The organism is Paenibacillus ferrarius (assembly GCF_002027705.1).
In the GTDB taxonomy this organism is placed as follows: Bacteria; Bacillota; Bacilli; order Paenibacillales; family NBRC-103111; genus Paenibacillus_E; species Paenibacillus_E ferrarius.
The window spans coordinates 57,672-114,961 of the sequence record NZ_MBTG01000001.1; the positions used below are offsets into that span (position 1 = coordinate 57,672).

The following is a 57,290-nucleotide window of genomic DNA, read 5'->3' on the forward strand; positions in this document are numbered from 1 at the left end:
TCTTTCCTCTAATGTTGCTGGTGTTCCATTCTTTCTAGATAAAAATTCCTCTGCTTCTTGTAATTCTTTCTCCATATCCTCATCGTAGAAATCTTCTCGGTTTTGAATGAGATTTTGATGTAAAATGATTCTCTTAATATCCTCGAATTCATACCCATTCAGTTTGACGCCTTCAATAAGAAGTCCGATCTTACTGTCTTCATAGGTGAAGTCATACTTCTGGTTTTGTAGGACTATAGAGAGCAATTTATCCAATTTGGCGTATAAAGAATTGTTTTGCCTGATTAATGCAAACAAAAAATCAAGATAGCTCATCTTGATTACCTGAATGTCTTGTATTCTGTTTTTCTCAAATAATAAGCATTGAACACATTCATAAAATGATTCACAGTTTTCCATAGTTGCTGGATATATCTTTATTCCTAAAAATTCAGATGGATCTCCCCACACTCTCATTTAGATCGACCTCGTTGAAGGTATCAATTCGTATCCTGTATAATAGTCATTGTGAGGAATAATCCTGATATCTCTCTCGAAGAATAATTGTCCAATAAATCCAATATCTACGCCATTAAGCTGTGATATTATCTCTTGAAGCATTACTAGTGGTCTCTGTCTTCCTTCGTCCATTCTCCATACAGAGTTGCTGCAAATTACCTGAATAGAAATATCAACATTAGTCAAATAGATATTATTAGGTTTAATGTTCCTAATATATATCCTCAACTCAGATCCTGCTGTATCTGAGACATTAGGGCTTAATGGTGTAAAGAATACTTTAGTTTTTTCCTTATTGGATTGATCAAACATTTCAATTTTTTCGTTATCAGATATATCTTCTTGAGACAGAGCATCTGCTGATGAGTATTTCAAACATTTAAATAAATTTTGACTTGGCAATAGTTGAACTACTATGTTTTGAATAATTCGATCAACGTTTTCTAAAGTAAACATTTACATCACCTCCCTTTATATCAAACTCTTAATTTGAATTCGTTTCATAGCAGAAACAAGGACTTTTTCATTTGCCAATTCACCGACAGTATACGAGGCTAAATCTCCAACTGTGAATGATGAAATCTGTTCTATTGTTAAACCTAAAGAGAATAGCTCATCAACAGTGCGCACAGAAAGCTCTTCAACAGAATAATTAGCTACATCATCAGCAGTGAATCCAACATCCGTTAATTGGTTTACGTTAAGTTTTGAAAGTTCTTCAATTGTAAAAGTAGCTAAATCTTCAACTGTAAAGTTAGTACTTTCATAACAGACGCCTTTGATTTTTACATATCCTGTATACTTCTTATTTGCTAGTATTGAAACATCATGACCGGATTGACTAATTATCACACCTAATGTTGTTGGCTGTGTTCCTGAATCATCATATAATGTCCACCTGATTAATTTAGAAGTATCAGTCACACCATTATTTTTGACTTCCCCACGGAATTTCTGAGCTTGAGTAATCTTGCAGAAATCGCTACCACTTATATCTAAAGTCCATCCAGATTGAACTACATCACTTATTAATACTTGTATGTCATCAAAGATGTCTGGATTATTTGTTAATGAAACCCGCACGTTGGCAGTACCATTTGAAAGAGCTGTAATAAGCCCTGTTTCTGTGACTGATAAAACTGAACTGTCAGAAGATGTGAAGGAGAGAGGGAGGGATGTAATTGATCCTTGATCCTTTACTTCTATTTCAATCTGCAAAGTGTCATTTGTCCTTAAATTAACTGAATCACCATTGGAGATGTGAATTGAGTAATCATGAATGTAATAATCTGCTATTCTCAACTGAACATTATCTTTGTCAGAGCTTAATAGTGTTTCTTCAAGTTCAAGTGTAATTAAATTAGTGTTTAAAGAATTTATACCTGTAACCTGCCAACATCTATCTTCATCGAAAATGAACCTTTGTTTCTTGCGGATCTTAAGTGTATCCACATTTTTTTGTGTGATAATACTTCTTCGCTCATTCGATAAAACCATCATTTTATCGTCTACCAAGCCAAGACTTCGAAGATTTTCTGTAGCCTGAACAAAGTAAGCTTCTTTAACTGCCCCCAGAGAATCTAGCCATTTCAAACTAGACACACATTTTTGGATGGCTCCGCGGTAATAGATTCCCCCCATATCGTCAACAGAAGTGGTTAACCACTTTTCACCTTGCCATGTAAATACATCACCAAAGTGCAGAAGTTGATCTGGAATGAGTTGAATCTGTTTTAGTTCCTTAGTTTTACTGTCATCGACTATCCATGAGTCAAGGTTAGATGTTGTGTAAGGTGATGATGAAGTGTTGACTCGAACTTGGTAGTAAGAAGGAGAATCTTTAAAAGAGTTCGTGATTACTCTTTTTGTATTGTTGATGTTGTATGTTCTTGGATTGGCATCAGTCACACTTAATTTGGCATTGTAGGCAGTATAAAAAGTCATTTATGACACCTCATATCTTAGAGAAGTCAAAGTTTTCATATGTATACTCAACTATCATTGCATCAGCACGTTCAATTAATTGATTCTGCAAATCAATTTTAACTTTTAAGTTATTTGATTCAGCATAACGTTTAAAATCTGAACTATTCAATGCAAGTCTCATTTCGTTAACATTTTTTACTTCTTTTTCTGACCATTCTATTTGCATTAAGAATGCTAAAATTTCCTCTTCTTTTTCGGATAAAGTTTGATTGAAAACTTGAACTGAATCATCTCTATCAGTTAGATTTTGAACGCATTTTGTAAACTTTGGAATTGCACTTTTTAACCAACCGAGTAGATATGCTTCGTAGTTAGGTATTGAGGTTTGAAAAAGAGCGTCCAAAGTGTAATCTTCTACTTTAATTGCAAAGCGTTGGTAGATATTTTGGTACGGAGTCATTTCTCACCACTCATACCTTTCTTCTTATTAGCGATTTTTTGCTAATTCATTGATGTCTTGACCAATGTAGTCACTAATTACTTGGATTTTATTTAAATCAGAAAATTTATTGTTTCTTTCTGAAATTCCCTTAATGATAATGTCTATAGCGGTTGTTCGTAGTGATTGAGTAAGATTAGAAAGTGTCTTAATGATTTCATCAGCAGGTAGAGTTATAATGTCTTCAATGAACTTTTTGCTTACAAAATTCTCGTATTTATTTTCGAGATAAAGCGCTTTGACAACATCAATATTTTGAATAAGCAGCCAACCATCTTCAATGATCACTGGATGAGTATTGTAGACAGCGCGCAAGTCCTCAAATGAAATTTGTTGTGTTGTACCAAAATCTCTGAATAAAATTCTCTTTCCGTTAGCGTCAAGATTGAGGCTACCAGATACCATACTCATGACAGGGATGAGTTTATTTGAAGGAATGGCAATTTGAGACTCATCAATAAACAAGCTGCCATTTTGACTATTAACTGTCTCTGATGTAGTAGTTGCTACTTTAAGACTCTCAATCATTTTTTTCATTTCTTCTAATTGTGTTTTCAGAAATTCATTTTCAATCTCGACTTGAGATTTAGTCACAACCGTAGTTTCAGTTGGTGCGGATACTGTTTCTGGTTTTTTAATAGGTGCCATATATAATTATCTCCCTTTAATAGAATAGAGAAGACAAGTTTCCTTGCCTTCTCTTGAATAATTTAAGCCAATTGATACATTGCGTATTTTGCAGAAGTAATAATTTTTGTATCCCATTTCTTCTTAACTGTGTAGTCAATGCTGTTGTCAGAGCTATCTTTGGAATCAGTTTGACTAATCATTGTCTCGCCCTCAAACGCGATTTTAACGAGTTTGTCTACCATGGTAGCGATAATCAATAGATATTGGTCAGAGATGGCAAGAGTGTCTGTATTTGGAGTTACGCGTTGATCAAATTTAAACAAACCAGTACCTTGGAAGTTACCCAAATAACCAGCGCCATTATACTCTTGACCTAAGCCGAAAGTTAGATATTGGCTATCTGGAACCACTTTTGAAAGAGCCACTTTTGTACCAAATGCAACAGCATTTGCACCATGATTAGCTGCTTCTACTAGTTGAACTAGATTATTGAAAGTCGTTTGAGCAAATGCACCATTTGCTTTGTAAGCAGTACCGAGTGCAGAGTAAGAATTGAAAATGGAATTGTAGATATCAATAGTAATTTGAGTTTCGATTGCTTGAGCAACGCGATTAACCCAATCGCCCCAGTTTACTTTACCTGCAATTACACGGTAAAGATCTTCCGCGATAGTTACTTCTCGCATTACTGGAGTAAGAATAACATCTGTACCAACCAAACGTTGACGATTGCCCTTACGGATGCCATCAGCAAGCTTAGAAACTACAAAAAGGTCATTGTTTGGAACGCTCCATACAAAATTGTCTCCCCAACCAGAAGATTTTACGTCTGCGAATTGATAGAAGTTGTCAAGGACTGTATCAGGAATAACAACATCAAGAATTTCAGAGATGATAGCAAACATTGTAAATTTAACATTCGGATGACCCATCATAACGGACTTGCTGAATTCCAAACCTTCTGGAAGATACGCAGAAGCAATAGCTTGTTTAACAAGCGCTTCGGAGAATAGTTTTTGTTTCTCTTGATATGTTGTACCTTCTTTTTCAGAGTACATTTTGTACTTAGCGACTTTATTTCTTTCTGCTGGTTTAGCATTTTCATACTTCCAGTGATAAAATAATTCTACACCTGCTTGAACGATATCTTTTTGATCTTTTGAGAAATTAGTGAAGCGTTGAGAAAAATGTTTGTGTAACATAATTAAATTTACATCTCCTTGTTATTTTTATTTTTTATTAGGCTTGTTTTACAACTTCAAGTTGTGTAGCGGCAACACGAGCAGAACCAACTGAAACAGTAAGTTTTTGAATAACTTGAAATGCAATACGAGTTAGCCCAGTCAAGTCGGCGGCTACAGCAGGTTTCATAGAAGCGTTAACGGGAACAACATATTTATTTAGCACTGTTGTGCCAGCGATTCCATCGTCAGTAATTGTAAATGTATCTCCAACTTTAAGGCGGTAAGCACGAGCAGGACGGTTTTTAGCATTAGTAAACAGTGTAACATCTGTCAATGGTACACGTAATCCGTTAACCTCAATAATTTCAGGCGATTGAACAAGAACAACTTCATCTTTTGTTACATCTACTGGTGCTGCAACAACGCGAATATCTGGATTACCTGCAAGAACTCCTCCAAGAACTACCAGACTACCATTGTCCATATCGACTGTGTTTTGTACCGAAATTACACAAGTATCCAATTGATTACCTGCCATTTTGTTTAAAGTAACGTAAGCTGACATTAATAAAACATCTCCTTATTTTTTATATTATTTATTATTTTTATTTTTTAGCCTTGACCAAACACTGTCATCATCGGATTCTTTTTGTTCGGTTAGTTCACGAGGAATTCCTACAAACATATGTCCGCTTTTTTTGTCATTTGTTTTAGCCAGAAGTTTATCACAAGCAAAAGACTTCAAATCTTTAATAAATTCATCTGCATTTTCACAATGACCTGCTTTTTCTTTGAAGGATTCCAATTCTTCCTTATCAAGAACATTAGAAAACTTTTGGAAAGCTTCGTTGATTTTTTCTTGTTTTTCATTATTTTCATATGAAGACTTAAATTCTTGAAGTTTTGTTAATTCTACCTCTAAAGCAGTATACTTCTGATTTAATTCAAGTAGTGCATCAGTTTTCTCATCAATCTCTTTTTGGAAGTCGAGTTGCTTTTGTTCGAATTGACTTTCAACCTCTTTTGTTGCAACTTTTAATTTATATTCCATAACTTCATCAGGAACAAAATTAAACTCTAAAACTTCTTCTGAAGTGTCTTGAGCCAATTCCATTTTCTTCCACTCGTCTTTATATCTTGATTGTGTTTCATAATTAATGGAAACAAAGTCACCATTAATTGAGAATTCGTAACCGAAATATGTAGATTTTTCGTAATTATAAACGATGACTACTTTCTCTTCAGTGAGATAATCTACAAGATACTCATCACAGTATTCATAACCCCACGAGTCTGTTTTTTTGTTTTGTCTAACAATTCTACGAAGTTCATCTTCAAGTTGTTCACTTGACCAAGAAAATGTACTCTTTGGATTAGACTCGCTAAAAGTATCTTTGATTTTTGCTTCTAACTCATCCAAAGATAGTTCTTCATGATTAATACTCTTAGAGGACAAATCATCAATTGTTAAGCTGTATTTTTGTAGTAACTCTAAAACCTTATCCAATTTCTTACCTCCTTCATGTAATTCTTCCGCAACAACACTTTCTATTTGTTGCAGAGATTGAGTAAATATTGTTTTAAAGCATTCCATTTTTTCATTAACTTCTTTAGCGAAGTCCTGTTCAGAGAATTGAACTTCGATAGTGGCGTTTTGCATAGCAGGCTTAACACCTAATCCCAATCCACATGCACCAAAGAAACTGAATTTACTAAAATGGAAATATCCGTCTTCTTTAAATTCGCCTTCATAGTCATCTGCTATTTCCATCGATTCTGCCTTAATCAAGTCTCTCGTTAAAATATCGACTGGATCATCAAATTTGCGCCAAATAAGACCCTCTACAGTCAAAAATGACCTAGTAACTCCATCGTCACATAGACGGTCTTCAAATTGAGCATTATTTTCACTTGGGATTACACCGATTGCTGAGCCAAAATATTTAACGTTGTATTTACCATCTTTCTTAACTAACCCCTGACGGTGGTCTGAAAAGTCTTCATCGCCATCAGCGTTCTCTTCGATGTAAGCTAATATTGGCGTGTTTGCAAGTGTGGGTACTGCTGCTTCCACAACTTCCTTTGAGAAGTAAGAATGATTGAGATTTTCTAAGGTATGCATTAGCCATATTTTCACTTTAAGGAAACGAATGTCTTCTTCAGATGATTCATAATGATTAAGCTTTTGAAATAACACTGGCATTGACTTTTTTATAGCATCTTTCAACTAATTTCACCACCTTCCCGAAGAGTATTGTTATGTTCGCATTCCATCTAAGTTTGAACCATTATCAATTGTTTTTTGACCATCATCGGTAATGTCAGACTTCTTAGGTGCTCCACTCTTATCTTTACCTGACTGAGTGTGCGCCGAAAGCAAGGGCTTCATAATCGAATCTAGGTTTAGACTATTTTCGAAATTGGTTAAGTTAACTAGTTGGGATGGAGTTAAACCAAGACTAGCTGCAACTAAAAGTCTTGGGAAGCCATACTGTGCTGCCTGTATATAAGCATCTAATTTATCCTTTTGATTAAATCTTGTGATATCAGGAAATGTGATTTTAAATCTAAATCGTCCAGATACTTCGCGAAGTTTAAAATTAACAAATCTCTCAAAAATACGATACATATGAAGGACGTAATTTTCATCCGTCTGAATGGATGCTTTGATGCCCACACCATTTGATTTTTTCTCACCAAATAAAACAGGAGACGTACCTGACGACTCATAAAAGTGCTGTTGACCAATTCCAACAATATCGTTTTTACCTTGTGAGTCAGAAAAATCAATAGTTTCAGAATCTAGAGGCGTAGTAACCACTTTCACGCCTTCTGGCATAGTAGACTGCATTAAGCTTGAGAATTTACCCGCGGTGTCAGCGGCGATAGCAAAATTATCTTTCTTGTTCCCGTTCTTTTCGTCTTTATGAAGTGGGATTTTATTCAAGATAATTTTCCATACTTCTAATTGTGTTTTCGTTTTAAGAAGATTCTTGTAGGCTGCTATTTCCACGCTATCAACAAATAACCCCATCAGTGGTGGGGTTTGACCTGCTCTATTCTCATCAAACTTAAATACAAACGCTTTCGACGGATCAAGAGTTACCCAGTACATGTAGCCTTTATTTTTATCAGTGCCATCTATAAAATCTAAATAGTACTGAGCAAATTCAGGTGCATAGTCGTCGATATTGACACCCATTTGCATAAAGTAGTACATATTGAAAGCGTATTGATACCCCAACTCTGTTTTATTAACTATCTTACAATAGGCGCTAGGCATTTCTTGAAGCATTGTTTTATCGTTTACTTCTCTAACATAGTAAAATTTAGCATCTTCTAAAATGCACATTTTGGTTATTTGAGGAAAGGCCATTTTAGGATTTAGAGAGTCTAACCAGTCGCAAACTTTTTGATAACTCTTCTTAAATGCCTTTGATTTCATATCCTCAGCATCAGCATTTGTAGGCTCAATAAAGTAATCGAAAGTGAGAATTGAACCGTAATGATGAACAAGCCGATTGAACTGCATTATGTAGTTTTCAAGGTATTGTGCTAAATCACGTAATGCTTTCTCGTTTGACTTTGGATTGGAAATTAATTCTTCTACAGTTTTGCGGTCATATTTAGCAGGAGACATGTTGATATTCTTAAGTAGTTCGTTCTGCCAAATGGGATTGTAAAAAATAGAATTACTTGCAGCACTATTAATCGATTTCGCATATTCAAGAGCATAATTCAACAAGTCAGGAAGTTCATTATTCATTTCTACATTTTTATCTTTGTCCAAAAAATCACCTACTTTCATTTGAGACATAGTACTACTAAACGAAGAGATAGTCTAAAATATCAACTTCTTCATCATCTTTTTTGATATCTTCGTAGTGTTTTAGATAATACAAAATATAAGCAAGTGCTGCCCAAATATCTTTCTCTGTTTTTTTTGCTACTTGTTCTACACTTAATTTTCCACCTTGTTTTTGAACAAGCTTGAGATTTGCTGTTTGATCAATTAGTTGATCTGTTTGATAGTGAGCAGCTTTAATTTGCGCATTATCTTTGCTGACTCTATTTTTATCATTAGTTTCAATTAATTTACTTGGAACCAATAGCCTCAATCGACCACTTTCAACAAAATCAATAAAATTTGTTACAATATCAGTCTGAATTCCCTGAGCCTTTAAACTAAATATCTTCTTAGGTGAAGAATTATTTTGAGCAATTTCGTCAGTATTAAGCGTATCCCAACTTTCATAAGGGTCGTTCTGCAATGGGTCAATGGTCTCTTTCATTAATTCTTCAACAACGCCTTGACCAATACCGTTAGCATCAACTACGGTTACATTTCCACCATAATGCTTATCTAGCCTCTTTAAAAACATAGCCTGTTCATTGAAATTTGTTCCATTGGGTGGAACGAAAATATTGCAAACTGTCGCTGTCTTGATTTTTCCGTTTGAAGATCGTTCAACTTCAATGACAACAAATGCCGATTTATTATTATTGTTTGATTGAGAACGTGCAATATCTGCACCTATAAAATACTCTCGATTTTTACGGGGCTGAATGCTCGCAGTAGGAACTGTTCTCAATTCTAATAACTTATTAATACTAACTAGCGCACCATCAGTTGCTCCAACCCAACGCGACTCATAGTTTTGACTAAATGACACTGAACTCGTTGTTGGGTCATCTTTTTTTGCTAGGATTTGGCTTCTAGTTTCTCCTCTTCCGTAATGACAGGGCAGTTCCCAACTTGCGCCTAAAACCATCTTCCCTTTTAGTTCTGCCATCTCATCTATCATGTTTATCAGACGAATAAACTCATCGCTCCCACGATATCCGCTAGTGGTTAAGTAATTGATCATGCCATTTAACTCATAAGGGTTGATAGTGGATAGCTTACCAATAGTCCTTCTAGGAACGTTTACTACTGGTTCGAGCGCATCTTTAAAAAGGGCATTGTTTAATAACGCAGATTCCTCAACATTGAGCCTACGTCTTCTTTGTCCCTTTGAATGCTGGGAATTCGCTAAAACAGTATAGATTGCCCCCGATGTGAAAATGACTTCGACTTGATCTTTTGAAAAACTTGATTTTACAATTTCATTATTCATTAACGGAAACCATTTAATAATTTCATTGTGCTTTTCTTCACTAATGGAACTAGCATTCTCACGAGTTTGAGCACTCATGGCCAACGTTATATCAGGAAAATGAATCGCAGTGTGATATATGCTCATTAGCTCAATCATCGTTTTCCCAAAGCCGCGGGGGAATACTCCGTATGTGCTGACAAAGCGACTCATCGAGCGCAAGAACACTCTCTGGTCTAAATCTAGCCTCATTCCACCTTTTTCTGGTGAGATGAGATCGTAAAATAGATCTGGAAACCATTTGCTCCATTGAATAAATTGAATCCACTTGTCTAAATTTCTGTCAAAAGAACTTCCTTTTAGTTCATCCAATTTAACATTTGAATTAAAATCAGGATTATCACCCACGCGGGAGCTTTTTCTACTGTGTTTGAAATTATCGCTTTGAAAATTATTATGACTAGCCACTTACATCATCTTCTTCATTGCCAAAGGAACTATCACTCATTTGACTTTCATAATCTTGTTTCTTCTTATCATAAAACGCGTATATTTCTTTATATTCACACTCAGGAAGCCCCTTCAAATCCCGAACATAATTAATGAAACACCACAAAGTCACATCAACTTTATCTTTTGGTTGCTCAGTAAAGTGGGGGAGAAGGGGCATGATTTCATGGTTTTCTTCAACCATTCTTGCAAGTTGGCCAAATGTATCTAATCCACCCGACAAATCCGCTTTACTCATCTGTGACGGTTTAAGTTTTCCTGCTTCAGCTACATCTTTAACCATTGCAGCCCATTCTTTAGCTTCTTTGAAGTTACCTTTTGCTTTAGCTAAAGTTTCTTTAACTTTATTTACACAAAACTCTCTAAAATACTCCTCGTGCATAGTAGTAAGGAGTTGAAAGCTTGTTTTTAATTGCTGATACTTATCTTCGAATAGATAATATTCATCATCTGGATAACCATATCCATATTTACTCTTTAATTGACTTAAATCATAACTGACATTGAGTTTTCTTTGTGTATCATCAGATGAAAAGTGCGAATTCGGAATTATTTGTTCTTTATTGTTTTTATTGAGATGAATAGCATCATCGCTATCTTTCCAAGTTAAATCTCTATAATTTAAGTAAATCGATTTGATGTACATGCCCCATGGATTTTTATTTCTGTTTTCGCCCTCTGAAACCGAGGAGTCCCATTGATGTTGAATAAATGGCTTGTTAAGTTGCAAGAGCATGTCTTTTACTGATTGGATTCTACTAACATCTACATTATCGCTTACACATTTTTTGCAAATACTGACACGTTTATGCGAATCAATTGGGTTAGTTGAAACATAAAATTGATCAAGTGTTTTAGGTGTTCCACAACTAGAGCATGGCTTATATATTTTCTCATTTGATTCTTTTTTTTGTATTACCACTCTTTACACCTTCTCCCGTATTTAGAAATAAGATCAGTGGACGGAACTCTCTAGGGAGTATCAAGTCCACCTTTACATGTCCTTTCAAATGAGGACAATTCCACCGAAATGGTTTACACAAAAGTGCAAACTAAAAAGCACCCGAAATGTCGGATGCTCGAACTTTACACTTTCCTATGAAATTGTAGTTTTATCGTTAATTTTATTACACAGCTAATACATTTGGAATTATCACTGGTTGAGTAGGAAACTCACTATCTTTTTCTATTGCAATCGCGTATCCAGAATAAAGAATTTCAATAATGATGTACGTTCTATTATTGTAAACAACTTCTTTATTTGACACATCAAACATATCCATTTATTTCCACTTCCTCATTATGAGATTCTAGATAAAATATTATATAAATACCTACGTGGCTTAGTCTTGTTATATTGCCGCAATCCTAAATCATAAAGGAATTCTATATCTCTGTTCCTAATGGCATGTAAATAAACTTTCGGAAAAAAACTGATCGATCCGTTGTTAAATGTGCTTTCAATTAGATTGTTGTCAGATACATATTTTTCTATTTGTGCTTTCATTTCTACATCACTTAATTGACTATTAAATAAATTAACCAAGCAAGTTTTAAATGAGTTTAGTAACATGATACAAATTCCATAAGATTGCTTTTCTCGACTGTCGTGAAAATGCTCTTCCACTACTTCCTTTTGGATCTGATATCCACTAATAGTGTCATCAAATAAATAGGGCATATACTTGCTTGTGAACCCACCTTGTCTATAGTAGTAAAGAGGTTTATCAATAACTTTTACTTTTTTTGCAATTAAAAACATTTCCAAGTTATAGAAAAGGTCATCTCCTAAAAAGTGAATTCGATTTAAATACTTGCCACTTTTTTCTAAGATTTCTCTTCTATACAATTTTCCGTGTAAGCTTGCAGGAAATGGATGCCCATGTAAATAAGCAGTTGCTAATTCATTTTTTATTTCTTCACCATCATAAACTTTGTCTAATTTAAAAAACCAACTTGTATTCTTTTGTTTTATTAGTTGACTATTACCTAGAACCTTATAGGTGTTACACACTGTAATGTCTACATCACTTTTAATAGTTGTGTTGTACAGTATTTCTATAGCTGTTTTGTCTATCCAATCATCTGCGTCCACAAACATGACATATTCAGACTTAGAAATTTTGATTCCTTTGTTTCTTGTGGCAATACTACCCTCATTTTGTTTGCTAATTAAAATTATTCGATTATCCTGCTCACAATACCGCTGACAAATTTTTAAACTGTCATCATTAGATCCATCATTCACTAAAATTAATTCAAAATCTTTAAATGTTTGATTGAGAATAGATTTAATGCATTTATCGAGTTTTTTTTCTGCATTATATATAGGAACGACAACACTTACGGCACTCATTGAAATTCCCTCCTTATTAATCCCTCCATATCCATAATATCACATTCTTTATAAAGAACAAAGATATAAATAATAAGATAAGGAGCGGTTATTTTTAAAGGAGTTAGTTAATGAAATTATATCAATATCGCTCCGTATTGTTTAAATACAGCAAGTGTATCAATAAACAACCATGTAACTCCACCATCCGAAGACATTCCAGATGTGTGACTTGGTGGTGTTGAGCCACTTGTGCCAGCTACGGTACAAGAATATACTTTTCCATTGGATTTGACAATTTGCCCAACCGTATAAGCAGTTGCTGCAATCCAACCAGTTGAACTAGCTGTTCCTGTTGTTAAACAAACCCAACCCACGTATCCCCCAGAAGTCGGAGCTACGTTATTAATCGTCTGTCCTACTCGAAAATAGCCAGATGAAGGTTCTGCTTTGTTTTCAATAAGAGGATCATATCCAATAAAATATCCAGCATCTTCTGCAGGTAATGTCATATTAAGAAATTTATTGCTGGCTGATATAAATTCCTTCATTGTGCCTTTATGACTATAATATACAAAAGCAAGATTAGGTGATCCAGTATAACTCAAGTTAGATCTTTTGATGGAAAAAGAGAGAGTTGATGGTACAACTGTGTAATTATTTTTAATCAGATATTGAAATCCAGTAGTGTTAGAGATCTCGATATTGGATCTCTCAAGCTCAATAATACCATAACCATTAGACGTGTTGATTTGAGGATCACCAAGAAAATTAATGGTTTTAATAAATATATCTGAATCTGTTACATTTATAGAGGGGTTCTCGGAAGTATTTAAATTTGCTACCCGTAATGTAGTGTCTGTGAGTTTGCATTTACTAACAAGAAGTTTAACTGCTTTAGTAGCAACGTTAGATTCCAGAATACAATTCGAAAATTTGCAGTCATTTATTGTAACCTTTTCTCTCTTGCTTGGGTCGCGACCATAAATCCTTAAATTTGCCAATGAAAAAGAGCAATTAATTAATGTATAACTATTAATTGTAACTATCTTTTGATTTGTTCCCCTTACATCTAAAGTGCAACCTTCCATTCGATTTACAGATATGGTTGGAAAACCCGAATAATAACTATTGTATTTGAAATGATTATTTCTGAAAACGTGCATATCGTTGTCATTCAGCGACATGAAGAAATTACCAACGTCAATCAAAGTATTCTTTTCAGCAACTACATGATAACCACCATCGCCAACCCAATTACCTGCATTACCGCCTACAATTGTATTGCTACTTATCTCGACATGCGCATTTGAGAAATGAGCTCCCATTAGACCAATAGCGGCAGTAGATTTCCATATAAAGTTGTTTGTAACTACACCTCTTAGCATAGTGTAGAGATTAATCCCAACATTTCCTGCGTTATATATACGATTGTTTTCGATAGTTGCATTGTAGATACCACATAGAATTCCGCAGAAACAACCATATATCAGATTATTTCGAATTGTAATTGCATCTCCGAAGAAATCTTCTTGATTAATAGCATAGCGTGTAGGATCATTGAAAAGTGGTTTACCGTAAATATCTAAACCATTTGCAAGTGGTGTGCCAATATCATGAATAGTGTTATATTGTATGATATTTTCACTACCACCGGGCTGTATCCCTCCACGATGATTACCATAAATCTCATTCCACTCAACTAAGTTATGATGTGGATTTAATCCGAATTTCAGATGTATGGCTAGTTGAGATGATATTGTGCGAGTTGCATCAATTTCTTCATAGAACAAAAACCTATACTTTGCTGCTCCCGAAGGAATAGTCATTGGAGTATAAATTTTTTGATTCTGAATAGACGTAATGAATGTGTTGTCAGCTCTGTAATAGTAGACCCCAACATCTTTTGTAATTAGTCCTGTCGGTCGTGTGAATCCTTGACCAGTTATTGAAAATACATTAAAAATTCCAGTAGGAATGGAAATCATTTGAGTGACCAATGTATTTCCCGTTGCTGCCATTACCGCACCAGTATTTTTATCAAGATCATTCACTGTCAAAATTAATCCAAATTCAGCATATTCAGCAGGAGCAGTAGGCTTAAATCCAATGGAATCTCCCATAAAATGCGCAATCTCACAATGATTAACCGAACAATGACTCGATCCCATCGTAAATTGAACTCCTGTTGTCCACTCAATTGCTCTTTCAGAAGGATTTGTAAAACTTCTGTGCAACCTTTCCCCAAAAATCTTTCCATTTATAATGTGAGAATTATGAGCTGATACAAACACAAAGCTTTGAGCAGGGGAAGGCCATGCCCAAAAGTTTGATGATCCCGATACAGTATCAAATGGGGATTTAGAGTCTGAAGAGTACAATACCTGAAAAGTTGAACCATTTAAGTCAAGTGTCATATAATCTTTATCGATAACTATTTCTCTAGGATAGCAAATTGCGTACGAACCAGTGGGCATAACGATATGCCTATAGCCATTACTATAAGCCCACTGTATTGCATTATTAATACCTTGTATATTATTGTCTGCTGTAATGTAATGAGCATTAACCCAAGGTTTAGCAGGTATTCCTTGGGTTATTCCCCATCGAGAAAGCTCTACGAGATAAGAAATAGCGCTTCGCCCAGTTAAGGAATTTAAAAAGTCTTGTAACGTTCCGTTGTTTCCCACATCTAACCAAAGTTCATAAGCACTCTTCCCATTAACTCCTGCTATATCAGATGGTTTCTTAACAATCACTGTCCATCATCCCACCCCTTTATAATCCGTAATACTGCCTTAAAGCTCCACATACTAAGGTTCCAACACGTTTTGTTCCTTCGGATGTCCAGTGTAATCCATCCGTTAAGTAAGTTTGCTGGTTTTTCTCGTTGTATCCCATATTATTATACATGTCGATCACAGGCAGGTTGTATGCCTGACCGATAGACTTGACGTTATCACCTATGTCTCTGAGAGCTGTTCTCAAGGTTGTGCCTGTTGTATCAGTCCATGCTCTCGGTGGAGTCATTAAGACGATTCTCAGCTTAGGGATTCTAGTCAGCAAACCTTCTATGAGCGTTTGGTAGGCACCAAAATAGGTGTTGGTATCAAATGTTGATCCTACTGGTTGAAGTGTACCACGAGTAGCAGATTCGTCATTTGTACCACCCATGATAGTAACGAGATCAGTTGTTGTAGTTACAGTATCTTTATCCAACCACATACCTGAAGCACCTGACATTCTCTTTCCCGACACTGCCAGATTAGTAACGATTGGAATGTAATATTGCTCTCTGACGTTATTCCACCATGAGTTACCCTGAGTTAAACTGTCTCCAATCAGTGTCCATTCCCCGATGCTCAGATCTGTTCGGTTAAATATAGTTCCACCTCTTACCCCAATTTGGTTAAGCGGGTAGGAAAATGGAAAGACGTTGTTGTTCATGATTCCGAATGCCACGTAGCCTGCATAAGCTGCAATGTTTGCCGATGTTACTAACTCTATCGTGTTTGCATTGTAACAGACATAATAGAAGGTAGTAATTCCCATCTCAGCAGTAAAAGGCTTAGTTCCAGCATTTAACGTTAAGGAAACAGTTGGTGTCCACATGTTATAGGTTGTGAATGATATGGTCTTAGCTGTGAAATCTACTGCAAATTTTACGTTTCCACCAACGATCAGCTTTGTGGGTGTACTGTTACTTCCACCACCAATTGCTGACCCGTTGAAGGTCATGGATCCTCCACTCTCGCCAATCTTGTCCAAAGTGGTCTTATTAAATGGAACATAGCTTGACCCGCTAGGTTTTTCAATGGTCATTTGTCATACCTCCTACTTTAAGGCGTTATAGTTTTGAGTTAACTCTGCGGTAGTTAATACTCTGTTGTAATATCCCATATTTTTAAACAGAGGTTGAGTACCTAAGCTGTTTTGACCGAACATTAAAGGGGATGTAGATCCGTCTACATAGAAATCTGATGTAATGTTGGACACTGAATGAGCCAAAACATTATCAACGTAAATGTAAATCTTGGTTGCATCTCTCATTACTACCACATGGTGATAGGAATTGAAATCCGTCTGAGCCGTTGGATCTACAGCTGCTGGATAATTAGCTGATCCAGCTCCTTGCCCTATTTTCCCAGTTAAGGTACATTGAAAGTGGTTATCATAAGTGTATTCAAATCTTACAGCTGTGGGGGATACCCTACTAAATAGATGGGTTGCTGCTCCTGCTACAGGTTTGATCGTAGCAAATACAGTCCATTGATCAGCGTTGTGGAAATAGGTGTCAGGACTTGGAATAGTTTGCTTAGTAACTGGATTATCCTGATACAGAATCAATGAAGCATCATTTATTTTACCAGCTGGCGCCGCCGATGGGGTACCATTAACAACTGCACTTTGAGTAGACTCTCCAGCTCCATTTACTGCAGACACTTTATAAGCATAAGAAGTCCCGTTAGTAAGCCCCGTATCTGTGAGTCCATTTGTTGATGGTGCGCCAATTGATGTACCATCTCGATACAGTTTGTAGGAGGTTGCCCCTGACGAAACATTCCATGTTACCACGTTTTTAGCATCGCCAGAAACAACGGTCAAACCTGTAGGAGTTGCTGGAATTGCCAGTAGAGGAGTTGAGTTAATAGCAGAAGACTGAGCCGATTCTCCAGCACTATTCACAGCGGAAACAGTGTAAGAATAAGCCGTTCCATTTATGAGACCATTATCTGTAATAGTGTTTGTAGCTGGGTTGGAAACCTTAGTTCCACCGCGGTATACATTATATGATGTTGCACCACTGACGGCTGTCCAGTTAAGTGTGACCTGACCATTCCCTGCCGTGGCAGTAAGTCCAGTTGGAACCAAAGGAATGGTAACGGCTACAGGAGCACCTTTCACATAACATCTAAATGCCACAGTAGTAGCAATGGTGATTGCTGTAAATGAGTCGAATCTGTTTTCTACTACTTCTCCAGATGAAACAGCGATTGTGTTTCCATTAATAGTATAAGTTAAAGAGCTTGTTCCATCATTGGATACAACAACTCCAAACGAGGATGGAATCGCTCTATTGGTCACAGTAGTTGATCCAATGAAGCAATCTTTGATGACAGCAGTAGCAGCAGCAGTACCAACTCCCGCTCTTGCCTCAAATGTACTGGATGCTGTTATAGTAACTTGTGTGAATTCATCAAAATGGTCGAGAAACTTTTCTAATGGTTTAATGGGAATGACTATTCCATTAACCGAAATAGTTAAATCTGACGTACCTGTATTATTCACATATAACTGATCTGCCTTTTGGGATAGGGTTTTAGTTCCCGTAACCGTCCATGTATCCCTGACGATGAACGTACTAAGGTTTAAACTACCTGAACCACCACTTCCAGAAAGGCCTTGAACTCCCTGTAATCCTTGGATACCTTGTTCACCTTTTAATCCTTGAATACCCTGAATCCCTTGAATCCCCTGATCTCCTTTAAGTCCTTGGATACCTTGGTCGCCTTTTTGCCCCTGAATACCTTGTGAACCTATAGCACCCTGAATTCCTTGCGCTCCCTTTAAAGAATCAATAAATTGTTGAGGTGTTCCTGTATTTCCTAAATCTAGCCAGACTTGATATGCACTTTTGCCAGACGCACCACTAGAACCGCTACCGCCTACTAATACCCATAAAGATCCACTGTACATTTTAAATGAGTATGGCTCAGATGCTGTGTCAATCCACAAATCGTAGGTTTTAGGTGAAGTTGGAGGAGTAGGTTGTTTAGGAATTTCTTTTTCTTTTTTTGATATTAAAATATCTAGTAAATCCATATTCTCACCAACAAATACTCTCAAATCTGCACTATCTGAACTAACTGGTTTTTTAAATCCTAGAGGAGTGAGTTCCAAATTATTCACATCTTTCTATTTTTATTTTAATGAGAACCCCTTATAAAATTTCCGAAATATCGATTACTTTAGAAGAGGCTCTCTTTTTTGAGAAGCCTATAAAATTACACTTTTATTTGATAAACCCAATTGTATTTCTGAGGTATTCTTCCTCATCTAGCAAATTCTCATCTTCGTCTTGTTTATCACTTAAAAAGCCAATAGCAGGTGACAGGTTGCCACCTTGATCAGCAATCTCTTGATAATCTAGAGACATAAGATTAGTATCAATTTGAATTGAAGTACTCTTTCTAGCTGCGCATTGGCTAATAAGTTCAAGCAACATATCACACAATGGAAGCACATATCTATCCGCGACTACTCCTACAATTAAACCAATAATTAAAAATCCCATAAATTATCCCTCCTGAATATAGAAGGGTAGAGGTCTGCCATTAACGGCATACATGCCATCTTAATATTTCAATTTGTAGTCCATTAATTCAGCCAAACTTTGAATAAGGTGAACAAACACTTTCTTAGTGTTTAACTCTTCAGCTTCTTCAACAATCATCTTTAATGCTGCGCGAACTTCTGTAGATGATTTGCATTCATTAATTATTTCCACATAAACGTCAACAAGACTCTCATACTCATCAATTAAGTCAGGTAAGAGGATAACATTTATTGGGATATTATGGCCATTAGGCATATCATCACTTCACTTTAATGTCATATGAGCATTCAATATTTGACCCATCTAAAATCAAGAATTTCTGCATAGGTTCAGCATAGAAACGTTTAGAGATTGCATAATCATCTACGCCCATTAAACTGCCCGAAACAATATGTGTTGTACGTCCATGTTCTTTTACATGGTTATGGTGAATGTGTCCTGAAAACAAGAATTTAGGTATAATACCAAGCATTTGCGGCAATGTTTTCGCAGCAGAACTTACATAATCCAAATCTCCATGAACATAAACAAACTTTTCACCTTCAACCTCATCGATATAATATCCGTCTGCGTCAATTAAGATTTCAACATTCTTAAAATCCTTCAACCGAGACTCTAGATACCAAGGAACTAACTTTTCAAAGTTTTCCTTCATTACAGACTCAGTTTTATTTCCGATTGTTCTAGCATGATTTCCACAGATGTTAATCACTTTGACTGTATTAAAAATGCCAGAGAATTTAGCAGTCATTTCTGCCAATACCTCTGACACTACTTGAGTTTGTCTAATGACATCTTCAGATGCTTGAACACGAGAAGAAACATGTATCAGCCCATTAACTTGATCTCCTAGATTAGCAAGAACTAAGTCTGTTACATTATTACGTTCGGCATATGTAAGTGCTTTTGTTGTCAACTGTTCAACTCTAGAGCGAAACACAGAAGGATTGTATGTATTGAGGCTATTACTAAAATCGGCTCCATAGTGCCAGTCACTTACCAATAAAACAGCTTTTTTCCCTTTATTGACTATAGAAGGGAAGGGAGGGGTCTGAAAATTTAGTGGTTTTTCATTCTTCAAGCTTGCTATAGATTTGTCGATTTCATTCTTCAAATGTTCAAATCGTGCCTGTGCTCTCACAGCATTGGTACGCTCACGTTTTTGATCTCTAAATTGCCAAGTCTTTTTCTCAAGTTCGAGTGTCTTATCTTCGATTTCTTGCAAATACTCATTATTGCTTAGTTGAGACTTACTATATTCGACACCACTTTGAAAATTAGTAAACCATTTGCGATATGTAGATTCAGTCCAATTTGCTTCAAACTCTTTATTAAGGAGATTGGCTACATCATACCAAGTTTCAATGCCGAGCAATTCGCGGTCACGACAGATTCTGTATTTGTAGTCAATTGGAGACTCATTTTGCTTTCGTTTGACGTCGGAAGGAGAAGTCATTCAAATTACTCCTCCTCACCATCTGATTCTAATGGTTTAATAGATGTATCTTCTTTAAGTGAGAAGGTTGCTTCTTTACCATCGTATTCACGCAATGCTTCAAGAACACTATAAACAAAAATCCCATCTTTCGTTTCTTCGGTGATAGTCATATTATCGACATCAAGTAAACCTTTGAATGAAACCGAATTATTTCTTTTAGCCATTTATAAAACATCTCCCTAAAATTATTTTTATTTTTTTAAAGCATATCCGCGCAAAGTTGAGCGAGAGTAGATCTTTCGCCTTTACTTAATGTCATATGTCCTGCTTCTTTTACTTCCTTCATGGTTTCAATAATGTGTGTTAGCCCGTTGGAAAACTTGTCTAAATAAGGCGAATCAATTTGGTCAGGGTCGCCTAAGAGTACGATTTTACTGCCCTCACCAATACGAGTTGCGATAGTTTTAACTTCATGCTTATTTAGATTTTGTGCCTCGTCAATAATAATGAACTGATTGGGAATACTGCGTCCGCGAATATATGTTAGTGCTTCAACTTTAATAACATCCTCATATCCTGTGAGGGTTTTATTTAACTCAGCCTCACTTTTGCAATTGAACAAATGCTCTAAGTTATCATAAATGGGTTGCATCCATGGACGAAGTTTTTCCTCTTTTTCGCCGGGCAAATATCCAATGTCCTTGCCCATTGGCACGACAGGACGCGCTACAAGGATTCGTGTGTACTTACGATCATCTAATGTCTTTTTAAGCGCAACAGCTAACGCAATAAGGGTTTTACCCGTACCTGCCTTGCCAGACAGCGTAACTAGAGGAACAGAGTCATCAAGCAATAGTTCCAAAGCCAGTCTTTGTTCAACATTACGAGCATTAATCCCAAAGACTTGTTCTTTCTCACTATAGTTGTAGAGAGGAGTCAATTTATTCTTAATCTTTCTGCAAAGAGCACTTTTCCGTTCATCAAATGATTTTAAAATGAATGAATGATTTTCTGGAAAGTCCTTAAACTCCTTGCTGGCTTTCACCGATTTATCATTATAGAATCCGTCAATGATTTCATCTTCTACATATAGTGTGCTGAGTCCCTTATATAGCTCATCTTCTGAAGAAACAACTTTATCATGTTGATAATCCTCAGCCCTAACTGAAACAATATCCGATTTAATGCGAACCAATGTGTCTTTTGATACCATGATTACTTCTGCATCTGGATTGTCTTCTTTTAGTTGGTGAGCTACTGCAATAATTGCGTTGTCATTTTTATCATCTAAAAATGTTTCGAATACTACAGAGTCAGGTTTATGGATTACAACTTTAAGAGTTCCACCATTATCAAGAAAGACACCTTCATGCAACATTCCTCGCTCACGTAGTTTGTCTAACTCTCGGGAAAAGTGTCTTGCATTCAGTCCAATGCCATCCATCAGTTTCTTTTTACTATCTACTTCCTCCAATAAGACAGAAGGGAGAACTACATCGTGTTCGCCAAATGAGTACATACCTAGTGCGTCATTTAGGATGACATTCGTGTCTAAAACATAAATTTTTCTTCTCATAGGCAATTACCTCTCAGGTAAATAGAATGGGGAGGAGAGCAACCACTTTTAAGTGATCGCCCTCTTGGGTTTGCCCTATCAGTGGGCTTGAATATGTACAATAGAAGGAATGATTTATTATTTATTTACCGCGTCTTTGACTGCTTTTGCTGGTTTCCATGCAGCATTTTTACTTTCAGGAATTTCGATTTCTGCTCCTGATTGAGGGTTTCGCCCTTTACGAGCACTACGTTTACGTGTTTCGAAATTTCCGAAACCAACAAGTTTTACAGAATCGCCAGATGCTAAAGTCTCAGTAATGACTTCCAAGGTTGTTTCTAGTGCAAGCGTAACATCTTTTTTAGTCATGTCTGTTTTTTCTACTACTACATTGATAAGTTCGGATTTGTTCATTTTAATATCTCCCTTTGGATTGTTTTATTTTGTATTTTTCGTATTTCAGTTAAATACTATATGATATTAATAAACCATGTAGCATCACTATCATATGGCAATGATTGTAGATAGCTGAAAACCTAGTGTTTATAAGGTATTTTTTATTATTTTTACTTTATAAGTGTGTAAATTTTGATGAAAAAGCTGATAAAAACAGGTTTTTATGTGATGCATGCAATACGCTTAGAAGTCTAGATGCAATTTTATCCTTCTTGTTTTTTGATAATTTTAATAAGATTGCATACATCGTTTCATTGCTCATTTTAAGTTTATCAATATAAAACTTATAGTATTTGACAATATCGTCAACCCTTCTGTCTGTTTCTTCTTCAGTTAGATTGCTTGCATATGTATTGTTAATTTTAGAAACCATATTCTCTACATAACTAAAAACCCTCGACTCCTGCCTGCGAAGACTGTCTTTGATATCATAATTTACGAGAAGGTCTTTTATGGGGATGTCATTTTTCCGATCTGCGTAACTCAGTCCTGTCATTTCTTCGAAGAGTAAGTCCATTGGACAATCATATTTTGTTGTTTCAATATCTCTATTTTGACTAACATACTTCCAGAACAGAGGTTTTTCTTTTTTAAGTTCACTCGTCTTACTAACATAATCAATTTCTTTATTAATATTGATATCAAACATTTTTTTTGCAAGATCTATGCATATCCCCGATAGTACTGTAACAACATCCACTTTTTTCATCAGTCCAATCAATTCGCTCTCTGAGTGTCCATTATTCAGCAAGTCCCAATACCTCGACATACACAACTGTCCTGTATTTACTGTTCTGCCAATATATCTTTGACTGTTGGACAGTTCGTTATCAATGATAGCCATATCTTCATTAGAAACTTTATATTTCTTTTTGCTACTTTTTACTTTGTTTATACAGACATTATACTTTTCAAATAGCTTTTTACTGATAGACAATAAGTGGTCGTTATCAATTAATAGCACAGTGTCTGAGTCATAATCACATCCAGACAATATGTCTTGAAGGGGAAATCCTATAGCATTAACGCACACTATATTGTCCGTTAAGTTAAAATAATTTTCTATATCTTTATTGTTTATATTATTTGCAACTAGAACATTGCTTGGACTTGTATGCGGATTTCGAAATCCTGTGATCTCTTTAAAGTCGAACATTGTGGTATATACTTCATTATAATTCAAGGCCAAAGATTTTGGATTCTTTATATTGAGTTCTCCTATAGCATGATATAAGAACTCCATGGGATTGCCCAGCATTACACAGTAATCTCCGCGGAGTCTAACCTTGCCGTTTTTAATATGCGTTACATGTCCATTTATTATCTCTGTTCTAAATTTTCTGAATATTTTCGTCTGAGATATTTCGTCATTATGCTCATACAAATCTGCAAACATTTTATTGCAATTTATATCGTTAGCATTATCTCTTATGTAGGCAGCAAAGAAATCATCATTGTTTTTTAATTGATCTATAAATTCTTTCTCTAGTTCTGTAAATTTTGCCACATCTTCTTTAGTCATAGGGAGAGAATTTAACATTTGGTAACTAGTCTGCTGGATTATGTTTCCATCACTTCCGAATCCAAGTTTAGATTTTTTTTCATTCTTGCATACTCCGAACACACATTTATCCTTGATAACAATTCTCTTCCAATAATCCCACATCTTCTTGGGAGATCCTACTATTTTGTTGAATTTCAAAGCTTTAAGGCTACTCGGTGTTGTTATAAGATGGATGTCTTTAGCGAATACCTTTTCACCTTTAAACATGCTTTGCAGTTTCCAGTCTTCGTATTTAATGCCATTAGGACATTTAGACCTTAAGAATTCCTGTATGTTGCAGTTGAATGCGGCACTTTTAAACATATGGTTTCTTAGCAACATCATTGACTTACCATCGGAAAAATACATAGCATCGAGAAGTGACTCTCCGTCAAATAAACTATTTCTAATTTCTGATTCTTCTGTGAAACTGTCTAAGTACCCATCTTTGCCAGTACGAACAACATTTGAAATTCGAGTAAATTTACTTTCAACATCTTCTAACATCAATATATTATTTGGATGAATTGTTACTGTGCTTTCAATTGATGATCCAACAAGGCTTTCATAGGCGAGAAGAGAGGGGAAATCAACTTCATCTGCTTGTGGCCTGTTTCTAAATTCAAGGTTCATGCGACTCCATTTAATCATAGGATCATACAATTTCTCTTTAATAAAAAGACACTGACCAATTCTCGACTTCGCACTAGATCTTTTGTAAACAACATATTTTACACCATTATAAATAAATCCTTCTGTGTAGAGTTTCTTCCTTAATTCACTATAGGATACTTCGCGCCACTTTTCTTCTTTAATTTGTGACTCAATTAATTGAACGAATTCGCTCAGTTTTTGTTTATAGTCAGATTTATTGTCGTCGAGCATATGTACTTTTGCAGTTAATTTCTTAATGAGACTATTGCCAGAGTGTACTTTTTGTTTGAACTTTACATTTATAATATCTGAAGATATTAATTTACCATTTGCCTTCTTTGGTGATAACTTTAATCCTGTCGCAATAAGCTTATTCAATTCGAGACTCGAAGGAATCATACCTATGTATTTAAGTTCAAGTTCTCTACCTCTAAACATATAATTAAATATGTCACTACCTTCAATTGAAGGTATATATACAGGCTTACTCAATTCCGTCAATATTAGAATCCTCCTCTAATGGTTAATTATTTAATTTCCAATTTTTCATATGTATTATTCTTCAACATAATCAACTCATCATCATATGTATCATTCAAATCTTCCAAATATAACCTATCATCATATGTATTACATTTAATTACCTCGTTCCATTCTTCCCAACTATAGTGTTCTCCATTGTAATCTACTATTGAATCCCAGTAGCCATCCTGCCAAGTATAGATAGAAGATCCCTGTCTTCGTTGTTGTTTCTTTCTCATTTAATCATTTAAACTCCTTTATTCTTTTATTTTTATTTTTAACTATTTATTGTAATTATTTTTTTCTTTTAGTAAAACGGTTTTAATCACCTCCCACTAATAACTTACCACGAATTTACAAATGATGTCAATGTTATTTTTATTTTATAAAATGAAAAGGGGCTGCAGTTCACAGCTCCCAATGAAAGATTGCTTTCATTTGATTTTGGCAAGTTCTGATTTTCTCTGATCCTCACTTAATACCATCTCATAGCCTTTTGCCTTAGACCTATGCTTCAACAACCACCCTAAATCAACGAGAGACATCATCATTTCGCTTACTTTCTCTGAGCGCACACCAAGACACTTCTGCAACACAGTTACACGTGTTTCTCCACTTTCCAATATGGTTCGTTTCAACTTAGTCATATCTTCATCTTCAGGTGCCGCCTCGCTATCTATACTAAGCGTCTCTTTCTTGAAGTTTCCTTTCCAATATCCTGCCAAATGCTCGATGATTCGGTCTTGCTCATCGTCATCTCTGCCAATCAATGCACCTTGGAATCTCACTAATCCTTGAATTCCTTCAAAACTCAGTAGTCCATCACCTCGGCCTAAGAGTTGCATCTTCGGAACTTCATCTAAAGCAACCTTATAACTCGTTCCATCAGCACAAGTGAAACAAACGCGAGATGGGATATTTCCTTTGATGAGAGAAGTGACTACAGTGGCGAGAGGCTTTTGTGTTGCAACAATGAGATAGATTCCACTAGCCCTCGATTTTTGTGCCAACAATATTATTTGTTTTTCTAAGGCTGGCATTGTCATTATCAAATCAGCTAATTCGTCAATGACAATAACGATATAGGGGAGGCGTTCCTTTTCATTTTTATTAAACTGCTGAATATTTTTATATCCTTTCTTAGCGAGGAGAGTATATCTATCCTCCATTTTTTCGACCATTGCTACAAGTGAAAGGAATGCTTCTTTATTATCAGTTACAACGTCCATCACATGAGGGTATTTTCTATAGCCTGCCAACTCAACTTGCTTAGGATCGATAAGTAGCATTTGGAGGTGTTTTGGCGATCTCAGCAACATCATAATAACTAATAAGCAATTCAGGAACACACTCTTACCTGAACCCTGAGATCCAGCAATAAGCAAATTTCGAATCCGAGTCAAGTCATCATAAATAATCTCACCATCGGAGCCAATGCCAGCAATAAAAGGTATTTCACTGTTCTTAATGAATTTTTGAAATTCAGGATTCTCTAAACAATCTCTGATGAATACTTTTTCTCTTACATCTTGGGGAATGACAACCGAAACTGTTGATGGCTCTTTCCCTTGTTCTATATTAATGTGACTCAATGCGAGTTCGGTTTGTATATCTGGAATAGACTTTTGCAACTGTGATAATCTAAGTCCTTCAGGTAAATTGAAATTTATTCTTCGAACAGTTGATCCATGTTGAATAGAGTTAATTTTTATTTGGGTGTCTTTTATCAAGTTTAATTTCTTAAATGCTTTATTGAATCTCTGTGCTACATTTTTATCATCTTCTCTTACAACTCTCTCACCTCTAGGAAATATTTCGTAAACATGAGAATTTTCATTTGTCTCTATTTCCTCTGGCGCAACCATCAGTTGCTCAATTTTCTCTTCTTCATCAAACGAAGAGAAGAGGGGCAATAGTTCTGAAACACACATTATTAACTGTGTTGGGACAAATGGAGTTCTCCTCAAATTTATATCTCTAATAAACCTGCTTTTGTTCAACGGAATTCCCATAATCCAACTGTTCGAGTAATTCATTATTGAAAAACCTAACTTAACCTTTGCTGCTAATTGATTTCTCTTTTCTTTATTTCCACCATATATGGCAAATCTAATATATGTCTCATATCCTACCTCGGTGAACTTCTGTTCGGCTCCTTCGATCATGGGATTCTTTCCAAAAAACTCTTCTTTATTCTGTAGGAATTCGAGTATACGATGTTGGATAGACCTAACTACTTTATTCTTAGTTGGTAACTCAATTCCACTAATATAACTGTGGTATTGGAGCTTAGAATCGATTTGCCAGTCAACACCTTGAACCTTCTTCAATATTATTTGAATGATGATCTTTTCATCAGCTAAAGTTTTATCCGTATATTTGATAATCGAACTCATGATATTCTCTTCTAGTTGCATACGAAAAGGAAAACATATTGGCTTATAACTGCTCAACGAATAACATGATAGTTCCTTTAGATCAGTTTGAATCATCAACTTCGGCTTTCTTTCTAGTTCCAAGTCCTCCATTTGTGAGAACAAGTATTTTTTTACCCTGTGCCTTGTAATAAGCCATTCTAAACCAAGAGTCCCCTCCGATGAAGATAGAAGGGACTCAGCATATTCAAATGTGAGATCACCATAAATGAAAGTAGATGTGTCAACTGACGCATTAAAGATGTTTAATTTCATTTTTAAACACCCTTACACCAATTCGATACAGAATAATTATTACAACAGTTGTATTGGTCAATAGGGCAGTAGCGTTTAATATTAAAATAGCAGTAAGCATATGATACAACCTCCTAAGATTTATTCATCCATCTCCAAACATTACCCAAGATTCCTGCGGATTTAATTGCTACATTTTCACTTTTGATTTTCATTTTTTTTGCTTTATTCCACACAGCTATCCTTTTACTATTCATATCTTTAACTGACTCTAGCATTCCACTGCCACGATCTGTTCCAGCTAACTGTGTCAGAACACTTGGTGGATGAGCGAGTGTGTGTATACCACCAATTGCTAAAATCATTTTTGAAATCACCCCTGTAGCAGTTGTTGGATTGGGAGTTGCAAATAAAACTATCCCCAATAATGAGACAAATACTGCATATATGAGTTGTTTCTTGCAAGTGTCTTTAAGAGATACCAGCCAAGTATCAAAATAATGACGAGTATCATCAAATACATAGCAGCTCATTGAAAAGGGAGTTACGATGCCTTGAATTAGAATATTAAACCACCTACGACCATGAAAAGTAATTAAGGGAAAGAATTGTACTATGACAAGTATTAAAAAAATGATCATTAATAGTACGTTTAAGAAATCAAACATTATTGAAGTTGAAAAAATACTCACAACATCTTTACTTGCAATCTCCCCACCAGCTAAACCAGTAATAAAATGTGTAAGTTTGTTAAGCCATTTAATACCTTGCGTGAAGAGGAGTGGTGTGGCCGCTGAAACAGATAAAGCGATAGGAAATCTCTTTAATATGTTTTTCATGGATGTGTGCTTGCGATTAAATATGCACTTTATTCCTTGAATCATCGTAAGGATAGTCACAAGAGATACATTCACTGTTGTGAATTTAATAATTGCATCCGAAAACCAAGATCCTTCGAAAAGCCAGTCTGGTGTCATTAACACCACATCACATACAAATTGATAGACAGACTTAAATCCCCATTGAATTGCACTGTGAGTTGAAGTATTTACTAACGCCACTGTGTATAAGATAATTTCTTTAAACCATTCAGGGGCGTAGTGAGTTAGGGGCGCTGCGTTCACATGGTCATATAGAAATTTAGTGAAATCAATTTTGTCATCTGTTGTATCAGGTGTTGAGAGTGCTTGCTGATGTAAATTATCAGCAATTTCTGCAATTTTTGATTTAATGCCTAGCCACTCAGATATTGAGAAATGAGGAGCGGCTATATCAATCACATCAGAGACAATTTCATCTTTGTGTTCTGCTACTAACGGAATGAATCCCTTTGGATTAAAGATCATATCGGAGAATGAAGGAATAGATGCAAAGCCTGCAATCCTAGTTACATTTGAAACCAAGCTTGAATTGGTTTTACGAGAGGATGAAAGGCTGGTATCGTAGAGAACAGCAGCATTGCGAGTCCAACTACCAAGGCAACACTGACTGGTGCGAGAAGTACTTGGGCTAATCCTCTGTAAATGTTCTGTCGCCATTGATCTGCAGAAGAGCCCCCAAAAAACATTTTCCAGACTCCTGCTAGCATCAAGGCTACAACTGAAGCAAGCACTCCCAATCCTGCCACTGACAACATTAGAATGATCAGCGTATTTACTAAATCTGGGTCTATATTGGGTGGTGTTGGAGTGGGAGCCATAGTTTCTGCCATTGTTGGATCTGCAAGCATTAACATTGACAAGCACACCATTGACGTTGTGGAAAGTAGATTTTTGAACTTTTTCGCTTGCTTCGGGTTTGATTTCACCTCGCTCTCTAGAATGGCAAGAAAATTTATCTTTACGTATTCTCTTGGTCTTAACTCTAGTGGTTTGATATCAACGGACGGTGATCTCGCTATGAGCATCGTTTTCATGGATACCTCCTCCTTTCTTTTTGAAGGATGGTTTCTTATTTATAAGATTTTCAACATATATGATTCCAAGAACGCCACCTATAAAAATGAATATCTTGATTCCTAACTTTATAACCGCAATTGTAGTTACCGTTTCCATTGCCAAACACCTCCGAGTATACAAACCGAAAATATGAGCATTCTAAGTGAATAAAAAGGAGTGTGATTTAATGTTTTTTAATAACCTATTTACCACAATGATTGGGAAACCAAAATGGAAGATAGAATTTGAAGAAAATATTATTGAAATTGAGATGAAGACTGGATTGACTAGAGAAGAGTTAGTTAGGGTGGCTAATGTTTTGGAGGAAATGAGGATAATAAAACCTTAAACCGCCAATTTTCCAAAATATAGGGATCGATATGTAGGGGAAGGGGCTGAAAAATGGCGGTTTGTTTGTAATTAGGTGAGTAGGGGATTGGGGAATACGGATTAACCCACTTGTTTTTCTGTGTCAGAATCAACTTCCTGATCTTTTACCGTGTTAAGAATATTATCAAAACCTTGCGGTGTGAGATAAACATTAACGCCTTGCTTTTGTAATTCAATCAAAAACTCCACCATATTTACATTTTTCATATCGACCACGCTCCATTATTTTTATTTGACTAAGCAGATAAGTCCGCGTTTTGCTCCTCTTCTAATGCAATTCTCCAGAATTCCACCCATCCATCATCTGTTAAATATGGTTCTCTACCATTTTTCATAATTTCTAGTATTTCTCTAATTAATGTTTGTGCCATGAAGTACACTCTCCTTTTTGTTAAAAAATCCAATCAACTAAATGATTTATTGCTTTGATAATGTAATGTGGTGCATTTATCGGATTCATGTCTGCACTTATAAGATGTGAGCCACCAACAGACAACTCTACATTAATGCTTTGTGTAATCACTTTTGTTAATTCATTTGAAGCTTCAATGTAGGTTTGTGCAAATGAGTCAACTTCAAGCGGAGCGTTGTTGATTCTGATTAGCATTATGTTTCACCATCTTTCCATGATCTATTATTTTATAAACCATCCATGCTCCCATTACCCAATAACGATATGGTGGAAATGCAACATAAACAATGATAGTTGCCGCGGACAACAATAGCTTTGCTCCAGTTCTCGATTTCATTTGTATTCACCTCATTTACACGTTAATAATGCTCATTACATCATCGACACTTATATCATTTTGAACTGTGTCCATTGAAAAGCCACTCTTCGCACTACCTATCATACCCATTTTTCTTAAAAACAACGTCTCCCTGATAAAGCTGCTACGATTTTTTGTTTCTTCGTCTATCCATTCCAATAAATCCATATGCGATTTGTTCTCAGGATTCAAGGCGACCTGCAGGCAAATTTGTTTTTGATTATCCATATGCTCTCTCTCCTAGTGCAAAGTTTCCTATTGCATTGGCATATTCGTAGTTATTATGGATGGTTGGATTGCTTTCAGGATAGATATCTCGAACATACTTGAACATATCAGGTGCCTTACCTCCAATAAGCAGCATTTTCTTACTTGTGCTGTCATTCCATCGCTTTTCCATTTGATTTTTTAGTGAAAGCATTAATGAGGAACAATCATGATCAACCATTGATTCAAATCCAAACTCAAAGGTTTTAGAGCGTTTATCAATAAGTTTTCGCTTTCTTACTGATATGCCATGAATAGTAGAGCTGCCGAAATCCCATATGTTGCAATCATCAGGTAAGTTTGCATCAGAATAATAAGCACTAAGACCTTCAGGACAAACTCCGACATTTCGAATATGGAGTTTAAAAGGTTTTTCATTTACTTTAAATTCTCTATATCCTGAAAGTAGGTTCTTAAGGTTCTCTCGTTCCTTCTTAGTGTTGATTCCAAACGGATTCCCTACTACTAGGTTAAACACGTCACAGGGCAACCTCGAAAGTTCTACGAGTAGATTCAAATGTGTAACAAGATTTGATTTGCCCATATCCTCCGAATTAAGAAAGTTCTGCCCCTCACGATCTGCTAAATCTCCAGCAAAGTACATCTGATTGTTGTATTCAATGATTAGATTATTATCATCCAATTGAATGTTATCTTTTATTTCTCTATAAGTGGCAATCTTACTTAAATGACCCTGTACGCCACCTTTCCATTTTATTTTTGTACGATACTTGCCAATATCAGCACCTACAGTTAGCATTTTTACTTACCTCCTATCTAGATAGTATCTATCTGTGATTTATACGATTATTGCTGCGATTTATATTAAGTGGATAATATCTTTGCTTCGATAAATTCACTATAAACTCGACATTTTGTCCCTAGCAATAGGGTCTACTTGTACTTTTTTCGGAAAGTTTGCAATGCTTGTTTCAAAAGTTAGTATAAAAAACAAATAGTTTGTCCATCCTAATTAAAAAAACAAAAGGATGGATGCATATGTTCGGATTAGGTAAAGATCGTTCGAGACTAGGGAAGTTCTTGGATAATAACGATATTACTCAGGAAGAATTAAAAGATAGTTCAGGACTATCGAGAGATGGGATCTCGCTGCTGTGCAAAGGAAAAACTAATATTAATCCAACCGAGAATACAATGCGGAAAATCGTTGGGGCACTGAGACGTATGGGGCACGATGTTGATATGGAAGACTTTTGGGGATGAAATCCTTTAGTATAAAATAAAAATAATTATTTACAATATATATTTATGGTGTTAGTATTGTAGTGGGACATGATTTTTGCTCCACTATTTTTTATTGTGTGCTTAACAGTAGTAAAGAAAGGAGGGTGAGAATGGATTATAAATCAATTATTGATTCAAAGGGGATTAAACAAAGTTGGATTGCAAAGCAGCTAGGTGTAACTAGAGCAATGGTGAATTTATATATAAAGGGAAAGACTGGAATGGCTCCTGAGAAAGTGCGAAAGATGAATCAGTTATTGGGTATTGAATAAAAATAAAAAAACATATTAGGAGATGGTATATTTATTAATAGTTATATTGAAATTGAGCTGATACCGACAAGAAAGTTATTTTATTCTGATACAACATCGTTTGGAATCTATGCCGCGGAAACAAAAGAAAAAGAAAAGGTTCAATTAAGTAGCTACTACAACTTCACAATTAAAGGAAAAATGCCAAAACTGGAATTGGGTTTGATACACAAAGCTGAAATAGAGGGTGTGGATGATCCGAAGTATGGGTTCGGATACCTAGTTCATTCGATTTATCAGGATGTACCCAAAACAGTTGAAACCCAGAAGGATTATCTTAAGGCTATTTTAACTGAGTTGCAAGTAGGTGAAATATATAAGGTGTATCCAGATGCAGATGTTATTGAATTAATTAAAAATGATGATTTCGAGTACAAAAAGGTCAAAGGTATTGGAGAAACTACATACCAACGAATCAGGCAGAAAATTATTGAGAATTTGGAATTTCAAGATTTGTTCAGTCAACTAGGAAGATACGGAATTACATATGACACCATTAAAAAGTTAATTGATGAATTTGGTTCCAGCACCATTGCCATTCAGAAGATTAAAGAGAATCCGTATGTCCTCATTAGAATTAATGGCATCTCGTTTAAGAAAGCAGATGTAATTGCAAGAAACATGGGAATCTCCTTGGATGATCCTCATCGAATACTTAGCGGTATAAAACACGCGATTGGAGAAGAGCAATCAAAAGGGCACACATACATAGTTCTTAAAGAACTGCTTAAAAACTCGTTTGAATTGTTACAAATCGATACAGAACTTATACATAATCAATTAAATAGCTCTTTAAGTGCTGAAAATCCAGAAATTATTGCTAAAGGTGAAAACATTGCTTTGAATGGCACTTATTTAACTGAGCAAAGCATTGCCAGAAAAATGAAAGGATGGTTGAAGAATTCTGAGAAGTTAGATTTCAATGTTGAAAAATTTATTCAATCTATGGAAGAGAAATATAAAATCGCATTATCTGAGCAACAAAAGGAATTTTTCTATAATATCAAAAACTATAGTGTCAATCTCCTTGTAGGATTTGCAGGCTGCGGCAAGTCAATGTTGCAGAAGCTACTGATTGATTTACTCGAACAGCTTGGATATACATATAAACTACTTGCTCCAACTGGTAAGGCCGCGAAAGTATTATCTGGTTATGCCGATAGAAAAGCAATGACAATTCACAAGGCTATTGGTTACGGTCAAGATAAGAAGGAAAAGGATATTATTGAGATTACTGAGGACTTCGTGATTATAGATGAGGTCAGTATGTTGGATGTGTTTATTGCATCGATGACATTTAATAAAATGATGAATCCTCAAGTAAGAGTACTATTAGTCGGAGATGCATTTCAAATACCTTCCGTACAATGCGGAAACCTGCTTCACGACATGTTGAGCAGCGGAGAAATTCCAACTACAAAGTTAGATATAGTATTTAGACAAAGTGAAGGAGGAATCTTAGACATCGCCACAAAAATCCGCAAAGGCCAGAAATTTGTGGATGATGACTTTACAGGGATGACTAAATTCGGAAAAAACTTAACGTTCCACTCTGTTGAGCAGAAATGGATGCCAAGCGGATACAAGCATTATTATCAGGAGTTTCTTAAAAAGTATAGACCTGAAGACATTCTTATTCTTACTCCAATGAAAAAGGGTGAACTTGGAACGTTCGCCGTAAATAAGACTATTCAAGAAATTGTTAATCCACAAAATGATAATAAGAAAGAACTTGTATATACGGATGATTGTACTTTTAGGATAGACGATTACATTATTAACACAAAGAATACATATGAAATCATGAACACGGGAAATGAACTTGCTGAGATTGTTAATGGTGACACTGGTGTTATTGTAGATATTGTCACTGATTGGAAGAAGGATAAAAATAATGATGACATTCAAATTGATATGAATGGAATTATTGTTGATTTTGATTTTGATACGATCAGGATTCCTTTGGATGACATCAAGCAATTGCTACATAGTTGGTGTATTACCAAACATAAGAGTCAGGGAAGTTCGGCAAAAGTAGTAATTGTAATTTTGGATAAGAGTCATAAGTTTCAAGCAAATGCTAACTTATTGTATACCGCAATTACAAGGGCAGTAGATGAGGCAGTTATTTTATGTCAGGCTGAAACCGTTAATTTTGCGATGAGAAAAGTTGAGAATTTGAAGAGACATACATTCTTAATGGGGATGTTGAAAACAGAGTAAAAATAATTAAATAAATTTATAAGGGGGAATCATGTGGAATTACTGTTAGATATAGTTGAATATAAAAGTAAGCCGAGTAAAGAAGAAGTCAGGAAAATTAACTATAGAATTTTGAATCATCCCAATAAAGTAACAGTGCAACAATTAGCAAATGAAATTTTAAAAGGGAAGACATTCATTCCTGCTTTAATAAACAAAAAAGTAAATGGTAAACTGAGACGATCAATTAATTGTTGGTCGTCTCAGGAGGTTATATGCTTAGATTTCGATGATGGAATGACTATTGAGAATGCTTTAATTGAATTTAAAGATAACGCTGCCTTTATTTATAAAACATTTAACCATACTGACAAACATCATAAATTTAGAGTTGTGTTTATTTTAGACCGCGTAATTACCAACTATAATGATTTTAGCAACATTATGAATGAGCTACTATCTCGGTATCCTATGGCTGATCGGAGTTGCTCTGATGGTTCTCGTATGTTCTATGGTGGTACTGAGATTATGCCAATCAATTATAATAATAGACTTGAAGTTTCAAATTACGTAGATAAAGATAAAAATAATTATAATGGGGATAATGTGTCCACGTTAGTACTAGATCTAAAACACTTTACTCCTTACATGGACACATTATCCCCCCTTGATGTGAATAAGCCTGTAAAATCAAGCAATTTGACCTATATTAGAAGGATGGATTTAGATTCCTTACACTCTGTATTAAATCCAAATGAATTACGAGTACATACGCATGAAGAGGTTTATGATTATGTGAAAAAGCAAAATTTATCTGATTTTCTAGGAGTGACATCTGGAGGTTACTTTAGTTGTATCTTTCATAACGATGTAACTCCTAGTGCAAATATATTTCAAAATTCTGATACTGGTCATTATATGTATAAATGTTTTAGTACAGATTGTACGTTTAAATTTGGAACAATTATGAAGTGTGTTGAAAGGCTATTGAAATGCGATAAGGTTTCAGCTCTAAGATTCCTAAGAAAAGTTTATAAGGTAAATTATCACGAGACAGATTGGCAGAAAGAACAGAAAGAAATTATTGAAGAGAATATGCGTTATGTCAGAAGTGATGATTTTAAACATGAGTACCCAGTGCAATATAAATTGATGAAGCCATACTTAGAAAATCTTCATACATTTTTAAGTTTAGCAAAAGACAATTTACCTCCAGAACAGTACAAAGAAGATCAAAAATTACCTTTGTTTTATACAACAATGAAGCAGTTTGCTAATTTGTGCAGTCAGAAAGATCCAAGAAGATTAGTTGACCGTATAGGATTGTTCGCATTTATGTGCTATCTATACAAACTGAAAGAAGATGAAGTACCAAAACATTTATTAAAAAAGGCTAAATTTGAATTAGTCAAAAATAAAAAAAGAGATGTGATGAATATGCATTCCTTTTTTATGATTGAATCATTTTCCGAGGAGGTTATGACAAGGGCTGAAGGGTACGCTCAGAGCTTTTATGATAACCATTTAACGATGAGTGCTTGGGGATGGGAATTGCTATATAGAACATTTGGGGAAGAAGAAGCAAATAGAGTGTATCCCCAATTGAAGAAGAAGAAAATTACAGAACTTAGTCATAATAGTGCTTATGAAATAGATAAAGCAATAAGAGATTTTATAGCTCAAAGAGGATGGGCAACTGAAAGAGAAGTCTTGGATTACGTTGAGTTGGAAGTTAAAGTGGATACATATAAGAATAGACAAATGAAGAGAATGATTGGTGAATTGCTGGAGAAGTATGGATTGAAGAGAAAGAAGCTGAATAATAAGTTAAAGGAAGCGTTGAGTATTCCTGATTTGCTTAATGAAGATGGGAATATGTGCTATCCCGTTATTATATATAAGTAAGGATTGGATAAAATTTAAGGATGGCTCTATACATGGTCATCCTATTTTGATTTTCAATGTAAAAGTATCCCCCGTGGTATGTATCGACAGTAATCGAGAGATGAAATTTATTGTATCGTAAGTGTGGGTGAAAAGAGAATAAAGTGTTGATACGTAAGGCTTTATAGGCGATTAGGGTAAATTGAGATTGGATTATATCGTGAAAAGGTAGATGAGATAAGGGTTAGAGGTGACATGAGAGGCAAGATATAAGGGGAAAGGTGAGTTTGAGGGTAGATTAGAGGAAAATGAGATGAGGAGAAAACGTTGAAATATAGGGGATCTTGCGATAGCGTATCGATAGCATATTCGATTAAAATTTAGTGGAAAATAGGTGAAAAGTGGTATCGCTTGGTGAGCAGAATGAGTGTCGATGGAGATGAGTTGCGGCGCAATACTTACTTTAAGTAAGTATTGAAGTTGTAAATATACCCCCATATAGGCAATAAAACGCATAAAATAAGGCTTTATAGATACTATGAAATATTAGTTCTAAGGTATCTATGAAATAGGATACAAATGTACAATGAGAACGGGTTAAGGTATGTTGCTACGTCAGGATCAACGTGAACATGAGAGCAATTCAACCTATAAAAACTAATGGGATTAGTCTGACGTTTAAATCGTCTTCTAACAATGATCTGAAGTTTTAACACATTGTTTAGCAACTATACAGTATATAAATTTAACTATATATCTTAATCGCCTTGTCTACTTATACAATGATGTATATTCACACTACACAACATTTCTATATATAATAAAAATAACATTTGACTAATACTATAAAACCGTGTTATATTATATATGAACGGTAAACACATCCATATCATATACTATCACATATCACAAAGGAGGCTTCACAATGTCTGCTCAACCAAATGTTATAGGTTTCAACTCTGACACAGTATACTCTGACATACTAACGTTCATAAATGACGAACGTTTCAGCGAAGGCACACGTATAGGTTACATGCATGATATCAAACTATTCTTCTCATTCATGAATAAGCCATCTATTGAGCAGCTAACGCACAATGACCTACACTATGAGAATAAGGATATCATACGTTACCGTAACTTCCTTATCAATGACAAGCAACATTCTAACGCTACATCTAACCGCAAGCTAGCATCACTCCAGTCTTTATATTCATTCTTTAAGCGCAACAGATATGATACTAAACATGGCATTGATACTGAAGTATTCCAAATTGATAAGCTTAAAAATAAAAGTAAATCATATGGTTATCTTACACCAGAAGAACTACAGGCCATGTTACAACTCGTATTAAATCAAGTTAAAGGGTATGAGAAGTATTGTCTTATTCGATTAGCTACTACTACTAGTCTACGTGAAGATACATTACTAAATCTTACATGGGATAACTTCGAGAAGAATGATCAACAGAACTGTTACTTTGTAAATACTGTTGAGAAGAAAACAGATAAAGAAGTTAGCCAACCCATAAGTGTTAATCTTTACAATGAACTGTTAGAAATTAAGAAGCTCGGCTATTTTCAAAGATATAAAGATAATAAGATCTTCCATGTAACAACTAAAACAATTTGGGAAATGATGTCAACATTAAAAAAAGAATTAAATATCAATGACAAAAGAAAAATAGTTTTCCATTCCTTTCGATCCTATGGAGCTAACTTCATTCTAGAGACAACTGGAGACCTTGTAGCGGCTTCTAACCAGCTAAACCATTCTAATATACAGACTACTTATCAACACTATATAAACAAGACTAAAGACGTTCAAAAGAGTGCTGGATTATTACTTGATGAACAAATAGATCAAGATGCTTTTAATAAGTTAACTTTTGAAGAAATAAAGTTATTATTAAATGATACTAAAAATGGTTTGCGTTCTCAGTTACTTAGAGAGGCAACCAGAATAATAAAAATAAGAGAGGGATTTTAAATGGTCGAATTAGAAGGAAAGAGAAGAGTAAGAGAAAATAAGAAGGATAATGTTACTTATTATATTTATAGATTTATAAACAAGAATGGAGAAGTTATTTATGTTGGGAAAACTGTCCAGCCAATCAAAAATAGAATGGGAGTGCATTTTGGTTTTAGTGGTCATTTAAAATTAGAATGCTATGAACAAAAAGAATCAATTGAGTACATAACTTTAAAAAGTAGAATAGATATGAACATTAAGGAAATGTACTATATCGGAAAATGGAAGCCTGTATTCAATAGTGATTACAATAAATTATACCATGAAGAAATGACAATTAAAATTAATGAAGATGATAATTGGATTATTCTTAATGAGGATATTGAAAAATTCAATGAGAACAAAAAGAAAAAACCTATTAATCATCTAACACTCGAAGATATTAAAAAGTTTGTTGATTCAATTGATGTAAACACACTTACAGGGAAACGCGACAAGGCAATTCTTCTATTAAGCTTTTCATTGGGATTGCGAATAAGTGAACTGACATCAATTAATGTAGAAGATATAGAGATTACAGATAAAGAGTTAATAATAAAAATATTTAACAATACTAAAAATGCATATATTTCAAAAATAGTTATGTACTCACATAATGAATATTGTACAATAGTTGCATTGCAAGACTGGATCAAAAATTCTAAGATAAAAAGCGACTCGCTGTTTCGCTCAATCAAGAAGAGTGATCTTGTTTTTACAAGATTGTCTAGTCAATCAGTTACAGACATAGTAAAAAAATATTCAACCTTGGCAGGATTTGATCCAACACTATATTCTGGTGATTCGTTGAAAAGTGGATACGTTAAATCAAACTTGTAAGAGATACCAGAACAATGCAACAGTATCCTAGGTAAACTATAATAATTATCACATGAGTCATTGACGAATAACAGATTGCGATTTTTATAAAATAAAAATAATGATTGACATTAAATAATTTAATCCGTATAATATGTATTATAAAGAGTTAACCAAATACATATCCACTAGGAGAGTGTTCACTCATGAAAAAGACAACTGAACAACTTATGTCCATTGCCTTAAAATCCGTTAACCGTGCAACTGGTCTTACTTATTCCTCTATCTCATCCTCAGAGCTTCGTCGTGTTCTCATTGAACTAGCAGAAGATGGTGCATGGTCTGAGTATGAAGGTGATGGAGAATTTGACGGAGTTCATATTGATGAAATGTCAGACCGTGAAATTGCTAATATTTTAATTCGTGATTATGAAATAGCATAATAGTATAAAAATAACATATAAGGAGTGTTTAAAATGATTACAATAATCAAACGCCTATACAACTGGTATATTAATCTTGAAGATGAAGATTTCTCAGAGTTTGTTCAATATTAAAAAGGAATTTTTCTAATGCAACTTATAAAAAATAAAAATAAGGCGGTATGTTAAAGTGAAAATCACATTGTCAATTATGTTTACCATTATCCTATTATTTTCATTCTCGACTCAAACTTTTGCAAGATCTTCACACTCTACATATAAATCCCACACATCGCACAAAAGTACACATTCACACAAATCGACAACACACCATTATAAAGCCAAAGGAGCACAACATAAATGAAAAAATTAATCATCTTTATCCTAACTCTTATCCTGTTTTCACTTTTCACATCTCAAGCCTTTGCAGCATCAAACGAAACAACTGTCACGACTACAATTGATTATGTGTACTATGATAACAATGACCATATGTATTACGCGGTTACAACTGAGGATAATACACCTTCTCAAGGCCGTTGGATGCTTGAAATTGAATCATTGTGCTCATTGGATACAAACACACTAGATAGACTAAATAAGGCATACAGAGGCTTACACGTTGTTATAACGTACACTGGAGATATTACAACAGATTCAGATATAGAAATTGTATCAACTGAATTTATAAGCCAATGAACGAACGATTTCAATGGATATTTAATAAATAAAAAAAGACATTCCTATTCATTCAGGATTGTCTTTTGTGTTCTATAGGTAAATATTTAATAACATCCGATTCCGTGAAAACTCTAAGTCCATTTGTCTGACCAAAGAAGTTTAAAGTATCAATAATTTTATGCAGCGTTTCAATCTTAATTTGTTTGGCTGATCCATTTGCTATCTCAGTAACAGTGTTGGATCGGATCTTACCCTCGACAGATAATTGATTCTTAGTAATACCAATTTCAACTAATGTTTTCTCTAAAACAAATTCAATTCTCGAATCCATATATTCTTTCCTCCTTGTCTGCTTGTTCTAAATGATACCATAAAAGGAAAACAAAATAAATCTAAATAGTTCAACTTAAAGGGTTGACTCCAACGTAAAAGGTTGATATTATATATACATAAGGTAACACATACGGAGGCGATTGAAATGGAAATTATTAAAATTGAAACCTCGCTTAGAACATATGAATTACATATTGAAAGTAACAAAATTATCAAATGGTACAATATTGTTGAAGGTGAAAAAGTACCAATGAAGTTTGTAATGAAATCTGAAGGACATAAGGTTTATGAAGATAAGAAAGGTAAATTCATAAAAATAAACCATGAATTAGGAACATACAAACATTATATTAAATAGTAAATATAATAAGGGGATTTAGATCCCCTTGAATTTTTTCTCAATAGTTAATAGGAGAAATTACAATGGATACATATTGTTACCGTGATGTAATTAAAGAATTGAATAAAAATGAAATTGAGAATTTACATTTCAAAGATATTAAAGAACAGTATTACGCGTCTCTTTGTAGTGATGGTAAAATAAGATGGTGTTTTTTTGATAGAGGATATTATAAGGATGAAAATTTATATAGTAAACAAACTCAAGAATATATGAAGAATGCTCAGTTTCTCAAAGTTATTGGTACGCATCCTTGGATATAAGGCAGATTACGCTGCTAGGGAGGAAATAGTAAATGGATATTGACAAAGCATTAAAAGCAATGCCTAAAGAAATTACTTATGATCCAATGGAACATACTTCTATATCTGATTTACTTTTCTTGGTACAACACGAATTGGATTTGATGAGTGAAGAGCCAGAACACTTTGAACATGCTTCTAAGGCTGATTTAATTAATTTAAAAAGAAAATGTGTTAGCTTCATAAAAAAGTATAGCAAATAAAAGCAGGATTTCATCGCAATAAAAATAAAAAATGATGGAGTGATAACAATGAGTAAACTTACACAAAATGATATTGAATGGTTAATAGATATGGTACAACGTGGCGAACTCACTGCAGATCAGGCGAATGTCGAAAAAGTACGCATGGCACGTGTTCAAGTCGTGAGCAAATTATCTTCACAAGTTAGAAAAGCATTAAATGCAGCTGTAAAAACTGGCTATCTAGCACACAAGAAAAAAGAAGAGAGAAAACCAGAGGTTTATTATCATCCAGACTTTGAACATATGGCAAATGAGGAACGGAATAAGCATGAATTAGAAATTATTAGCGCACTTGCTGGAATTGTTGCTAGACCATACGAAAATATTCTAGGAGGAAATTAAAATGGATGATATCACATCACCAAAATATAGCGTAGGCGATACAGTGTCTGCAAATTGGGCAGGAGGGCATACCACAATGCACGTTATTACAAGCATTAAAAGAACAGAACGAGGCTTCTGGTATACTTGGAAAGATGATGGTCGTAATTGTGGAAATGGACTTCACGAACATCACTTAAATATGATGCACAGTAAAAAGTAAAATTCGGATTATGACATATTTCTTTTACAAGTAAGATAATGAAACCTCACTTTTATTAGGTGACATAAAGGAGATTAATTAATGCTAAAACTAAACGATTTCATATTGCTGAAGGCCATATATAGCGAGGAGCTTCACAACGCCATTCTAAAGCGCGATTCCGCGGCAATGAATGCAATTGTACAGAGGGACTATTCAGAGGAGCTAGAGGACGGTTATGTAAGCTTAGAGGCCATTGATACTGATAGGTTGTTCATTGAGTATAGTGAGATCCTGAATGATGAGGAAGTAATGGAAAGATTAATAATTTAAATAATAAAAATAAAGAATGTATTTACATATATAAATAAACGTGTATAATAAATAAATATAAGATATACATGGAGGCGATATACATGTTAGTTAAATTGAACGGTATTAAGTCTGTAGGATCTGTTGTAATTTATGTTGGCGGCAATAAAAAAGAGTACGAGTGTATTGTTGAATCATACAACGAAAAAAGTAATACATATGAGATTGGAACTGCAGATAATCGTTACGGATTCGGCAGTGCAAGTGAACGGAACAATTGATTCAACATAAAACACCAACAGAAGAGGCAATCAATGCTTATTATGCAGCGGTTGAAAAAACAAATCAAGCTTGGATAGCTACTTGTGAAGAAATTAATAAAATCGTTCAAGGGCAGGGATATGCATCCAAGGTTGAATGTCCTAATGATGATTGGATTGAACGTCTTGAAGATGTGGGTTATGCTATGGGTTATGATGCTGCCTATGATGAAATGCACAAAGCGCAAAAAAATATGATCCATTCGGCCATGTCGATATAGTAATGGAAGGATTTCCACTTTGAATAATAAAAATAAAATATGTATTTACATACATAAATATTATGTGATATAATCTCATTATCGAGTTAATATATAGGAGGCGGTTATTTTATGAATCTATACGTAAACCACCAGAAGAAAATTATTTGTGAGACAGTGAAAGAAATCAATTGTCCTGATGTGAGCGGAATAGGTAAAATTGAAAGTGAGTATAAAGGTGTAAAAGAACTACAAGCGAAAATGTTTGTTGAAAAAGAAGGTTTTCGAAAAGTAACTACGAAAGAATTTAGAGATTTACTCAAGGCTCACTAGTATGATAAATGAGTTGTTTTATTGAGAGTAAGAATTTGGTAATATATGAACAACAGGAGGTGCCTCTATGATTCAAAGTAAAATTGCAATTGGTACTAACGTAACTATTACTAGTGGTCGTTTTAAGGACTTCAGTGGTGTAGTTGTAGATCATTTTACAGCAACCAGTAAGGAAACAAATAGGGTCGAAACAGGAGTAATTGTCAAGAACGAAGACGGAGAAGAACGACAAGCATTTGACACTAAAGTTGAAATAGTTAACTCACATTTGGAATTTGAAAAGTATTATATAGAAGAAACCAACAAATTATCTGAAGTTCAATTAAAAAGCTATTTATGTTTAGATGGGAAAGAAAGAACCATTTCAATAAAAAAAGACTATAATGGGAATCTTCATTTCTCATTTAGATTGATTAAGAATGGCGAGACTTGGGGAGCTTCACATTCTACATACAACTTAAATAAAAAAATATTTGGAGATTCACTTGAAAATTTACTTGGAGAGGCCTTTCATAAATTTGAAAGTGAATAGAGGATATTTGTATGAAAAAAACGTGCAATGGATGCGGAGAATGAAAAACATATGGAAACTTCACTAGTCTGATATGACCTTGTGAGGCTTTTTTCTATTTGCATACAAATGCATGTTCGTGCGATACTGTTCTTATAACAGTTAAGGAGAATTATGGATATGCGAAATATTACTTTCCTCATTACAATGGCAAGTGTCATTGCACTAACAGGCTGCAGCTCAACGCCAAAGACAATAGATGTAGCAACTAAACCTACTCAAACTCCAATTTCATTAAGTGCTTCCGCATCACCAAAACCAACCGAGGCTCCAATTAAGCAACAAGCAAACGATGAGTATTATTTTACTAAAGCAGATCAGCATCCAGAGAAGGCATTGATTGATGTAATCAATTCATCAAAGACAACCTTGGATATCGCTATCTATAGCTTAACTCATCCTGATATTGTCGCGGCTATTAAAGAAGCCAAGAAACGCGGAGTGGTTGTAAGGATTATTACTGACAAAATACAATCATCTGGTAAGACACAAGAAGAGGCATTGAAACTTTTAGGAAGCTCAGATATCCCTATGAAGGTTAACAAACATAGTGGACTTATGCATCTTAAAGTGACCATTGCAGATAAGCAGGTTGTTACAACAGGATCTTACAACTATTCAAAAGCAGCTTCCACGACGAACGATGAAGTATTAATGGTTATCCGAAACAGTGACGCAGCTAATACTTTTTCAGAGCAATTTGATAATATGTGGAACGATACAAAAGGTTTTGAAAAGATAGAAAAGAAAATCGCACAAAAGTCAACGAAGTAATATCCCTCATTCACTAATCGTCAATGATTGGTGGAGGGACTTTTTTATTTATTAACCCAATAAAAGTTCAATCTTAAAGGAGAGGCCATTAATGATAGCGGATATTCAAGGATTAACTGAAGAATTTGTCTCTGCTATTTCAAAAATTGATTTTACTCAATATAATTATTACATGAATTTCAGAAATTTCCCACGTGGTTGTTGTGGTGACACTTGCGATTTACTTCAATATTTTTTATTTCAAAAAGGAATTCTGACTACTTATATTGCGAAACACAGGATAGGCAAACAAGGAACTCATGCGTGGTTGGAATATGAAGATTACATTATTGACCCAACAATTGGTCAATTTCCTACATATATAGGTGTCAAATATGAAGTAACAAATAATAAAAGTTGGCATGACAAAAACTTCGGAGTTAATATTGCAGTTAGAACTTTGACTTATAAAGATGAATTTAATAGTATGTCCATCATTAGACTTGACTCACTTTATAAAATAATCTTAGAACAAATGAATCGGTAGTGAGAAGGTTTAATTATATAAATAAGAATAATATTTTTTGATCTTTTCTTTCAAAACGTTTAATAAAATGTATCTTTCATAGGCAATATCGTACATTTCAGAAAAATAATTACTGAAATTTTCGGCGAATAATGTTAGAATTTGTATATTATTGTAATATAACAAATTCCACACAACTGTGGACTACTAGAGGTATCCATATGATAAAATGTCCTACTTGCTCAAAAAATAACAATTTACAAAAGTATTGTGGTAATTGTGGGAGTCCCTTACTTGTTGAAGGGGTTGAATTTCATAATGAGAATGCGGCTACTTTTTCAGAGTCAGATAAAAGTGAAATAAAAATAAGCTTTATGTATGGCTCACTTATATTTTTTCAAAAGTTGATAACTTGGATTTTCTTATTCTGCATTGGAGCTAAATTACTTTTTGCTGCTTCAATTAATTTAATGCCAAGTTTTACTTATTTTTTGCAATTGAGAAAATCCTATTTTTTTGTAACATCTTTAGTGATCCTGCTATTTTTGTAATATTTATATTCCCATCAATCTCCTAAAGAAATCTTAAACACCTCATTGTACAATTAGTATGAGGTGTTTATTATGTTTGTTTCGCCACAGCTATTGACTTATGCTCCAGAAAATAAACCTTTCAATTCTAAGAATCACATTTCTGAATTAAAATTAGATGGTTTTAGGTGTATTATTTCCAATGTGGAAAAACTTTATGTTTACAGCCGACACAATAATAATATGACAAATAAATTTCCTGAGCTGCAGAGTCATCCTTTGCCAGAAGGTACAATATTGGATGGCGAATTAATTGTGGCAGACCATCAAGGTAAACCTGATTTCGAAGCAATGTCAGCTCGTTTCTTATCAAACAAAGATAAAACACCAGTAACATTTTGCGCTTTTGATATCATTAGATACAAGGGAATTGACGTAACCAGCTTGTCGCTGCTAAAACGTAAAGAACTTCTAGAGGAATCTTTTTCAGAAACTGAACGATATACAAAAGTAAAAGTGTATGAAGGTGACGCGGTACAATATTTCGAACAGGTTAGTAAACTTGGTCTTGAGGGCATAGTGATGAAATCAATTGGTAAGAATTCAAAGTATGAAATAGATAAAAGATCCAAACAATGGTTGAAGGTAATTAACTGGACTTATGCCAATGTCTACATATCTGGCTATAGGAAGAATGACTTTGGTTTATTGGTGTCAATAGACTCAGCAAGCGGCTCTAAGGTGCCTGTGGGTGTAGTTGAGTTTGGTGTAACACCTGAACACAAGAAGGCTTTAAACAGTGTTAAACAGCGTTTAGTGTACAAAGAGGATAAGAACTTCGCATACATGGAGCCATTGATCATGGCGAAGATTAAAACAAGAAATTGGACTAAGAATGGTAAGTTGAGAAGTCCTGTGTTTGTTGAATTTGTGATATAATATTAGAAATCCTACTCGAAGGAATAATATAAACATGCTAAAAAGCTTTGATGTTTTTGATAAAAGGTATAGAGATGAAAACAATTGTGTTAAATACTATGATGTCAGTGTCCATATAATTGATTTTCATGGTGAGAGAACTTACTCTAATTCAGTAAACGTAAGAGAAATTAGAATACTCATAGACACAGAAGAAAAAATTCAAATTGAAGTTGATCGTAAGAAGATAATATACAGAAAAAGAAAAACAATGGACATTGCAAATGATTTTAGGGAAATTAGTGGTTTCAATGGGTTTGGAATTGGCTTTGCTTTAAGCTGCCACGAAGATGAAATCGATCAAGCCACAGATTTATGTACAACAAAACTATGGAAGCAGATTAAGTCTAGAAAAGGAATTCCTGATTGGGTTCATGAGTTTGCTGATAAAGAGCCAAAGGTATACAAAAGTAAGTAGAGAGCAATATTACTACTTACTTTTTTCTTTATAAGAAGTTGATTTCATTGTGTTTTATATAATAAAAATAAAATATATAAATTTAAATATTATTGACATCACGTATGCGTGATGATATAATTAAGGCAAGATAAGGAAAAGAAACCTGAAACAAGGTGATTAAGTGGCATATAAAATTAACTTAAATGATCCTCGAATTATGAGTTCTAAGGATGCAGTGAATAAGTGGGAGATTGATGACTCAACTTTACGAAAGAAAATAACTAATTTCCCAGAAGGAACGATAAGAAAATTAGGAAGAGATTGGGTAGTGACAAAAGAAGGAATGGAAGCAGTATTTGGAAAATTGAAAAATGAGGAGTTGTTGAAAATGGAAAAGTATATTATTAACTATCACACTGGAATTAAGAATGAGGTAGAAGTTAATCACTTGCTGGAGGCACAAGAGTTAGCTTTTGATGGCATTGCTTACACACAAGAAAACATCACAATCGAAACTTTAAAAGGGGAAGTATTATCAATTGCTAGATGGCATGGTACAGAACCAGATGAGGATGATGATGTACTTTGTGAAGTTGGCAAAGGATTTTATTCTCTGTGGAGTGAATATTAACAAGGAAAAATTGAAAATATTTGGGTGAGAAAATGATTGCTATTGAAACAATAATTGATTTATATAAAAAGAGATTAAGCGGAGAAATTAAATCATTTCCAAGTCAAACTTGGTCTCCATACAAAGGTGGGTACGATAATCTACATCGTTGTCTTAGATATTATTTTCTTGAATTATTAAATTTTAACCGTGATGATATTGTTACGAAAATGAGTGAGAAACTTTTAAAAAAGGCAAAACTAAATGGTGGAGTTGCTATTCTGTATCAAGATTCACTAAGAAAAGCAATGGCTGATGCCTTTGATGATTTAGGCATAAAAGAATGGGATTTTAGAGGCTATGAGTGGACAATAGAAACTGCAAGAGAAGCACTCTTGTTTGAAATCTCTCGCCTTAATCTTGACAAAGCAGATATTACAAAGCCGCGCTATATCGAATGGGATAACTATGTGTTTTCGCGTGTTCTGGTATGGTTTAACTTAACGATTTCCAATGGTGGGATATTACCAATGCTTCAAAGCTTACTCCCAGAATATGATTTCAAGAGAAGTGATTTTGATAATAAGAGCAAAGTCAAACGAGATCCAGATGAAGCAATTAAAGAGATCAAGCGCATTTTTGAACAGGAATTAAAATGGAATGAAAATGATATACGTGAAAAGATTACTTTGAAAATCGTACAAAGGTATTTTGGACTTCCATATCGCACATTTGGCCAAAATATCGATAAGATGGTAAAAGCAGCATACCCAAACATCGGTGATTTAAACTACCACAAAGCTATTCCTGATTCAGTGCGACAGGAAATTTATTATCATTTAGTAAAAAGAGATTTAACACAGAAACAAATTAGTGAGACGTTCAATGTTTCTATAAGTACTCTCGCAAACATTAAGAAGTCAATGAGTTAATAAATGGGTTATTTTAATGGAGTAGGAAAATGAATGTACAATCTCTACATAAACAAAACAGAAGGTAAGATTGAGATTAAGCCTTTAAGAAAGGTTTTCCAGAATTTGAGTAGTACAATCACGGAAGAAGTTACTAGATACAATGAGGTGTATTATTTTTGCACAAAAAAGAAGCCTCTAGTAGAATTTGCAGAACAGAAGAAGCAAGAATGGATCATAGAGTTAGAAAATGAACTTATTAAACTAAAAAATATTCAAATAACATGACTGTTTCAATAGGACATGGAGGGGAGTTTTAGAATGGGGTTCACTAATATGGAATTGTTATTTCGATTGAAAGGGATTAGTACTACTGAAACAGAGGATCATTTGTACCTACACACTGAGGATTTGTTAAATAATAACATGTTAATGAGGATTTCAAATATATATGATGAAAACGAAATAGTAGTAAGGCGAATGGTTAGTATTCTTCATTATAATGAAATTGATGCTGGAAATTTGACAATCTCAAACGGGAGTTTTTCTCCAATAGAGTTGTATAGGATAATCTTAGACATCTTTTCTTTATATAAGGAAAATCCAATAACAACATTCCTACGAATTATTCAAGATCTTAGGATAAGTGAGTATTCTTCCTTTAAACAAATAACATTAGAAAACGAAAATTCAGTGAGAAATCAAATTATTCGTGAATTCGATTTAATTAGGAGTCAATAAAATGGCTATTTCATAACATCTATTTTTATTAAAAAGGAGTTGATAGATTTGCTTATTACTGAGTTAGCAAGTACTATTTTAAAATCAGAAACACCTAAGTATGCCTATGATCCATTTCTGGTTGACCTGAATGACGGTGTCTATATTTTCAGAATGTCTCCATTTACTACACAAAACCAACAAGGCGGTGTTTGGTTTCCGAATGTCACCATTCAAGATAGTTATAGCAACGCTCGAACGAGTAAAAAACTTTCAGTAGCTATTGAAATAATTGAATCAATGATCATTCAAAATACAGAAATCGAGAACATTAATGAACTTGTTGATGCAACTTTTTCATTATTGCACGAAGAAGGACATTGGAAATATTATTATGAAAATTATTTAATTAGGAGTGAATCTGGAGAAAAATACATGGACGATTATAATCAGATATCAAATGAAATGGGGCTTCATATTGTACTGCAAAAAGCCAAACAAAGTGATGAGTTTGAGGAATATCATAGGCTTTATAGGAAACATCCTTTCGAAAAATATGCTGATGATTATGCTATAGAGGCTATGAGAATAATCATCAGCAAGGCATGATTTGTTGTGTGTTTAATAAAGTGTGAGGAGAAAGAGTATGACTAAAAAAAAGAAGTATGTACTTATAGATGCACAAGAAACAGGTAAATTGGAATTACATGTGGCGTTTGATGGATCTGATAATGTTGATCAAATACTTTGCGAACTCCCTGAAAGCTCTGTTCTTGATTTGGTGAAGAAATATGATATTCTTCCACAAGACTTCGAAATTGATATTGATGTAAGAGAATATATTAAAGAAAAATATCCTAATGAGTTTATTAAACTTGATTTCTAACGTCTCCAATAAAATGCAAGTTTTATTTAAATTCCTATAAGTATAATTCCTCCTATTGATTAAAGGAGGCTTTTTGTTTACTCTTAAATAAAGATTAATTGGAGGTGCGTTGAATGATCGAAAAATACACACTTCAAAAAGAACCAGATAAAACAATGTTCGTTTTTCAAAAGAATGGTAAATTTTATGGACATGTAGTTAAAAATAAAACAGACAAATCTGTTGCTAAGATTGTTTTTGAAACAAGTAAGTATGAAACTGTTGAACAGATTAAAGAAGAATATCCTGCTGCAGATGAATAATGAAAAGACTACAGATCACCAGAGGAGGAAATGGTGATTGTAGTCTTTTTTTGCTTGCTCCTACATCAAAGGAATTAGCGCTTGAAGCCTGTCAGTTGTTGCTCGGCTATTTGTACCAATCTTTTGGTTATGTTGCCACCAATGGCTCCTGCATCGCGTGTAGCAAGGTTTCCATTATAACCATTTGGTTGAAAAGGGATTCCAAGCTCTTGAGCTACTTCGAGTTTAATTTGATTTATAGCTGCTTTTGCTTGTGGAACTACTAATGTATTGTTGTTAGCCATTTTAGCCAACTCCTATCTTTTGGTGTAATGTTATCATGTGGAGTGTAAGGGAGTCTTATACATTTAAATCCAAAGATGTTAAGTTTCTTGCTCTACTCATTATCTTTAAAAAAGCTTGAATATCTTCAGCACCAAAATCTCGATTGATGGTTTGTGTGTTGGCTGATTCTTTATGTTTCTTGAGCTCCATAATCTCAAAATTAAGTTTTGCATTTTCTGATAGTAATTGATCAAATTTCTGAGCTTGTTCCCTAGCAATCTTAATGATCTGATTAAAAGCATCAAGATAGTGATTACCGTTGTTTTCTTGAGTCTTCAAAAAGGTCACAAACACTTCTCGCTTTTGTTCTTTCTGTTTAACCCTGAACAATTTAGCTTCATTAATGTCGTTGTGGTATTGTTTTCTTAATTCTTTGTTCCAGCGAAATCCGCATGCTGCCGCGGTACGATTTAGTTTTAATCCAGTTTGCTCAAATGCAGCAAGTTGTGTGCTTCCTGTTTTAATGTGTCGCAATACAGTTTCAGCAAGAACTGAATCATGACTGTCAGTCCAAGCATCTTCTCGGTTTTTCTCTTTCATTCAGTCACCCACTTTAATATATTAATGTTAGCATTCTTGCCTTTGTTACTATTTTTATTCAAATTTCATGAATAAAAGACCCACATAGGAATACGCGAGTCACTTTTAGGTGGATTCTGCATATTCTATAAATAATAAAAATAAATATTTACCAATATATAAATGCGTGCTAAGATTGTATGGGGAGGGTCGTGTAAATAGGAAGTTTCCTAATAAAAAAATACATACTGTTTGCATAATAAAAAAATCAAAGGAGCGTACTTATTATTCGAAAATTAAAACCCAAGACTGATTATAATTATGGAGTATACAGGATTTTAAATAAACTGAATGGCTTATCGTACATAGGGAGTTCGAAAAATATTGAGGGTAGATTTCATGAACACAAACTAAAATTACGCAACAATGAGCATTTCAATTCAGCTCTTCAGGATGATTGGAATATATATGATGAAAGCAATTTTGTATTCGAAAGACTGGAAATTGTTGAAATAAAGAGCCAACTATCTGAACGAGAAAAATATTGGTACGAAACGATAGACAATGACACAAGAACATACAACTCAGTAATACCAAGTATGAATACTAAGAACAGAAGCAATATAAAATGTCATCTAAAAGGAATTATGACAGAAGCTAAAATCAGTCAAACAAGACTTTCGCAGATGTCTGGACTATGTAGAACTACAATATCGCTTGCTGCTAATGAGCGTGCAGACCCAAGGCTTGAAACAGCACTTATAATTTCTGAAGCCTTAGGTATACCCGTTAATGAGATATGGGAATTCAAAAGTGAAGAAATGGTTTTATCCAATGTTTAAAATAGTTGCATACATAGATGTTTTATAAATGGTAAAAATAAATCAAATTCAAAAGGCCTCTCATATGAGAGGTTTTTTGAGATATTCGACACATAAGTATATGTCACAGAATGTACAATATACAATTCAATATCTATGATAGCACTATGATAGCTAATGAAAAGAATGATTCATTTGAAATTAGGACAGCCTTGAAGATTGCAAAAGCTTTAGAGGTTACAGTTGAGGATATCTGGAGTATTAATGAAGTAGAGTGAAATTACCATTGGTTTCCATATCATAAATTACCAAGATTAGTCAATAACCAAATATGCGGTACAAGAGCCTATTGACAGGAGAGAAAAAGAACATTAGTTCTACTTGTAAAACGTTATTTTTAGTATATAATACAGTTATAAGATAAAAATAAATCAACTTATATAATATTTATAACGAATTTAAGTAGTATGAGGGAGTTGAGAAAGATGATTGAGAAAGTAAAGTATGGTGAAGTTTGGTTAGCAGATATTAATGGAGGTATTGGATCAGAAATGTCAGGAATTCGACCTGTTCTCTGCTGCTCGACGAATTTAGGTAATAGCAGATCAAGTATAGCTCAAGTGATTCCAATTACATCTCAAGTAAAGAAGAAGAGGCTCCCAACGCATGTTTTTTTGGATTCTAATAAATTTGGACTCGCAGAAAATTCAGTGGCTTTGTGTGAGCAATCAAAATGTATAGAGCAAGGTAGGTTAATCTGCAAAATTACGGAATTAGATAGTGAGATTATGAAAGACATAGAACACGCAATCAAGATTAATTTTGGAATGGTCAGTCCATTTGAAAATAAAAGAGAGTACCAGTTACAGAATGATTTACATAATAAAAATATAATTATTGGAGGAAAAACATTATGTCGTTTATGATTATTGGAAAAGGCTCTTACACTGAAGACACCTTGATTGAGAAACTTTTGGAATGGAAAATTTCAGATGCAGCAAGAATTGTAAAAGAAGTCAGACAAAAGGGAAGTGCCTTTGTTGCAAATTATAGAATATATCGCATTAATATGTAAATATAAAATTAAAGCCCAACACTATAAATAATAAGTGTATGGGCTAATTACATAATATGAAAATAAAAAGGAGAAGATGTTTGATTGATTAAAGAAACCCGTGTTTATGTAACACTAAACGGAAAACATACTAAGCACTATGAGAATTTAAAGTATGAAATACCTAGAAGAAGAGATAAGTGGGGATCATATGGATTTGTACAGGGAACTCAGATATATGTCAAAATCGAAGATTTACCAATTAAAAGCGAAGTTATTGTAACAAAAATTTGTGATTATTGTTTTGGAGAAAGTCCGTGCAGTTATGTTACATTAATTAAAGGGAGACAATATATTGCTAAAGATTGCTGTGATAAAGTCGAATGTGTTGGACAAAAAATTAAAGAAGTTAATGATATTAGACCAATAAACAAAAGGCGAATAAATGATGAGAAAGAGTTAGAAATTGGTAGGTCTCTTTCAGAAAGATTCCCTGAAATTGCAACTCAATATCATCCTGTATTAAATAAGAAGCCGCCAGATAAAATTAGTTATGGTTCTGATAAAATGTATTGGTGGATATGCCGCGATAACCCAGAGCACATATGGGACGATTCAGCTAAGCACAGAACTTTAGGGGATAGAGGGTGTCCATTTTGCAGAGGAATGAGAATAAATCATACGAATTGTTTAAGAACTACGCACCCTTATTTAATCTCAGAATGGCATCCAACTAAGAATAGTGAAATAACCCCCGACAATGTTTCATTTGGTTCATTAAAAATGACATGGTGGCTATGTCCAATATGCACAAGCTCATATGATATGCCTGTTGCGATGAGAGCCAGTGCTGGACAAAACTGTCCATATTGTGCAGGATCAAGAGTAAATGAAACGAATTGTCTTGCTACTTTCTATCCAGAACTTCTTAGAGAATGGAATCATGAGTTAAATATAGGAGCTACACCATATAGCATTACAAAAAGTAGTGCAAAGAAGGTTTGGTGGAAGTGTTCGTCTTGCTCATGGTCGTGGGAAGCAGCTCCCGAGAGTAGAACTAATATGAAAAGCGGTTGTCCAAAGTGTAATTCTACTGATGGCGAGAAAGAAGTAATGGTCGCTCTTGATAAGAGAAATATAAAATACAAATTCCAATATTCTTTTTCTGATTTGAGAAGCCCAAAAGATTATCCAATGAGATATGATTTTGCGATTTATGATGATAATAAAAATATAAAGTACATAATTGAATACGATGATCCTTATCACTTTAAAGATGAAAGAGGGCGCCTCCATAAAAAAACAGTTGAGTATGATAAAATAAAAAATGAATATTGCGAAATTAAAGGAATAAAGTTGCTTAGAATACCATATTGGGATTTCCAATGCATAGATGACATTATTGAAAAAATACATAGTACATAATAATTGAATAAATACTTATCAGGGCATACAGGATACATAAAAATATAATAAAATATAAATTTTAAGGTAATTGATCGTTGACAAAGACAGTAAAAATATTATAAAATAAAAATAACAAAATAATAAGTGAGGTTGATACATATGAATCTTAAAATGATTTTCTGGAACGAAAAGCAGAAGGCCGAGTTGGACGCATGGATCACTTGCTTAAACAAACTTGGTGTTAAGTACCAGATTACAGAATTCCACAAAATTACACAAGTTAAAGTTTTACACTAAAAAAATCAAAATAGATAATTTGAGGTGAAAATTAATGTTCGGCAAAGAAGTTGAAGTGTATTTGCCTTATAGTGGAATAAGAGTTAAGGTGTTCGTATTTTGCACACCAGACACACCAGAAATTGAGCTAAAAAAAGAGCACTACATAAGCTGATGGAAGAATGTAGAACGACTTTGGCAGAAATGTAATGAAACTATATTTTCATTGGGAGATGAGTTGAACTATGACAGTGGAAAAAGCTCTAGAAACACTTGAGGAATATATTATAAATAATAAAACTGATGTTCTTGATGAAGCATACTTGACATTGATGAAGGGTTTTAATGAACTACAAGAGAAAGTGAAAACTCTTACTGAAGATAAGGCAAAAGTTGAAGAAGAGCTTGAAGAAAGAAAGGCAATTATGTGGAACGATCCAAACTTTAGAGGGCAATTAGTTCAACAATTATTTAATAAGCAAATAAAATGATCCTTTGAAAAGGTGGCTACTTCAAATGGCAATTGTAAAATGTAAAATTCAACGCTGTAACATTATGATTGATGATTCAGATGGAAGTAACAAGTGTGGAAAATGCAAAGCTAGAACAGGTAATCATCATGATAGGCTTCGTCAGAAAGCGTTTAAGACCTTTGGTAAAGTGTGTATGAATACAAACTGTGAACTAACTAGTAGAGGGGTTCCGTTGCCTACTGATGTATTAGAAGTAGACCATATTAAAGAAGTAAGTAGTTTCCCAGATAATGCAAATGTGCAAGAAATAAACGACATTTCCAACTTGCAGGTGTTATGTGTTTATTGCCATAAATTAAAGAAAAAACACACAATAGAATGAATATTTTATTAGAAATGGAGTGTTAAGCGATGTATACTGTTGAGGCTTTTTATGGTGATGGATATGAGTTAGTTTATGCAACTGGAAATTACGACGAGGTAAATAATCTAGTTCCAGCACAGTTTGAAGATGCTATGTTTTTGCTTATTAAACAGTGGGTTTGTGGTGACATTACAAATCGATGGGAAGTGCGATAAAAGGATTCTTGTATTGGGAGTTTTAAATGACAAAGGAGATTAGATATCATAAAAAAGAAAATTGATGATAGTGTAAGATATAAAATCATTGAAGGCGAGAAGCACAAAATTTGTAGGATATGTGAAAATTATTATTTAATGAACAGCATTAATTTCTATTTAAATAACTCAAGTAAAGATTCCTATGATTCATATTGTAAGTCATGCGCTAAGACAAAATCTAGAAAATGGGAAATTGATAATCCTGAAAAATATAAAGCATTAAATAAATCAAAAATGCCAAGTAAAAACCCTGTAAGGTTAGAAAGATGTAGGGAGTTTAATAAAAAAGATCAAGCAAAAGAATACATGAGTGAGTGGCGCAATAACAATAAAGATAAATTAAAGATTTATGGAGAACAGCAACAAAATAAAAAACATGATATAACAGACAAACAATGGATATATTGCAAACATTATTTTCAAAACTGCTGTGCCTATTGTGGCTTACTATTGATAATCATTATAGAAAGTACGCTGGGAAACAACAAAAAATAGATTTGCATCGAGAGCATGTGATTCATAACGGAAGTAATAAAATTGATAATTGTATTCCTTCTTGTCTAAATTGTAATTCCAGTAAGCACGATCATGATTTTGAAAAGTGGTACAGTCAAAGAAATGTAAATTACACAGTAGATAGAATTGATAAAATATATAAGTGGTTAAAAGAAGATTGGAAAGATTGCTATTGAAAGAAGTATTTTAAAAGGAGTGAAGAAAATGAAAGAACAGGTTAATTTCACAAAAATTTATATATTGATAGGCAGAATTTTGTTAGCAATTTTTATAGGTAAATTAGCTGCCTATGTTTTTATTGGAAATTGGGATTCAGTAATAAAAGCATCAATC

General features: G+C 34.3%; 76 protein-coding genes (2 of these 76 cut by a window edge). 40 read left to right on the top strand and 36 right to left on the bottom strand.

Annotated elements, in window-relative coordinates:
* The 28 genes from BC351_RS00315 to BC351_RS41975 form a co-directional block, all read right to left on the bottom strand.
* Positions 1-456: the 5' portion of a hypothetical protein gene (locus BC351_RS00315; protein ID WP_079408715.1), read on the bottom strand. The gene continues 264 nt to the left of window position 1, outside the view; 456 of the gene's 720 nt are visible here — the first part of the coding sequence; the start codon lies at positions 454-456; the stop codon falls past the left edge of the window.
* Entirely contained in the window at positions 457-954 is a 498-nt protein-coding gene (locus BC351_RS00320; RefSeq protein ID WP_079408716.1) for a hypothetical protein, read from the bottom strand. It lies immediately after the preceding gene.
* Positions 955-969: 15 nt separating this feature from the next.
* Positions 970-2,442: an Ig-like domain-containing protein gene (locus BC351_RS00325; RefSeq protein ID WP_079408717.1), complete on the bottom strand. Its 1,473-nt coding sequence runs from the start codon at positions 2,440-2,442 to the stop codon at positions 970-972.
* Between the two features lie 10 nt (positions 2,443-2,452).
* The gene (locus BC351_RS00330) at positions 2,453-2,884 is read right to left on the bottom strand and encodes a hypothetical protein (protein WP_079408718.1); all 432 of its coding nucleotides are present in this window, start codon (positions 2,882-2,884) and stop codon (positions 2,453-2,455) included.
* A gap of 27 nt (positions 2,885-2,911) precedes the next feature.
* Positions 2,912-3,571: a hypothetical protein gene (locus tag BC351_RS00335; protein ID WP_079408719.1), complete on the bottom strand. Its 660-nt coding sequence runs from the start codon at positions 3,569-3,571 to the stop codon at positions 2,912-2,914.
* Between the two features lie 62 nt (positions 3,572-3,633).
* A complete protein-coding gene (locus BC351_RS00340; RefSeq protein WP_079408720.1) occupies positions 3,634-4,755 on the bottom strand; it encodes a hypothetical protein in 1,122 nt (373 codons plus the stop codon).
* 37 nt (positions 4,756-4,792) lie between these two features.
* A complete protein-coding gene (locus BC351_RS00345) occupies positions 4,793-5,302 on the bottom strand; it encodes a hypothetical protein (protein ID WP_079408721.1) in 510 nt (169 codons plus the stop codon).
* Positions 5,303-5,329: 27 nt separating this feature from the next.
* Positions 5,330-6,964 carry a V-type ATP synthase subunit I domain-containing protein gene (locus BC351_RS42855; RefSeq protein WP_208629529.1) on the bottom strand — a complete coding sequence of 545 codons (1,635 nt, stop codon included), beginning with the start codon at positions 6,962-6,964 and terminating at the stop codon, positions 5,330-5,332.
* Between the two features lie 30 nt (positions 6,965-6,994).
* Positions 6,995-8,527 (bottom strand): hypothetical protein, encoded by a 1,533-nt coding sequence (locus BC351_RS00355; protein WP_144028209.1) that lies wholly within the window; start codon positions 8,525-8,527, stop codon positions 6,995-6,997.
* Positions 8,528-8,561: 34 nt separating this feature from the next.
* On the bottom strand, positions 8,562-10,301 hold the full coding sequence (locus BC351_RS42860; protein WP_208629532.1) for a hypothetical protein: 1,740 nt from the start codon (positions 10,299-10,301) through the stop codon (positions 8,562-8,564).
* A complete protein-coding gene (locus BC351_RS00365) occupies positions 10,294-11,265 on the bottom strand; it encodes a hypothetical protein (protein ID WP_079408723.1) in 972 nt (323 codons plus the stop codon). Before BC351_RS00365 ends, BC351_RS42860 begins: the two co-directional genes overlap by 8 nt.
* Positions 11,266-11,470: 205 nt before the next feature.
* Positions 11,471-11,626: a hypothetical protein gene (locus BC351_RS41970; protein WP_158081937.1), complete on the bottom strand. Its 156-nt coding sequence runs from the start codon at positions 11,624-11,626 to the stop codon at positions 11,471-11,473.
* Positions 11,627-11,643: 17 nt separating this feature from the next.
* Positions 11,644-12,699: a glycosyltransferase family 2 protein gene (locus tag BC351_RS00370; RefSeq protein ID WP_079408724.1), complete on the bottom strand. Its 1,056-nt coding sequence runs from the start codon at positions 12,697-12,699 to the stop codon at positions 11,644-11,646.
* A gap of 116 nt (positions 12,700-12,815) precedes the next feature.
* The gene (locus BC351_RS00375; RefSeq protein WP_079408725.1) at positions 12,816-15,437 is read right to left on the bottom strand and encodes a carbohydrate-binding protein; all 2,622 of its coding nucleotides are present in this window, start codon (positions 15,435-15,437) and stop codon (positions 12,816-12,818) included.
* Between the two features lie 19 nt (positions 15,438-15,456).
* Positions 15,457-16,500 (bottom strand): SGNH/GDSL hydrolase family protein, encoded by a 1,044-nt coding sequence (locus tag BC351_RS00380; protein ID WP_079408726.1) that lies wholly within the window; start codon positions 16,498-16,500, stop codon positions 15,457-15,459.
* 12 nt (positions 16,501-16,512) lie between these two features.
* Positions 16,513-18,579, bottom strand: coding sequence for a fibronectin type III domain-containing protein (locus BC351_RS00385; protein WP_079408727.1), 2,067 nt, complete (start codon positions 18,577-18,579; stop codon positions 16,513-16,515).
* Positions 18,580-18,691: 112 nt separating this feature from the next.
* Positions 18,692-18,973 (bottom strand): hypothetical protein, encoded by a 282-nt coding sequence (locus BC351_RS00390; RefSeq protein WP_079408728.1) that lies wholly within the window; start codon positions 18,971-18,973, stop codon positions 18,692-18,694.
* Between the two features lie 60 nt (positions 18,974-19,033).
* Complete coding sequence (locus BC351_RS00395) at positions 19,034-19,270, bottom strand: hypothetical protein (protein WP_079408729.1); 237 nt, start codon at positions 19,268-19,270, stop codon at positions 19,034-19,036.
* Between the two features lie 4 nt (positions 19,271-19,274).
* The gene (locus tag BC351_RS00400; protein WP_079408730.1) at positions 19,275-20,471 is read right to left on the bottom strand and encodes a metallophosphoesterase family protein; all 1,197 of its coding nucleotides are present in this window, start codon (positions 20,469-20,471) and stop codon (positions 19,275-19,277) included.
* Between the two features lie 5 nt (positions 20,472-20,476).
* Positions 20,477-20,677, bottom strand: coding sequence for a YonK family protein (locus BC351_RS00405; RefSeq protein WP_079408731.1), 201 nt, complete (start codon positions 20,675-20,677; stop codon positions 20,477-20,479).
* Between the two features lie 35 nt (positions 20,678-20,712).
* Positions 20,713-22,029: a PhoH family protein gene (locus BC351_RS00410; protein ID WP_079408732.1), complete on the bottom strand. Its 1,317-nt coding sequence runs from the start codon at positions 22,027-22,029 to the stop codon at positions 20,713-20,715.
* Between the two features lie 117 nt (positions 22,030-22,146).
* Positions 22,147-22,422: an HU family DNA-binding protein gene (locus BC351_RS00415; RefSeq protein ID WP_079408733.1), complete on the bottom strand. Its 276-nt coding sequence runs from the start codon at positions 22,420-22,422 to the stop codon at positions 22,147-22,149.
* 157 nt (positions 22,423-22,579) lie between these two features.
* On the bottom strand, positions 22,580-25,162 hold the full coding sequence (locus BC351_RS00420) for a hypothetical protein (RefSeq protein ID WP_244208844.1): 2,583 nt from the start codon (positions 25,160-25,162) through the stop codon (positions 22,580-22,582).
* Between the two features lie 26 nt (positions 25,163-25,188).
* Positions 25,189-25,422, bottom strand: coding sequence for a hypothetical protein (locus tag BC351_RS00425; protein ID WP_079408735.1), 234 nt, complete (start codon positions 25,420-25,422; stop codon positions 25,189-25,191).
* Between the two features lie 195 nt (positions 25,423-25,617).
* Positions 25,618-27,873, bottom strand: coding sequence for an FtsK/SpoIIIE domain-containing protein (locus BC351_RS00430; protein ID WP_079408736.1), 2,256 nt, complete (start codon positions 27,871-27,873; stop codon positions 25,618-25,620).
* A gap of 113 nt (positions 27,874-27,986) precedes the next feature.
* Positions 27,987-29,255: a hypothetical protein gene (locus tag BC351_RS00435; RefSeq protein ID WP_144028210.1), complete on the bottom strand. Its 1,269-nt coding sequence runs from the start codon at positions 29,253-29,255 to the stop codon at positions 27,987-27,989.
* Positions 29,240-29,767, bottom strand: coding sequence for a hypothetical protein (locus BC351_RS00440; protein WP_079408738.1), 528 nt, complete (start codon positions 29,765-29,767; stop codon positions 29,240-29,242). The genes BC351_RS00435 and BC351_RS00440 overlap by 16 nt, the downstream gene beginning before the upstream one ends.
* Positions 29,730-29,906: a hypothetical protein gene (locus BC351_RS41975; RefSeq protein WP_158081938.1), complete on the bottom strand. Its 177-nt coding sequence runs from the start codon at positions 29,904-29,906 to the stop codon at positions 29,730-29,732. Before BC351_RS41975 ends, BC351_RS00440 begins: the two co-directional genes overlap by 38 nt.
* A 46-nt stretch (positions 29,907-29,952) precedes the next feature.
* On the opposite strand from BC351_RS41975, the gene BC351_RS41305 reads away from it, so the two are divergent.
* Positions 29,953-30,138 carry a hypothetical protein gene (locus BC351_RS41305; protein WP_144028211.1) on the top strand — a complete coding sequence of 62 codons (186 nt, stop codon included), beginning with the start codon at positions 29,953-29,955 and terminating at the stop codon, positions 30,136-30,138.
* Positions 30,139-30,239: 101 nt separating this feature from the next.
* Here BC351_RS41305 and BC351_RS41980 read toward each other — a convergent pair whose 3' ends face one another.
* The 5 genes from BC351_RS41980 to BC351_RS00455 all read right to left on the bottom strand — a co-directional run bounded on the left by BC351_RS41980 (position 30,240) and on the right by BC351_RS00455 (position 31,976).
* A complete protein-coding gene (locus tag BC351_RS41980; RefSeq protein WP_158081939.1) occupies positions 30,240-30,386 on the bottom strand; it encodes a hypothetical protein in 147 nt (48 codons plus the stop codon).
* A 29-nt stretch (positions 30,387-30,415) separates the two neighbouring features.
* A complete protein-coding gene (locus BC351_RS43785; RefSeq protein WP_279628288.1) occupies positions 30,416-30,550 on the bottom strand; it encodes a hypothetical protein in 135 nt (44 codons plus the stop codon).
* 20 nt (positions 30,551-30,570) lie between these two features.
* Positions 30,571-30,786 (bottom strand): hypothetical protein, encoded by a 216-nt coding sequence (locus BC351_RS00445; RefSeq protein ID WP_079408739.1) that lies wholly within the window; start codon positions 30,784-30,786, stop codon positions 30,571-30,573.
* 157 nt (positions 30,787-30,943) lie between these two features.
* Entirely contained in the window at positions 30,944-31,177 is a 234-nt protein-coding gene (locus BC351_RS00450; protein WP_079408740.1) for a hypothetical protein, read from the bottom strand.
* Entirely contained in the window at positions 31,170-31,976 is an 807-nt protein-coding gene (locus BC351_RS00455; protein ID WP_079408741.1) for a ParM/StbA family protein, read from the bottom strand. Before BC351_RS00455 ends, BC351_RS00450 begins: the two co-directional genes overlap by 8 nt.
* A gap of 239 nt (positions 31,977-32,215) precedes the next feature.
* On the opposite strand from BC351_RS00455, the gene BC351_RS00460 reads away from it, so the two are divergent.
* The 8 genes from BC351_RS00460 (at position 32,216) to BC351_RS00490 (ending at position 40,809) form a co-directional block, all read left to right on the top strand.
* Complete coding sequence (locus tag BC351_RS00460; RefSeq protein ID WP_079408742.1) at positions 32,216-32,440, top strand: helix-turn-helix domain-containing protein; 225 nt, start codon at positions 32,216-32,218, stop codon at positions 32,438-32,440.
* Between the two features lie 131 nt (positions 32,441-32,571).
* Positions 32,572-32,733: a helix-turn-helix domain-containing protein gene (locus BC351_RS41310; RefSeq protein WP_144028212.1), complete on the top strand. Its 162-nt coding sequence runs from the start codon at positions 32,572-32,574 to the stop codon at positions 32,731-32,733.
* A gap of 180 nt (positions 32,734-32,913) precedes the next feature.
* Positions 32,914-34,995 (top strand): AAA family ATPase, encoded by a 2,082-nt coding sequence (locus BC351_RS00465; RefSeq protein ID WP_079408743.1) that lies wholly within the window; start codon positions 32,914-32,916, stop codon positions 34,993-34,995.
* Between the two features lie 33 nt (positions 34,996-35,028).
* The gene (locus tag BC351_RS00470; RefSeq protein ID WP_079408744.1) at positions 35,029-36,879 is read left to right on the top strand and encodes a hypothetical protein; all 1,851 of its coding nucleotides are present in this window, start codon (positions 35,029-35,031) and stop codon (positions 36,877-36,879) included.
* 904 nt (positions 36,880-37,783) lie between these two features.
* Entirely contained in the window at positions 37,784-38,848 is a 1,065-nt protein-coding gene (locus BC351_RS00475) for a tyrosine-type recombinase/integrase (protein ID WP_079408745.1), read from the top strand.
* Positions 38,849-39,709 carry a tyrosine-type recombinase/integrase gene (locus BC351_RS00480; protein WP_079408746.1) on the top strand — a complete coding sequence of 287 codons (861 nt, stop codon included), beginning with the start codon at positions 38,849-38,851 and terminating at the stop codon, positions 39,707-39,709.
* A 185-nt stretch (positions 39,710-39,894) separates the two neighbouring features.
* Complete coding sequence (locus BC351_RS00485; protein WP_079408747.1) at positions 39,895-40,131, top strand: hypothetical protein; 237 nt, start codon at positions 39,895-39,897, stop codon at positions 40,129-40,131.
* 339 nt (positions 40,132-40,470) lie between these two features.
* Positions 40,471-40,809, top strand: coding sequence for a hypothetical protein (locus BC351_RS00490; RefSeq protein ID WP_079408748.1), 339 nt, complete (start codon positions 40,471-40,473; stop codon positions 40,807-40,809).
* A 52-nt stretch (positions 40,810-40,861) separates the two neighbouring features.
* Here the strand turns inward: BC351_RS00490 and BC351_RS00495 are convergent, their stop codons facing one another.
* Positions 40,862-41,122, bottom strand: coding sequence for a helix-turn-helix domain-containing protein (locus BC351_RS00495; protein ID WP_079408749.1), 261 nt, complete (start codon positions 41,120-41,122; stop codon positions 40,862-40,864).
* Between the two features lie 147 nt (positions 41,123-41,269).
* On the opposite strand from BC351_RS00495, the gene BC351_RS00500 reads away from it, so the two are divergent.
* The 21 genes from BC351_RS00500 to BC351_RS00600 all read left to right on the top strand — a co-directional run bounded on the left by BC351_RS00500 (position 41,270) and on the right by BC351_RS00600 (position 50,946).
* The gene (locus BC351_RS00500; protein WP_079408750.1) at positions 41,270-41,482 is read left to right on the top strand and encodes a hypothetical protein; all 213 of its coding nucleotides are present in this window, start codon (positions 41,270-41,272) and stop codon (positions 41,480-41,482) included.
* 65 nt (positions 41,483-41,547) lie between these two features.
* Complete coding sequence (locus BC351_RS00505; protein ID WP_079408751.1) at positions 41,548-41,787, top strand: hypothetical protein; 240 nt, start codon at positions 41,548-41,550, stop codon at positions 41,785-41,787.
* 32 nt (positions 41,788-41,819) lie between these two features.
* Positions 41,820-42,029 carry a hypothetical protein gene (locus BC351_RS00510; RefSeq protein ID WP_079408752.1) on the top strand — a complete coding sequence of 70 codons (210 nt, stop codon included), beginning with the start codon at positions 41,820-41,822 and terminating at the stop codon, positions 42,027-42,029.
* Positions 42,030-42,077: 48 nt separating this feature from the next.
* On the top strand, positions 42,078-42,413 hold the full coding sequence (locus BC351_RS00515; RefSeq protein WP_079408753.1) for a hypothetical protein: 336 nt from the start codon (positions 42,078-42,080) through the stop codon (positions 42,411-42,413).
* 1 nt (position 42,414) lies between these two features.
* On the top strand, positions 42,415-42,615 hold the full coding sequence (locus BC351_RS00520; protein ID WP_079408754.1) for a hypothetical protein: 201 nt from the start codon (positions 42,415-42,417) through the stop codon (positions 42,613-42,615).
* 81 nt (positions 42,616-42,696) lie between these two features.
* Positions 42,697-42,927 carry a hypothetical protein gene (locus BC351_RS00525; RefSeq protein WP_079408755.1) on the top strand — a complete coding sequence of 77 codons (231 nt, stop codon included), beginning with the start codon at positions 42,697-42,699 and terminating at the stop codon, positions 42,925-42,927.
* A gap of 83 nt (positions 42,928-43,010) precedes the next feature.
* Positions 43,011-43,187, top strand: a complete 177-nt coding sequence (locus tag BC351_RS41985; protein ID WP_158081940.1) for a hypothetical protein — start codon at positions 43,011-43,013, stop codon at positions 43,185-43,187.
* Positions 43,184-43,447 carry a hypothetical protein gene (locus BC351_RS00530; protein WP_079408756.1) on the top strand — a complete coding sequence of 88 codons (264 nt, stop codon included), beginning with the start codon at positions 43,184-43,186 and terminating at the stop codon, positions 43,445-43,447. Before BC351_RS41985 ends, BC351_RS00530 begins: the two co-directional genes overlap by 4 nt.
* Positions 43,448-43,558: 111 nt before the next feature.
* Complete coding sequence (locus BC351_RS00535) at positions 43,559-43,759, top strand: hypothetical protein (protein ID WP_079408757.1); 201 nt, start codon at positions 43,559-43,561, stop codon at positions 43,757-43,759.
* Positions 43,760-43,826: 67 nt separating this feature from the next.
* Positions 43,827-44,291: a hypothetical protein gene (locus BC351_RS00540; protein WP_079408758.1), complete on the top strand. Its 465-nt coding sequence runs from the start codon at positions 43,827-43,829 to the stop codon at positions 44,289-44,291.
* Between the two features lie 159 nt (positions 44,292-44,450).
* Positions 44,451-45,104 (top strand): phospholipase D-like domain-containing protein, encoded by a 654-nt coding sequence (locus BC351_RS00545; RefSeq protein ID WP_079408759.1) that lies wholly within the window; start codon positions 44,451-44,453, stop codon positions 45,102-45,104.
* A gap of 91 nt (positions 45,105-45,195) precedes the next feature.
* The gene (locus BC351_RS00550) at positions 45,196-45,630 is read left to right on the top strand and encodes a hypothetical protein (RefSeq protein WP_079408760.1); all 435 of its coding nucleotides are present in this window, start codon (positions 45,196-45,198) and stop codon (positions 45,628-45,630) included.
* Between the two features lie 200 nt (positions 45,631-45,830).
* Positions 45,831-46,160 carry a hypothetical protein gene (locus BC351_RS00555; protein ID WP_079408761.1) on the top strand — a complete coding sequence of 110 codons (330 nt, stop codon included), beginning with the start codon at positions 45,831-45,833 and terminating at the stop codon, positions 46,158-46,160.
* Positions 46,161-46,232: 72 nt separating this feature from the next.
* A complete protein-coding gene (locus BC351_RS00560; protein ID WP_079408762.1) occupies positions 46,233-47,078 on the top strand; it encodes an ATP-dependent DNA ligase in 846 nt (281 codons plus the stop codon).
* 34 nt (positions 47,079-47,112) lie between these two features.
* Positions 47,113-47,535 (top strand): hypothetical protein, encoded by a 423-nt coding sequence (locus tag BC351_RS00565; protein WP_079408763.1) that lies wholly within the window; start codon positions 47,113-47,115, stop codon positions 47,533-47,535.
* Positions 47,536-47,698: 163 nt separating this feature from the next.
* On the top strand, positions 47,699-48,148 hold the full coding sequence (locus tag BC351_RS43150) for a helix-turn-helix domain-containing protein (protein ID WP_244208845.1): 450 nt from the start codon (positions 47,699-47,701) through the stop codon (positions 48,146-48,148).
* A gap of 20 nt (positions 48,149-48,168) precedes the next feature.
* Positions 48,169-49,059 carry a DUF4046 domain-containing protein gene (locus BC351_RS00575; protein WP_079408764.1) on the top strand — a complete coding sequence of 297 codons (891 nt, stop codon included), beginning with the start codon at positions 48,169-48,171 and terminating at the stop codon, positions 49,057-49,059.
* 315 nt (positions 49,060-49,374) lie between these two features.
* Entirely contained in the window at positions 49,375-49,779 is a 405-nt protein-coding gene (locus BC351_RS00585) for a hypothetical protein (RefSeq protein WP_144028213.1), read from the top strand.
* 48 nt (positions 49,780-49,827) lie between these two features.
* A complete protein-coding gene (locus BC351_RS00590; protein ID WP_079408767.1) occupies positions 49,828-50,367 on the top strand; it encodes a hypothetical protein in 540 nt (179 codons plus the stop codon).
* A 37-nt stretch (positions 50,368-50,404) separates the two neighbouring features.
* Positions 50,405-50,644 (top strand): hypothetical protein, encoded by a 240-nt coding sequence (locus BC351_RS00595; protein ID WP_079408768.1) that lies wholly within the window; start codon positions 50,405-50,407, stop codon positions 50,642-50,644.
* A 113-nt stretch (positions 50,645-50,757) separates the two neighbouring features.
* Positions 50,758-50,946 (top strand): hypothetical protein, encoded by a 189-nt coding sequence (locus BC351_RS00600; protein WP_079408769.1) that lies wholly within the window; start codon positions 50,758-50,760, stop codon positions 50,944-50,946.
* A 74-nt stretch (positions 50,947-51,020) separates the two neighbouring features.
* Here BC351_RS00600 and BC351_RS00605 read toward each other — a convergent pair whose 3' ends face one another.
* Positions 51,021-51,230, bottom strand: coding sequence for an alpha/beta-type small acid-soluble spore protein (locus tag BC351_RS00605; RefSeq protein ID WP_079408770.1), 210 nt, complete (start codon positions 51,228-51,230; stop codon positions 51,021-51,023).
* Positions 51,231-51,285: 55 nt separating this feature from the next.
* A complete protein-coding gene (locus BC351_RS00610) occupies positions 51,286-51,810 on the bottom strand; it encodes an RsfA family transcriptional regulator (RefSeq protein WP_079408771.1) in 525 nt (174 codons plus the stop codon).
* A gap of 266 nt (positions 51,811-52,076) precedes the next feature.
* On the opposite strand from BC351_RS00610, the gene BC351_RS44210 reads away from it, so the two are divergent.
* From BC351_RS44210 to BC351_RS00645, 10 genes are all read left to right on the top strand, one after another.
* Positions 52,077-52,631, top strand: a complete 555-nt coding sequence (locus tag BC351_RS44210; RefSeq protein WP_425270895.1) for a GIY-YIG nuclease family protein — start codon at positions 52,077-52,079, stop codon at positions 52,629-52,631.
* A gap of 464 nt (positions 52,632-53,095) precedes the next feature.
* The gene (locus BC351_RS00620) at positions 53,096-53,536 is read left to right on the top strand and encodes a type II toxin-antitoxin system PemK/MazF family toxin (protein WP_158081942.1); all 441 of its coding nucleotides are present in this window, start codon (positions 53,096-53,098) and stop codon (positions 53,534-53,536) included.
* Positions 53,524-53,685 (top strand): hypothetical protein, encoded by a 162-nt coding sequence (locus BC351_RS41995; protein WP_158081943.1) that lies wholly within the window; start codon positions 53,524-53,526, stop codon positions 53,683-53,685. The genes BC351_RS00620 and BC351_RS41995 overlap by 13 nt, the downstream gene beginning before the upstream one ends.
* 84 nt (positions 53,686-53,769) lie before the next feature.
* Entirely contained in the window at positions 53,770-55,089 is a 1,320-nt protein-coding gene (locus BC351_RS00625) for a zinc-ribbon domain-containing protein (RefSeq protein WP_079408773.1), read from the top strand.
* 503 nt (positions 55,090-55,592) lie between these two features.
* A complete protein-coding gene (locus BC351_RS00630; RefSeq protein ID WP_079408774.1) occupies positions 55,593-55,838 on the top strand; it encodes a hypothetical protein in 246 nt (81 codons plus the stop codon).
* 25 nt (positions 55,839-55,863) lie between these two features.
* A complete protein-coding gene (locus BC351_RS00635) occupies positions 55,864-56,202 on the top strand; it encodes an HNH endonuclease (RefSeq protein WP_079408775.1) in 339 nt (112 codons plus the stop codon).
* A gap of 29 nt (positions 56,203-56,231) precedes the next feature.
* Positions 56,232-56,399 (top strand): hypothetical protein, encoded by a 168-nt coding sequence (locus tag BC351_RS42000; RefSeq protein WP_158081944.1) that lies wholly within the window; start codon positions 56,232-56,234, stop codon positions 56,397-56,399.
* A gap of 138 nt (positions 56,400-56,537) precedes the next feature.
* Positions 56,538-56,936 (top strand): hypothetical protein, encoded by a 399-nt coding sequence (locus BC351_RS42005; protein ID WP_079408776.1) that lies wholly within the window; start codon positions 56,538-56,540, stop codon positions 56,934-56,936.
* Positions 56,837-57,133: an HNH endonuclease gene (locus BC351_RS44215; RefSeq protein WP_144028214.1), complete on the top strand. Its 297-nt coding sequence runs from the start codon at positions 56,837-56,839 to the stop codon at positions 57,131-57,133. Before BC351_RS42005 ends, BC351_RS44215 begins: the two co-directional genes overlap by 100 nt.
* Before the next feature lie 28 nt (positions 57,134-57,161).
* Positions 57,162-57,290, top strand: the 5' portion of a protein-coding gene (locus tag BC351_RS00645; protein ID WP_079408777.1) for a hypothetical protein. Its footprint extends 69 nt past the window's final position; 129 of the gene's 198 nt are visible here — the first part of the coding sequence; it begins with the start codon at positions 57,162-57,164; the stop codon falls past the right edge of the window.

Bases quoted from the DNA above. Each gene is read 5' to 3' on its own strand.
- BC351_RS00480 (WP_079408746.1), top strand. From the start codon at position 38,849: ATGGTCGAATTAGAAGGAAAGAGAAGAGTAAGAGAAAATAAGAAGGAT.
- BC351_RS00410 (WP_079408732.1), bottom strand. From the start codon at position 22,029: ATGAGAAGAAAAATTTATGTTTTAGACACGAATGTCATCCTAAATGAC.
- BC351_RS00345 (WP_079408721.1), bottom strand. From the start codon at position 5,302: ATGTCAGCTTACGTTACTTTAAACAAAATGGCAGGTAATCAATTGGAT.
- BC351_RS44215 (WP_144028214.1), top strand. From the start codon at position 56,837: ATGGATATATTGCAAACATTATTTTCAAAACTGCTGTGCCTATTGTGG.
- BC351_RS42005 (WP_079408776.1), top strand. From the start codon at position 56,538: ATGAACAGCATTAATTTCTATTTAAATAACTCAAGTAAAGATTCCTAT.
- BC351_RS00455 (WP_079408741.1), bottom strand. From the start codon at position 31,976: ATGCTAACTGTAGGTGCTGATATTGGCAAGTATCGTACAAAAATAAAA.
- BC351_RS00325 (WP_079408717.1), bottom strand. From the start codon at position 2,442: ATGACTTTTTATACTGCCTACAATGCCAAATTAAGTGTGACTGATGCC.
- BC351_RS00465 (WP_079408743.1), top strand. From the start codon at position 32,914: ATGCCAAAACTGGAATTGGGTTTGATACACAAAGCTGAAATAGAGGGT.
- BC351_RS00565 (WP_079408763.1), top strand. From the start codon at position 47,113: ATGCTAAAAAGCTTTGATGTTTTTGATAAAAGGTATAGAGATGAAAAC.
- BC351_RS00510 (WP_079408752.1), top strand. From the start codon at position 41,820: ATGGATATTGACAAAGCATTAAAAGCAATGCCTAAAGAAATTACTTAT.
- BC351_RS00405 (WP_079408731.1), bottom strand. From the start codon at position 20,677: ATGGCTAAAAGAAATAATTCGGTTTCATTCAAAGGTTTACTTGATGTC.
- BC351_RS00535 (WP_079408757.1), top strand. From the start codon at position 43,559: ATGAATCTATACGTAAACCACCAGAAGAAAATTATTTGTGAGACAGTG.
- BC351_RS00430 (WP_079408736.1), bottom strand. From the start codon at position 27,873: ATGAAATTAAACATCTTTAATGCGTCAGTTGACACATCTACTTTCATT.
- BC351_RS00380 (WP_079408726.1), bottom strand. From the start codon at position 16,500: ATGACCATTGAAAAACCTAGCGGGTCAAGCTATGTTCCATTTAATAAG.
- BC351_RS00490 (WP_079408748.1), top strand. From the start codon at position 40,471: ATGAAAAAATTAATCATCTTTATCCTAACTCTTATCCTGTTTTCACTT.
- BC351_RS00485 (WP_079408747.1), top strand. From the start codon at position 39,895: ATGAAAAAGACAACTGAACAACTTATGTCCATTGCCTTAAAATCCGTT.
- BC351_RS00520 (WP_079408754.1), top strand. From the start codon at position 42,415: ATGGATGATATCACATCACCAAAATATAGCGTAGGCGATACAGTGTCT.
- BC351_RS00585 (WP_144028213.1), top strand. From the start codon at position 49,375: ATGGAATTGTTATTTCGATTGAAAGGGATTAGTACTACTGAAACAGAG.
- BC351_RS00600 (WP_079408769.1), top strand. From the start codon at position 50,758: ATGATCGAAAAATACACACTTCAAAAAGAACCAGATAAAACAATGTTC.
- BC351_RS00550 (WP_079408760.1), top strand. From the start codon at position 45,196: ATGATAGCGGATATTCAAGGATTAACTGAAGAATTTGTCTCTGCTATT.
- BC351_RS00555 (WP_079408761.1), top strand. From the start codon at position 45,831: ATGATAAAATGTCCTACTTGCTCAAAAAATAACAATTTACAAAAGTAT.
- BC351_RS00395 (WP_079408729.1), bottom strand. From the start codon at position 19,270: ATGCCTAATGGCCATAATATCCCAATAAATGTTATCCTCTTACCTGAC.
- BC351_RS41975 (WP_158081938.1), bottom strand. From the start codon at position 29,906: ATGGAAACGGTAACTACAATTGCGGTTATAAAGTTAGGAATCAAGATA.
- BC351_RS00370 (WP_079408724.1), bottom strand. From the start codon at position 12,699: ATGAGTGCCGTAAGTGTTGTCGTTCCTATATATAATGCAGAAAAAAAA.
- BC351_RS00450 (WP_079408740.1), bottom strand. From the start codon at position 31,177: ATGGATAATCAAAAACAAATTTGCCTGCAGGTCGCCTTGAATCCTGAG.
- BC351_RS00630 (WP_079408774.1), top strand. From the start codon at position 55,593: ATGACAGTGGAAAAAGCTCTAGAAACACTTGAGGAATATATTATAAAT.
- BC351_RS00540 (WP_079408758.1), top strand. From the start codon at position 43,827: ATGATTCAAAGTAAAATTGCAATTGGTACTAACGTAACTATTACTAGT.
- BC351_RS00440 (WP_079408738.1), bottom strand. From the start codon at position 29,767: ATGAAAACGATGCTCATAGCGAGATCACCGTCCGTTGATATCAAACCA.
- BC351_RS42000 (WP_158081944.1), top strand. From the start codon at position 56,232: ATGTATACTGTTGAGGCTTTTTATGGTGATGGATATGAGTTAGTTTAT.
- BC351_RS00605 (WP_079408770.1), bottom strand. From the start codon at position 51,230: ATGGCTAACAACAATACATTAGTAGTTCCACAAGCAAAAGCAGCTATA.
- BC351_RS00545 (WP_079408759.1), top strand. From the start codon at position 44,451: ATGCGAAATATTACTTTCCTCATTACAATGGCAAGTGTCATTGCACTA.
- BC351_RS41980 (WP_158081939.1), bottom strand. From the start codon at position 30,386: ATGAAAAATGTAAATATGGTGGAGTTTTTGATTGAATTACAAAAGCAA.
- BC351_RS00515 (WP_079408753.1), top strand. From the start codon at position 42,078: ATGAGTAAACTTACACAAAATGATATTGAATGGTTAATAGATATGGTA.
- BC351_RS00460 (WP_079408742.1), top strand. From the start codon at position 32,216: ATGTTCGGATTAGGTAAAGATCGTTCGAGACTAGGGAAGTTCTTGGAT.
- BC351_RS00415 (WP_079408733.1), bottom strand. From the start codon at position 22,422: ATGAACAAATCCGAACTTATCAATGTAGTAGTAGAAAAAACAGACATG.
- BC351_RS00445 (WP_079408739.1), bottom strand. From the start codon at position 30,786: ATGCTAATCAGAATCAACAACGCTCCGCTTGAAGTTGACTCATTTGCA.
- BC351_RS00495 (WP_079408749.1), bottom strand. From the start codon at position 41,122: ATGGATTCGAGAATTGAATTTGTTTTAGAGAAAACATTAGTTGAAATT.
- BC351_RS41310 (WP_144028212.1), top strand. From the start codon at position 32,572: ATGGATTATAAATCAATTATTGATTCAAAGGGGATTAAACAAAGTTGG.
- BC351_RS00330 (WP_079408718.1), bottom strand. From the start codon at position 2,884: ATGACTCCGTACCAAAATATCTACCAACGCTTTGCAATTAAAGTAGAA.
- BC351_RS00340 (WP_079408720.1), bottom strand. From the start codon at position 4,755: ATGTTACACAAACATTTTTCTCAACGCTTCACTAATTTCTCAAAAGAT.
- BC351_RS00560 (WP_079408762.1), top strand. From the start codon at position 46,233: ATGTTTGTTTCGCCACAGCTATTGACTTATGCTCCAGAAAATAAACCT.
- BC351_RS00595 (WP_079408768.1), top strand. From the start codon at position 50,405: ATGACTAAAAAAAAGAAGTATGTACTTATAGATGCACAAGAAACAGGT.
- BC351_RS41995 (WP_158081943.1), top strand. From the start codon at position 53,524: ATGTCGTTTATGATTATTGGAAAAGGCTCTTACACTGAAGACACCTTG.
- BC351_RS00620 (WP_158081942.1), top strand. From the start codon at position 53,096: ATGATTGAGAAAGTAAAGTATGGTGAAGTTTGGTTAGCAGATATTAAT.
- BC351_RS00500 (WP_079408750.1), top strand. From the start codon at position 41,270: ATGGAAATTATTAAAATTGAAACCTCGCTTAGAACATATGAATTACAT.
- BC351_RS00610 (WP_079408771.1), bottom strand. From the start codon at position 51,810: ATGAAAGAGAAAAACCGAGAAGATGCTTGGACTGACAGTCATGATTCA.
- BC351_RS41985 (WP_158081940.1), top strand. From the start codon at position 43,011: ATGTTAGTTAAATTGAACGGTATTAAGTCTGTAGGATCTGTTGTAATT.
- BC351_RS43785 (WP_279628288.1), bottom strand. From the start codon at position 30,550: ATGGCACAAACATTAATTAGAGAAATACTAGAAATTATGAAAAATGGT.
- BC351_RS00525 (WP_079408755.1), top strand. From the start codon at position 42,697: ATGCTAAAACTAAACGATTTCATATTGCTGAAGGCCATATATAGCGAG.
- BC351_RS00475 (WP_079408745.1), top strand. From the start codon at position 37,784: ATGTCTGCTCAACCAAATGTTATAGGTTTCAACTCTGACACAGTATAC.
- BC351_RS00335 (WP_079408719.1), bottom strand. From the start codon at position 3,571: ATGGCACCTATTAAAAAACCAGAAACAGTATCCGCACCAACTGAAACT.
- BC351_RS00505 (WP_079408751.1), top strand. From the start codon at position 41,548: ATGGATACATATTGTTACCGTGATGTAATTAAAGAATTGAATAAAAAT.
- BC351_RS00400 (WP_079408730.1), bottom strand. From the start codon at position 20,471: ATGACTTCTCCTTCCGACGTCAAACGAAAGCAAAATGAGTCTCCAATT.
- BC351_RS00390 (WP_079408728.1), bottom strand. From the start codon at position 18,973: ATGGGATTTTTAATTATTGGTTTAATTGTAGGAGTAGTCGCGGATAGA.
- BC351_RS00425 (WP_079408735.1), bottom strand. From the start codon at position 25,422: ATGAGAAAGAAACAACAACGAAGACAGGGATCTTCTATCTATACTTGG.
- BC351_RS00320 (WP_079408716.1), bottom strand. From the start codon at position 954: ATGTTTACTTTAGAAAACGTTGATCGAATTATTCAAAACATAGTAGTT.
- BC351_RS00635 (WP_079408775.1), top strand. From the start codon at position 55,864: ATGGCAATTGTAAAATGTAAAATTCAACGCTGTAACATTATGATTGAT.
- BC351_RS41970 (WP_158081937.1), bottom strand. From the start codon at position 11,626: ATGGATATGTTTGATGTGTCAAATAAAGAAGTTGTTTACAATAATAGA.